A 57206-nucleotide genomic window follows, 5' to 3' on the forward strand; every position below is an offset into this window, starting at 1 on the left:
GGAAATCTTGTGGAGGGATGAAGCAACTGGGGTCGCTGAAGCGTTCAAAACACCATCCTACGGGCGAGGTCGCAGAAACCCCGCCCTCAACAACGTAGGGCGGGGTAGTTCATTAGATGGGAATTGGGATTATGCCTTAAATACCATTGCCGGATCGAGGCGGGTGACTTTTTGAATCGCAAAGATGGCTGAGCCAACACACATGACTATGGTTATCCCAAAAACTGCGATCGCAGAGACGGGTGTGATTAAAATTAGGATGCCCTGGGTAAAATAAGCCCAAGTGGCTACGCCATAGCATAGTGCCACACTGGGAATATAACCGGTAACGGCCATCCAAATTGCCTGTTCAATAATCACACCATAGACTGTCCAATCCGAAGCCCCCATTGCCTTAAGCGTGCCAAATTCTTTGAGATGGTCAGAAACGGAAGAATAAAGAATTTGACCGACAATAATTACGCCAACAATAATACCCACAACGGCACCCAGACCTAAAATAAATCCAACTCCGGTTCGCTGCTGCCAGTAGTCTTGATTTTTTAGGATAAACTCCTTACGAGTGTAGGCGCGGGTGTTCGGTAAAGCTGCTTCTAGTTTTTTCTTGAGTGCCTGTAAATCTTCACCCGGCTTGGCTTTAATCAAGACATAAGTAATCAAATCAGAGGCGACTAATTTATCGGGTACAGGAGGAGGCTGAATCGGTGCCCCATCTTCAGGGGAACGTATAGAGGTGTTGGTACAAACTAATTCCTGTGAACCGGATGGTAATTGACAGGATAAATCAGATTTTTGCCCCGACGTGATATAAACGTTGGCACTCTTTAAAGAGGTGAAGAGAAAAGGATTCGAGACAATTGCGCGGTTGCCTTGGGTTAAGCCAACAACTCGTGTGGGTATGGAGTTGACATTTGCGACTTCACCCACTCCTTTGACTTCCAGAGAGTTGAGGGTTGTCTGATCGATAATTGCGGTGTAAGGCTCTGTCAGGGCACTGACACTTCCTTTTTTCAGGTTCATGGGTGTAAACAATTGCCCATTGGGGTCAAATCCAACGACTTTGACAAGTCCAATTTCGCTCTCGGATCGACGCCACATCGCACCACTAAAAATAAGAGCCTCCGCTAGCTCCACACCAGCCACCTCTCGAGCCTGAAGGACATGGGAAAGGGGCAGTGGCAAGGTTAGTTCAATCTGAACTTGACTCTCTGAGGCCACCCAAATATCAGCGTCAGCATTATGAATTAACTGCCCGGTAGAGCGCGTAAATCCGTTGAAAATACCCGTTTGCAGGGTCACTAGGCTGACGGCAAACATGATTCCGGCTTGAGCCACCAGGAAGCGAGGAATGTCTTCGAGCAGGTTCTTACGGGCAAGAGAAACCATGGGTCTACTTGTACAAAATTTATCTTTTAGCGTAAACCTTGCTAGGTCAAAGCTGTCCAGACGCGGGTGTGAGATTCGAGCCTTAGGGATCGACTCGCGTTAACTGTAATACCACAGTCGCTAGGGTTTTCCCGCCTCGTTCTTATAAAATTGTTTTGATGCCGCGAAACTTTCGGTTTGAAAGTGTAAGACTTGGTAATCAATCCCCTTCACTGGCTGACTCGTGATGAGTGACAACAAAGGTAATAACAAATCAAAGCCCAGTCTGTTCACAGGATTTTCCACTGGAACGGGTTTAAGACTTTGGTTGTTTTTTCTGTTCTGCTTTTTCTTTCTGGGATACCCAGTTCCCTTAAGTATCTTACTCGGCTTTGCTGGAGGCCTCGCTGGAGGGTGGGCGATGGGTTGGTGGAAAAGCTCGGAAGGTCCCAGAGTGGTGGAATCGCAGGAGGAAGAGGATTTAGATCTAGACGAACAGCCCAGAGTCAGTGGGCTACGTTTAGCCAAACAGCGGAGAGATAATCGCTCTAGACGGCGCACCCAAAAGCCCCTGGTAACTTTTGGCGGCTTCTTGAGACGGTGAAATCCTCCCCCACAAGTCTCGCCTGAATCCGCATCTGCCGCCTTTAATGACAAAGGAAAAAATATTACCGGACTCCGTCTTCGTGGTTCTCACCCTTAGACCTAATAAGCATGTTTTTATTCCTCTCCAAGCTGCTGCCGTTGTTCTTGTACCCCTTGGGACTCGCTTGCATACTCATGGTTGTGGCATTGGTAATGTGGTGGCGACGCTCTCGCTGGGTGCCGTTTCCCATTTCTTTGGCTTTGATGGTGTTATTGTTAGCTAGCAATAATTGGGTCGCCAATGGCTTGGTGAAATCCTTAGAGTGGCAGCAGATCCCACCTAAAACATTACCGACGGCTGACGCAATTGTGATTTTAGGCGGTGCAACAAAATCGGCTTTTCCCCCACGACCCGGAGTCGATTTGAGTGAACAAGGCGATCGCGTCCTCTACGGTGCCCAACTCTACCGTGAAGGTAAGGCTCCTGTTGTGATTTCATCCGGGGGTCGTATTGATTGGCGGGGGGGTGGGCCATCTGAGTCGGCAGATATGGCCCAAATCCTAAAAACTGTGGGTGTTCCGTCCTCTGCTATCCTGCAAGACCCCACATCCCTCAATACCCACCAAAATGCTGTCAATGTGAAGAAAATTATGCAGGAGCGAGGTATCCGCCGCATTTTATTGGTCACATCGGCGATGCATATGCCGCGATCGCTCCGGATTTTCCAACGCCAGGGGATTGACGCCATCCCCGCTCCCACCGACTTCTTGGTCAGTCAACAAGAGATTGAGGAGCCGAACAGCAGCCCTCAAGCCATTATGCTGAGCCTGATGCCGGATACAGAGCGCCTCGACAGAACGACTCGTGCGCTTAAGGAATACATCGGAATGGCCGTTTATCGCCTCCGAGGCTGGCTGTGATTGAAAAAGCTGAAAATTAAAAATTAAATACTATGGAAGAAGGTGCTGGAAACCAACGGGAAATTGCCTACCGTTCCACCTACCTTCATTTACTCTTATTCAGGAATGCCAGAAAAATTCCAATTCATTGTCCCAGCGCCTCCGCCACCGGCTGATATCTTTGCCACTTACCAACTCGCTCATGAGTTTCACCGGGAAGCGCTATATCGACAGGAGCATGAACGCTACTGTGAGTGGTATCGCGCCACTGCTGAAAGCCACAAGCAGGAGTTGCAAAAAATGCAAGGAGACATCAACCTGTTTGGTTGGTTTTGTCGCCGCAAGTCTTAATGGTAAAAGTCCTCAAAATATCCCAGCCACAACGCCTCACCGTCCAAGAACGTGGAGAATGGGCGTTAACGCTCCCTACAGCCGAAGTTGCAGCCACAACAGTAGGATTAGACTATTTGTGATTTTTCTTTAGTCTATTACCATTAATTGACTCATTTGTCAAAAAAACTGTAGAAAGAGGAGGCATCTAACCTCCTCAGTGAGGAGGAGACGCTCAGGGAGTTGCTAAATGATTTCTACCTCGTCCTCCCGAAAGTGAGCGCGGAATTTTTTATCGAATTGAACTAACACAGGCAGGTTAGCGCTCACAGGTCTGCCTTGCCACTCAACAACAATTCCGAGTACGTCCCCTTCTAGCCCTTTGAGATCAAAAGGCTCGTTTTTGTGAGAAGGATGGTGGTAAACAATGACAGATTTGTTAATACGGACGCGATCGCCAACTTTCATAGATGAAGCTCGTGTTCTCTCAAATAGCCTGAATTAAGCCGGAACTTGCCCAGACAACCTTTCTATTCTTGCACAGCAGTGTTCCTTCCAAAGGCTCGACTCAACTAATCCTGACAGGGATTGAAGTAAGAAGGTGACGGAGTGACCGGAGTTTGAGCGCCATTCTCCGTTAAACACCATAACCTTCCTAGTGTTCTTCTACCTTTCTCCCTGTTCGGGGGGTTGTGTCGGAACGGAGGAAGATGGAGAAATCTTAATACGATCGGTTTGCAACATGCGTTCGCGCACCTTCTGGAACCCATCGGGATTAATCAGCCACTGAGCCGTCAATAAAGCCGCACCCGCTGAAAATAGTACCAGTAAGACCCCCACCATGCCAAGAATGACTTTAAACCATTCGCCTTTTGAGGTTTGGACAACAGGTTCGCTTTCGTGTGTTATTTCCGGTTCATCCGACTCATAATCCTGACGTAATCCAGAAAAGTCTGTGTCCAGAGTAAAGGTGTAGTCCTTGGTACCGACGGGGAGTTCTCCAAGATTCAGAACCACCGGATATTGGGGAGAAACAGCACAGTAGCTGAGAACAACCGAAATGTTATCTTGACCATTCTTTTGATTGGCGAGGTCAATTAACGACTGCACAGCCGCTTCGAGAGAAAGCTTGCCACTAAAAACATCTCGTGGGTAGTCAACACAAAATTGTTCAAGTAAGTTGTTGTCACTTAAACCATCAGAACATAAAAGTAGTAATCCATCTTCCTCTAAAATGAACCGTTGTACTGTTGGACGTAATAACTCAGCATCCTTAGTTCCCACCGCTTGAGTGAGTGCCCCAGCATCAGGGCGCTGCAACGCCTTGCGGTAGAGACTGCGACCCAACCGGACTTCCCGTGTTGCCACATCATCATCCACTGTTAGCCGTTGGCAGTAGCGAGGAGTCAGCCAGTAGGCACGGCTATCTCCCACACTAGCAATGTAGAGTTCGTGAGCATTGCCCTGACCATCCGCCATCTTCATAATCTGGGGCAGTTGCAGTGCCAGGGTTAGTGTGGTTGCCATGCGACGCCGGGACTCTCGTTCTTGTTCATCATTACGAGAGGCAATCAAGTTATTCGCGACCCGGATAATGGCAGCTAGCTGCTGACTCATCAGTTCCGGGGTCATCAGTTCCGGGTCTTCAGCTAACTCAGACAGGAGTGCCCGTACTTGGAGTTTAATAGACTGCACCGCCAATTGGCTGGCTACTTCCCCGCCCTCATGTCCACCAATGCCATCACAAACGATAGATAGATGAGGAATTAAGGAATCACGGGGTAGGCTGAGGTCTGCCGGTAAGTCGGCCATTGTGGGATAGCAGCTATCTTCGTTGTGCTTTTGCACAGAACCTATATCTGTAGCACCCGCAATTTTAAGGCGCAGAGGTTGTCTAGCGGCTTGTTCTAGCAATAGCTTATTGAGAGTAGTAGCGATCGCTTTTAACGAAGGCTCCTCGCCTTGCAACTGTTGGGCAAGCGCTTGTAAGCGAGACGCCACGGACATCGCGGCCTTAGAACATAACGAGGCCCACAACTCTCCGAGTTGTTGGAGACTGGCTTTCTTGGCGCGCCTGAGCAGGGTGGAACTGACGCCAGAGGATTTTTCGCTTTCTAATCCGTCTGAGGAACTTGTCCCACCCCCTATAGATGATGCCACCAAGGCTTCTCGCTCAGGCTCATCAACAGCAGAGGCTATGCTATCAACATAGAATTCCCGCAGCCGCAGCCGCCACCCCTCAACCCGCAAATTATCGGGAACCAAAAGACTGGAAGCTACACCCATTTCCTGTAATGGCGTCCACAGTTCTAGAATCTGCCAGAGCCAATAAACCTGACGGACGGCTGGCACCTGCGTCCACATCGACTTGATGGAGGGATACAGTTCTCCGCTAGGATTAATCGGGACATTTTCTAGCAACGTAACAACCGAATTGCCCAACTCGCATACGCCATACACCTCAGGAACGTGGAGGCGTTTGGGATACAAGCGCAGGTACGTAAGGATATCGCCACTCAGTTGAGCAGGCATCTCTGGTAGCAGTTCCGGCTGCGTATCTCGCCAAATTTGTGGAGCAACTACCTCATAGCGGTCTTTAACGAATTCTCCAGCAGGAATCTGCATGGCAGTTGAACCAACTGCCCAGAGATAGCGATTCATCAGCGGCTTGGAACTGCTCATAAATTTAATACGGCTTAAAAACAAGCATTAAGTTGATTGGCAAAAGAAGTGTTCAGGGGGAGGCAAGCGTTGGCTAGTCGGTTCAGGATATTCACTTCACTGGGAGCCAGCCGAGACAGCGAGTCCCAACTCCTTATCTTCTCTCGATGCCCTCATCCTGACAACCTCACGCCTCGTTGGGTCAACGAGGAGCTCACTAGGATAAATGGGAGTTAGGTCGGCGAATTGTTTATTTTCCCCGATGTAGCTTAATCGCTGTAAAAAGAATCAATACAAACCTGGTTTTTGTGTCCAGAAACGTTATCGAAACATGGCAAACTTGTCAATGGGCACAGATAGTCATGCCCACAGAAACTGGAATTAATAGATCAACTCTTGGATCTACTGATATAAACGCTTGCGATACCGGATGGTGGATATGCCATTGCTAAGTCCTTCGATGCTCTGGCTACTGGCAGGATCGATTCTTTGTTCAGTAGAGCTGTTTGTGCCAACAGCCTTGGTCGCTTTCCTCATGGGGCTTAGTGCCTTTGTGGTGGCGATGGTGGCATGGATGTTGCCGACGGCGTTCCCGTTGCAAGTGGTAGTGTGGCTCTTGTTTTCGACAGCGCTGGTTTGGCTATCCCGTCGCTTCCTACCGCATCCGAAGGCGTCTAAAACTTTGGATGCAAAGGAAGCGCAAACCATGACAGAAATTTCAGCAGGACAAACCGGGCGAGTACTTTACGAAGGCAATTCCTGGAGGGCACGTTGTGAAGATGAACTAGAAGTGATCGCGCCTAACCAAAAAGTTTACGTCGTCCGCCGGGAAGGCAACACCCTAATTGTTGTGCCACGAAACCTGTTGCATTCCTAAGCTTAGTGATTTGAGCGGCGATTGCCCAAGCCGAAGTTCATACGAACACACTGCAATCAGGCGATCGCTAGCTCTGTCTAAAAAATTACACTCCGCATCCGGAGTTTTAGCATTTAGCTCAAACGTCGATTTCAAAACTCTTATTCAGCGCAAGCTGTGGAATATTACGCAAAACTCATAGGAGGCTTAAGATGGAATTTTTGGGTTGGATGATTGCATTGGTTCTGGGTGCTTCAGGTCTTGCCAGCTCCGTTAAGATTGTCAATCAAGGTAACGAAGCCTTAGTGGAACGATTGGGGAAATATAGCGGCAAGAAATTAGAACCCGGTATTAACTTTCTCGTTCCTGTCCTCGATCGGGTGGTTTTTCAGGAAACGATTCGAGAAAAAGTGTTAGATGTCCCTCCTCAGCAGTGCATTACCCGCGACAACGTTGCCATCACGGCTGATGCGGTAGTCTACTGGCGAATTATGGATATGGCGAAAGCCTACTACAAGGTGGAAAATCTCAAACTAGCAATGCAGAACATGGTGCTAACCCAGATTCGTGCAGAAATGGGTCAGCTAGAACTCGATCAAACCTTTACCGCTAGGTCGGAAATCAATGAAACCCTGCTGCGGGAATTGGATGAAGCAACAGACCCTTGGGGTGTGAAAGTGACGCGAGTTGAACTGCGTGATATTATCCCATCCAAAGCCGTGCAAGATTCGATGGAGTTGCAAATGTCGGCAGAACGGCGCAAGCGGGCGGCGATTTTGACTTCTGAGGGGGAACGGGAATCTGCGGTTAACTCGGCTAGAGGGAAAGCGGAAGCCCTAGAACTCGATGCCCAAGCGCGTCAAAAGGCAGCGATTTTGGAAGCAGAGGGTCAACAAAAGGCGATCGTGCTTAAAGCCCAGGCAGAACGCCAGCAGCAAGTCCTGCGAGCACAAGCGACAGCTGAGGCGCTACAAATTGTTACCAAGGCGATGAAGGGTGACTCTGGTGCTCATGAAGCACTCCAGTTCTTATTGGCTCAGAATTATTTAGAGATGGGGATGAAGATTGGTAGTAGCGACAGCAGCAAGGTGATGTTTATGGACCCTCGCAGTATTCCAGCAACGATTGAGGGCATTCGTTCCATTGTTGGTGATAACGGTAATGGCAATGTTTAGTTCATCGAGTGGGGATTGTTTGCCCCATAGAAAGCTGAGGTGATTGTACATTTGACTCGCATCTCAAACGCGATCACCTCTTCTCATTTCAACTCCTTTAAAAGGAGATCCGCTACATGTAGGGGCAAGGTGCCTTGCCCCTACGAAGATGGAGTATTCAAGCAGAAAATGAGTAAGTTTCGACTTACTTATGAGCTAATTCTTCACTCACTCCAGGTTCATCATCAAACGTAATTAACTTTAAATGATCGCGGTCTTGAATCAAGTATTTTGCCACTAAATATCCAGCAATTGTCCAGGTTTGATAAAGTCTTGCTTCTCTGCCAATAACATTGCCATTCTTCCCATCGTAATATTCAGGCCACTCATCATCTAGTAAGTAATGTTCAGCCAATTGAATAGCACGTTCAGCTATCTCTATTTGCTTCGTTTTTAGAGCCGCGGCCGTCAAAGACCAAAGTAAAACAGGCCAACTTCCACCATTGTGGTACGACCAGGGGACATTTTTGGGGTCGCATCCCGTTATACTCTCCCAATCTCGTTCCTCTAGGGCTGGATAACACAGTTTCATCGGCATATGTCCCATCAGTTTCGACCATTGCAGGTCAATTAAATGCATAATGCTTTGTGACTGGTCAGGTGTAGCTAATCCAGAAATAATACTGAGCAAGTTACCCTGGGAGAAAAATCGAAAATCTATCCAACCAACACCCAGATTTCCAACTAAATAACCTCCTTTTCTGTCCACCCAAGGTAGTACCCATTCAGGAACCGAATTCTCGTAGATATTGAACTTATTTAAAGCCGTTTCCCCAAACTCTTCCGTCTGGTAGCGATAGATTGCCCTCACTCGTTTGGGGTCTAGCCAATACCGTTCTCGAATGTATTTAGTCAGCAAGTGCAAACGGCTATCCACTTCCCGCTTTTCAATATAGCTTTCATTAACGAGCAATTCATAACGAGCACAGCGTAAAGCATGATGAAATAATGATTGAATTTCCAACGGATGCCCATAAACTCCCATCCGACGGTCAATCATAAATGCCGCCTCTGGCACTAACATGGTTGGGGTCATGTCGAATCGCTTACTCAAGCAAATATCCAGAATTAATTGGATGCCCCGTTGGAATTCGATTCGATGAGCAATGCTCTCTTCCGGTCGGTTGGCTATCTGACAAGCTTTTTCATAAGCTCGTAACAGAATAATCCACCACAAACCCGAATCAACCGGTGTTACTCTGCCAATCGCTCGCTGACCAAAATCCGGTTCAATTTCTTGATTTGATGTCACTTCAAAGCTAGCAGGCATCAAACCATCTCCCAGGCGAATGCCATCAATGAGAAGTTCTTTCCCCTCCCAGATTCGCCTCACTTCACCAAATAACCCTTGACCTTTCTTTAACCCAGCTCTGTCAGACTGCAACGCTAAGGTAAATTCAAGAAAGTTGCGGACAATTTCTCGTTCTCCTTGCATGAGAAAGGCAAGCCCTGAAGGAACAAAATCGCGGACAAAGCAATGTCCATAGTTGAGTTGTTCTTCTTCGAGAGCTTCTTCCTTTGCCGCTACCGTCCCGACTGGCTGTCCCTGATAGGTCATAATAGACTGTCTCAGTCTTGCTTGCGCTTCTTCTAATATTTTGCTACTCATCACTCTGCTCTTTTTTAGCTTTTGCTCTCTTCTACTGAACGAATAAGAATGCAACCCCGACAAGAAAAATTAAGCCCAATTGAAACGTTGAGCCTGAATAAGAGGATACTGTTGACTTCTCCTCAGTACTAAAGACACGACCATTATCAGCGGATGTTAAACGACACTCACCTATCGAGGCCGTTGACACTCCTACCTTGCTAGATGTTAGCTAATTTATTGACCCAAATTCGTAGGGTTTGCCATTGTTTTGGATGGTACTTGGTTCCTTGTATCAAGGGTTCAGAGATTTGATAGACTTTCGATTAATAACCCTACGAGTTCCTACATTAGATACACAAATCAGCCAATTTTTTAATCCTGAGCCTATATTTAGTACTTTAGCCTTATCTACAATTTCAACTAGAGCTGATGTGCATAAGATATTCTGCCCTTCCTGACTTGATTTACCTCTGAACAAATAAACTCTAAAATTGTAGCAAAATAGTTGTCAAGAATCAGTAATATTTGTTGAAATATGTACCGATAAATTCCCTCCTTGTTTTGCCACTTGCTCAGCTAAAATGGTAATTATTGAGAACATTAACTACTCAAGTTCTCAAGCGGTTGGTAAAGCCTTCCTTAAGGGTAAGCTTTACTCGAATTCATTCCTCCTCCTAAAAAACAAAATCACCAAATTCCCAGGAATACAGGATTACGAGGATTTTTGTTTTTTGAGCGATAACGGGTTGCTCACTAGCGGTGAACCTCTCTCAAGAGAGGGCTTTCAACGTCAGAGTTCTGTAAAGGGTATTGAAATCGGAGAAGCATCATTGAGCCTTGATGTAATTGTTATTGGTAGTGGGATTGGCGGCTTAACATGTGCCTCTCTATTGGCGCGGTACGGTAAGCGAGTGCTGGTGTGCGAGAGCCATGCGATCGCCGGAGGTGCCGCTCATAGTTTTAAACGGCGGGGGTTTGAGTTTGATTCGGGTCCTTCGTTTTACTGCGGCCTAAGTGACCAACGTCCCAGCCTCAACCCTTTGCGGCAAGTATTGGACGTTCTCGGAGAATCGTTGCAAGTCGTTTCCTACGACCCCTTGGGATATTACCATTTTCCGGAAGAAACGTTTCCAGTTTACAGCAATGGCGATCGCTATCGAGAGGCTGTTGCTCAGATTACACCGCAGGGGGCTAGGGAACTTGAACGATTTGAAAAACGTTTGTTGCCCCTCTATGACTGCTTACGGGATATCCCAACCCTTGCCCTGAGAGCCGATTGGCAGCTCCTTCCTGTCTTGTTGGGACGCTATTTGCCCTCGCTGTTCAAAATGCTACCCAAACTCGGTATCATCCAGGGTTCCGTCGGGTATGTTATGGACAAAGAGGTTTGTGACCCTTGGGTGCGGCGGTTGATTGATTTAGAGTGCTTTCTCCTATCGGGACTGAAGGCACACGGCACGATCGCGCCGGAAGTAGCATTTATGTTAGGCGAACGCACCCGCGCAGGCGTAGAGTATCCCGTTGGGGGCAGTGGGGCAATTGTAGAAGCTTTGGTACGCGGCTTAACACGCTGGGGTGGCGAGTTGCGACTGAATGCTCACGTCGAGCAAATTCTGGTAGAAGCAGGTAAAGTCGTTGGGGTACGGTTACGCCAAGGGGAAATCCTCAAAGCCCCTGTGGTCATCTCCAATGCCACGATTTGGGATACTTTTGTAGGGGTAAACGGTCGTTTGCCCCTACTGCGAAAAGAAGACTTACCCCAGTCTTACCGCCAATCCGCTTTAGAGACACCTGCGGTTAATAGTTTCATGCACTTACACCTAGGTATCCGGGCAGAGGGATTAGAGGGGCTGACAGGGCATCATGTCGTTGTTCACGATCGCGATAAGGATATTACAGAACCGGGAAATACTTGTATGATTTCCATTCCCTCGGTGTGGGATGCCAATCTCGCCCCAGAGGGTCATCATACCGTTCATGCCTATACCTTGGAACCCTACGAAGGATGGCAACGGGATGAGGGGTATGAGGAAAAGAAGAAAGCGCGATCGCAACCCTTATTCCGTGCCTTAGAACGCATCATTCCCGATATCCGACAACGCGTCGTCTTAGAACTGATCGGCACACCCTTAACTCACTCCCACTACCTGCGCCGCTATCAAGGAACCTATGGCCCTGCGATCGCGGCAGGAAAAGGTATGTTTCCCAGTTGCCAAACCCCTATTGCTGGTTTATACCGTGTCGGTGACAGCACCATGCCAGGGATTGGAGTTCCTGCGGTTGCCGCCTCTGGTATCCTCTGCGCTAATACTCTGGTAACGCCTCAACAGACTTCAGAATTATTGGTAGAAGCAGGTGGGCGTAAATAAACCTCGCACCCAGAGTTGAGCGATCGCACTTCTTCCCCTATTCCTACTCCTCATCATCGCTAGACTCACGCAGATAAAGCCTAATAAACTCCTCAGAGGCATCTGGATCGATTTTCCTTAAAGCGGCAACGATATCCGCAATGGTGTCGCCCGTTGGGTCTATCTGTTCGTGATACCAGCGACCAACGTTTGAGCGTCTAGTTTCCATTACTACTGCCAACCTATTTTGCGTAATTCCATAGGTTTCTAAAACCTGCTTAAGGGCTTTGCCTACTTTTCCCATGCCCCTCTTCGTGAAGCGTGTCCCAAGGACATCGTGTCAGAGGCTGATGACTCCGTAAATGTCTCGTCTATGGAGACATGATGTAGAATTTAGATGTCTCCATATATGAGACATCGTTTTTAAGTAAAAATCATTACCAATGAAAAAATCCAAAGCGACGGAAGCACTCCGAGTCGCCACAGACATTGCTGCCATAAAAGCAGCACTTCACAAACGCGGCTATCGACTTCGTAAACAACCCAAACAGCCAGTCTGGAAAGTCATCATCAGCCCCGAAATCTTCTACACGCTGACTTATCAACCCGCCCCGATTAGCGCCTGGGTACTTCACCCGCAAGACAACGACACCCGACGCCACACACTTGAAACCATCATTCAAAACACCCTAAAAAAGCAACCCGCAAATCCGATTAGGAGGGCGTCATGACCTACTTACAACGGCTCAATCCCTGGTGCATCATCCGTCCCTTCCCCAATATGCGTACCCTCATCGTCGGACGCTTTCGCCGCCGAGTTGACGCGGAGGGGCATCTGCGAATCCTCAAGCAAATGATACCCAGCGTCCCCTATGAAATTGTTTTTGACGTAATGCCAGATGAGGTAGAAACCTGCGTGCCGAAGTCACCGGAGTGACATCCTCCTATATGCTCCGGCTCAATCCCCCCGGAAACGGCAGGGCTGATTCTTCTTCTCCAAACAGCGAGGGACTTAAGTCCCTCGCTCATAGCCCAAGTCGTCTGAAGACGACTCAAAGAGGGATTGATAGTCCTCTTTAGAGGACTTTCGCTATGAGACAGGGGTTTTAACCCCTGGCGGACTGCGCCACTCCCCTCGCTAACCGGAGCTTTAGTGAGGGGAGGGGTTCTTCCAAGATTCAGCACAGACTGCACCGACTCCACAACAACCATGAATGTCCTGCGCCATCGCATCAACCCCGAAACCTTTGTCATCACCCGCAAACAACTTGCCAAATATCTCAAAATTGACCCAAGCCGAGTTTGGCGCTGGGAAAAATGGAAGCATGTGCTGTGGGTACATATTCAAGGCATGGGCGGCTACTTTATCAGCTACCGCCAACTAGAACAATGGGTAGCTGCTTGCTGCACCTTAATTCGCGCCTGCCGAGACTCGAAAGCACTGAAGCTAGTTTGGTCAGCCATTGAGCGAGAAGCAGAGCGATATACAGAAGAAGCCTTCAGCCGTCTTTCGGAGATTCACGCACAACGACTTGCGTATTTGCAATGTCACGAACCAAGATAACCAAGAAATCGCTCACAATACCATTTCACTGGATAACGGAGAGGGTGGGATTCGAACCCACGGACTCTTTCGAGTCACTCGATTTCAAGTCGAGCGCATTCGACCACTCTGCCACCTCTCCGGGCTAATCTATAATATCAATCCTTGGCACTTATGGCGAACTAACTATAAACCGGTTGCACTTCCACGGATTCAGGACGCCGATAGAACACCTGTTCAGAAACCACTGAATAGTCTTGACCTACCCAAACCAGGGAGATCTGGGAAACCCCATCCCCCTCCAGGGAAACCAGGGAAAAATTACGAAGTCTGTTCGTTTCCGTTTGGATAATCCGGGGCACACTTGCCGAATTCAAGTAGACAGTTCCCTCTGGCCTCGCAATAATTGCCCTCCGTCGTTGCTCTTTAGTATGGCGCAGGGAGTGGTGCATGTGACCAAAGGTAACAAAAGCCACGTTTTTACCCAGCGTCTGAGTTTGCGCGATCGCTTCGGCAAAATCTGGGTCACCATGATCGCCACCCAGAGGTTGCCAGTCTCTACCGCAGGGGTCTTCTGCCTTGTCGCCTAACCCGGTGGGTCCATTGTGGCCTATAAAAATAATCGTTTCATAAGCCGCACTCTGCACCGCTTCGACGATGCGCTCAACTGACTCTGCAAAACTGGTGATGCCGTACCGTTCCTGATAGAACTCGTTATTTTTCCAAACTTCTCCACCCCAACTAAACGGACGACTCCCCACAACAGAAAGCTGAAACTGGGGAAAGTCCAAGTACCCATAACCAACATGAGCCTCTCCCAGCAAATCTAATTGCTGCTGCACCCAATCTTCCTTTTTTCGATCATAAGGGCACCGCTTTCGCCCCCAGTCCGAAGCCGTATACCAGGCATCATGATTGCCCATAATTGCTGCTTTATCGAGGTCGAGAGCAGCAATCATTCGCACGATTTCGACCGATTCATTGCCGAAATCTCCCACAAATAGAACGAGGTCAACGCCTAACTGCTTAAGAGCGATCGCATCTTCGTTTTCCCATTGATCGTGGATGTCCCCGACAACAGCAATTTTGACGGGATTATTGTGATAACTGGTCATATCCCTTTCTCTGCCTACCTTTTTCCAGGATAGGCAACTCAGACTCGTTTTGATTAAACGAAGTATGAAGGATGAAGCCTGATTTCTTGCTAGAAAAGGATTTCTCGATTTTTTATCCTTGCGGTGTCCTACCCCTACGTCAAAATGTCACGCCTCAACTAGGTTAGCGACCCCAGCCATTTTTGGTAAAAACTACTATAATTGCCCCAAGTAGCAATTTTTTAACCAAGGCAACTCCGAACTGTGTTTACCACTGCACTTGCCCAACGAGACTCTGCCCAGACTGGTGCCTTACCTCACGACCTATTTGAAGCCATTGGTGCTCTCAAAAAAGAACTCAATGCCGTCCTGCTGGCTCACTACTACCAAGACCCCGACCTTCAAGATATCGCAGACTACATTGGCGATTCCCTCGAACTTTCGCGCAAAGCCGCTAGTACCGATGCCGATGTGATTGTCTTTGTCGGTGTCCATTTCATGGCAGAAACCGCCAAAATCCTCAATCCTGACAAACTGGTGTTGTTGCCCGATTTAGACGCGGGTTGCTCACTCGCCGATAGTTGTCCACCCGATGCTTTCGCCAAATTTAAGGCCGCTCACCCCAATCATCTGGTCATTTCCTACATCAACTGCTCCGCCGAAATCAAGGCGATGAGCGACATCATCTGTACCAGTTCCAACGCGGTCAAGATTGTTAACCAAATTCCCAAAGACCAACCGATTATTTTTGCTCCGGATCGCAATCTCGGACGCTATGTAGCGGAACAAACGGGACGAGACCTTGTGCTGTGGCAGGGAAGTTGTATTGTCCATGAAACCTTCTCAGAACGGAAGATTGTTCAGCTTAAAATTGAACATCCAGAAGCGGAGGTGATTGCTCACCCGGAATGTGAACCCACGGTACTGCGTCACGCCAGTTATATTGGCTCGACTACTGCATTGCTGAAGTATTCTCAAGCAAGTTCCACTCAAACTTTTATTGTGGCGACGGAACCGGGGATTATTCACCAAATGCAAAAGCAAGCACCTGGTAAACGCTTCATCCCAGCACCACCAATCAACAATTGTGCCTGTAATGAGTGTCCGTTCATGCGGCTTAATACCTTAGAAAAGCTGTATCTTGCCATGAAGAATCGTCAACCAGAAATCACGCTACCTGAACACATACAAGTAGCGGCTCTACGACCGATTCAGCGTATGTTGGAAATGAGTGTGTAGAGAGGCGATCGCGTTTCCCTATTTCAACAACAAAAAGAACAAACAGGGCGGGCACCCGGAGCTCATACGAGGAGGCACCGCCCCTATAAATCGGGTTGGAGGTGATATTTTTCTAAATGCAATGGTTTAGATTCCTAGTGCAGCATGGCGGAAATAACTATCCAGTTGGAAAAGCTTAAAAAGCTTACTGTATAAACTTTCTTTCCTTCTGCCTCCTGCCTCCTGCCTTCTGCCTTCTTGTACTAGCCTATTGCCATGATGGTTCCATTTCGTGAATTGAGCAAAAAGTAATGATGAATACAGAAATTTCTAAGGGGATTGCCTCCGAAATCCAGATATTTCAAGATATTGAGCGAAAAGAAAGCTTTTTATTTGTTTTAGGTGCTTTAGCGGCTAAAGTTATCAGTTTGAAGAAAGCAGCGGAAGTCATGGAAGTAGAACCGGAAGTATTTATGAAATTACTAGAGCTAATAGGGTTTGAATTCTCTTACTTATCACAAGAAGATGTTTGGGTTGAAAGAAACTGGTAATTCTTGTGAAAATAGTTTTTAATTCGTCACCTTTAATTTTTCTGGCTCGATTGCATCTATTAAAAGTATTTGTTTGTGCCTCGGATGAGTTTTATATACCAGAATTTGTAATTGAGGAAATTAAGGTTAAACATGACGAAGCTAGCGAATATATCCAACGTTTAATTCATGACAATCAGATAAAAGTCAGAGCCACTAATCTCATTTCTTTGGCTAGTAGTCTGAATGTGCGTCTTGGCAAAGGAGAGTCAGAAGCCATCGCTCTATGCACAGAGTTACAAGCTAATTACGTTGTCCTAGATGATTTTGCTGCTAGAAGAGAAGCAATACGATTAGGGTTGAATGTCAGAGGTACTCTAGCCATTATCAGGAACCTGAACTCAGAAGGTAAAATTGCCATAGACAACCTGGATGAGCTTTATCAACGACTGATGGCGATTAATTTCAGAGTAAAACGAGCGCTATTTGATGCCATCTTTGAAGACTGAACAGTTGCTAGTTGACCAAAGAACGTGACGTTTTTTAGGTTTCTACATCTCATAGTAATATGTTTTATATCGATTGACTTTTGACTTGTTGTGATTCCATTAACTACAGAATGCCTGATTATTTTCACCCGCTACCCAGAACCCGGAAACACGAAAACACGACTCATCCCAGTGCTGGGTGCGGAAGGTGCTGCAACACTTCAGCGTCAGATGACAGAACACAAGCTAGCTGAAGTTAATCAACTCCTAACGTTTTATCCGCTATCGGTGGAAGTCCATTTTGCGGGTGGCAATGAACAGTTGATGCAAGAGTGGTTGGGGTCTAGCCTAGTCTACCGACGCCAAAGTGAGGGCGATATTGGCGATCGCATGGCATCAGCGTTTCAGCTGTCTTTTGCGGCTGGAATGACGGCTGGGGTTCTGATCGGTAGTGATTGCCCTGACTTGAATGCTCCCCTTATGGCAGAAGCGTTTCAGTTATTGCGTCAGCATGATTTGGTACTTGGGCCTGCACTGGATGGGGGCTATTATCTGATTGGGCTGCGTCGGTTGATTCCAGAACTTTTTACAGGCATTCCTTGGAGTACGGCTGAGGTTTTGCAACAAACAATAACTATCGCCAAGAGGCTTGGGTTAGCTGTGGCTAAGTTGCCTCTACTCAGTGATGTCGATCGCCCAGAAGATTTATCGGTTTGGAAGCCAGCCAATCTTTAGGTGGTTTTCTGATTGAGGTCTATTGAACTTGCATAATTGAGAGGCTCAAATCCCTGACTACCGGATGTTGAGCCAGAAAACTCAATCAGAGCACAGCAAGAATTGTGAGTTTTTAGTGACCCGTTGTCAACCAGAAATGACGGGTTCAGGAGACTTCGCCGTGCAAAGCCTGTGTTCTTGCTCTTTTAATGACCCAATGCTGCATGAAAGCCGCCAAAATTTCCATTATCATTCCCGTTCTCAATGAAGCTACGACAATTGAGGCAACACTCACTAGGCTTCAGGATGTCTCGGATATCGAAGTTATCGTAGTCGATGGGGGAAGTCGAGATGAAACGGTGGAATTAGCCCATCGCTGCTTTAGCAGATTCGCGCCCTCGTCAGAACTGAAAGTTATTTCTGCGGCAGCCGGTCGTGCTTGCCAAATGAATGCAGGCGCAGCAATGGCGACAAGTGATATTTTGCTATTTCTTCATGCTGACACGCATTTGCCCTCTGAGTTTGACACCTTAGTCCGCCAATCCCTAGAAAACCCCAGCACCATTGCCGGGGCATTTGAATTGAGAATTGATTCCGACTTGCGAGGGCTACGGTTGATTGAGAGGATAGTGAATATGCGATCGCGCATTTTTTCCATGCCCTATGGTGATCAGGCTATCTTTCTCAAAGCCACCACTTTTGATGAACTCGGTGGTTTTCCAGAGTTGCCAATTATGGAAGACTTTGAATTAATGCGGCGATTGAAATACCAAGGAAAAATCACCATTGTTCCAAGATCTGTGCTTACCTCAGGACGCCGTTGGCAAAAGTTAGGGGTACTAAAAACCACGCTGATGAACCAACTAATTATCGTGGCCTATTATCTAGGGATTCCCCCAAGCACCCTAGTTCGCTGGTATCGTCAGGGTGGTTTTAAAAATAGAGGGTAAGCTTCGATCTTAATGTCGCTACCGCTACGCTAACGTACTCATTGCGTAAGTCCTAAAAAACCATTTTTTTATTAGAAGAGGGCTAATTTGGTTTAACATTATCTTCTGCGGCTAGACCATAACTCTTTGCAGACTCGAAAGAGACATCTGGAAGATTACGAAGCATCTCATCCCATGTACTTTGAGCTTGTAAAGCCTCTACCACGACTTGAAGTGGCTTTGAGAGGATGGCTGGGAAATCCGCCTCTTCGGAAACCTGAATCTTGAAAGCTAGCCTTTCTTGCGGTGGTGTGAACTGAGCATCAACACCCTCTCGATTACCTCTTGCATCAACACGATACCAACCAACTTTAGGTAAATAGACTGCGTTGAAGCCATGCAAACAGTAGGGCGCACCCTGATCGTTCATACTCAATCGTACATAGCAAAACCCGGCTGGAATACCATTTGCCCGTAGCAAGGCAGCTAGCAAATGACTTTTTGCGTAGCAGTAACCTGTTTTGTACTGGAGTACATCTGAGGCTCGACACGTAATAGGGTTCATCTGATAGTCATAGCTGTGATGAATTTCATCCCGAACCCATTCAAAACAGGCTTTTGCTATCGCTTCAGATGTTTGATGTTCTGAGGCAATTGTCTGGGAAAGTGCCAAAATTGCTGGATGGTTCCAGTCAATAATTTCACTGCTTTGTAGGTACTCTTCCATGTCGATTGCTAGACAAATTCCTTCTAATTCGCTAATGATTGAAATCCCCCGTTTTTCAGGCGAGGGATTAGCTTAATCGTCCTTTTTTACAATCACGATTCCCAAGTTCCCAGCCACCCAGTAAAGTTCTGCCTCTGGGCATCGGAAGGCTTCTCCACGGGCATAATTTGGTAACGACTGGGTAGTGGTGCAGCTAAGGTAACGGATAATGTGCGGAGTTCTTCCTGGTGGAAAACGCTCAACTGGATGGTGTCACCAACCTTGTAATCTTTGAGACGATCGCTCAATTGTTCAGCCGTTACCCGCCAACCATTAAGGGCTAGCAATTCGTCTCCCGCATCGACTCCTGCCGCAGCGGCTGGAGATGCGGCTTCGACAAACTGGATAAGGGTTTTACCATTGTCTGCATTCACGTTTACGCCTAGGTGAGGTACACTTTCCCCTGATTCCACACTCAATAAGCGCAAACCGAAAGGTTCGAGGTACTCATCAAAGGGTAATTCATCGGTGCCATCGATGTAGCAATTAAAGAAATCGCTCAAATCTGTCTGTGCCACCGACTCGAACACATCCCGTAGTTGTTGGGGAGTAAAGCCAATTTCATTGATGCCGAAACGCTGCCACATTTGGCGCATCACATCATCGAGCGATCGCTGATTTCCATGTCGCGCACGAATGAGCAAATCCAACAAAAATGAAACCATTTCCCCTTTCAAGTAGTAGGAAATTTGGGAATTATTGCTGTTGGCATCGCGTCGATAAAGTTTAATCCAAGCATCAAAACTCGACTCACTCAGCGGCTGTACTTTACGACCGGGTATCATTTGAAACTGAGTAATTTCCTTACTCAAGTTTTCTAAAAAACTCTTAGCTTCATAAATCTTTGCTCTGAAGGGAATCACCAAATCGTAGTAACTCGTCGTTCCTTCAGAAAACCACAAAGAAGGAGTGTAATTTTCCTGTTCGTAGTTAAATTTTTCTAGCGCTTTTGGTCGAATTCGCTTAACATTCCAGAGGTGAAAGAATTCGTGGGCGACTAATTGCATGAAGCGGTTGTATTTCTCCTTCGCCCGAAATCCGAAGCGGGAGTAATTCAACGAACAGGAATCCTTATGTTCCAAACCGCCGAAGCCGCCAGAGGAGAGATGCAATAGAAACAGATAGCGGTCATAGGGTAAGCCCCCAAATAACTCGGCTTCCACCTCAATAATCTGCTTCGTGTTCTCTATAATTCTCTCTGGGTCAGCGTTTCCCTGTCCCCAGATGGCGAGTTGATGGGATTTACCCAATACTTGAAAGTTATAAAGTTGCTGAGAACCAATTTCAAACGGGCTATCGACCAGGGTATCGAAATCTGCCGCCTCGAAGGTGTTGGCTTCTCCAGGAAGCGATTGCAAGGGGGTCGTAACCTGCCAATCGGGTTTGGCTGGTATAATATTCACCCGAATTGGTTGATGTTCCCATCCGGGGATAAAAAAGAACAGCGCCGCCCCATTAAAATAGCCATGAGTGGCATCTAAATGATTCGTTCGCACTGAGAGTTCATTGGCAAACACACGGTAACGAACAGTAATTTCTGAGGTATCTGCCGTCTCAATTTGCCAGTGATTTTTGCTGATTTTTCGTGACAGCAAACGCTGCCGTTGGTCACCCGTGTCAGCAGAAAAGTCTTGGAGATGTTTCGCATACTCCCGCACTAGATAAGAACCTGGAGTCCAAACAGGCAATTTTAAATCCAGCACAGGTTCCTGCCAGCCTGTCACGAAAAGCGTCACCTCAAATAGGTGCGATTCTGGCTGAGGCATCGCCACCTGGTAGCGGATTGACGGTGCGGTGCTGAGTAAACTGCTGGGGCGAACGGTTGTTGCTTCTGTCATTTCGGCAAATTATGGGGCAAATAAGCAAATGGCGATTAGCTTTTAGCGTAGCAGTGGTCAGGGATCGATTGCCTGGGGAGGGTGGATACTCCCCCACCCTGCCGATTCTGTTCTCACGAGGGATTGAGGGATGCGAATAAGTAGATGCACCTAATTGAAATTACAGGTAAGACGTAGGGGGTGCTCAGCCTGTGCGTAACGCAGCGAATGGTCAGGTTTTAGGCCGTTAAGCTGGCGAAAAGAGCATTTTACAGACCATTGGGAAGTCTTGAGTGACGGCTTTTTGCAGAACCGGATGTTCCAAGATTTAGCCACACTATTTTCTCGCCCATTGCCCCGTCTACACACGTCCTGCCAAATGAGCTAGTTGCTTAATATTGAGCAGGCACAGTGTCTGATTTTCCGGGTCAATGTTAATCCAGCCCTTACTATCGAGCTTGTCCATAATTTTGGCGGTATCGTCGGCGCTGATGTCTGAAATATCTGCCAAGTCTTTATAGGAGAAGTTAAAGATTTCTGTGCCCTTTTCTGTGGGTTCACCGTAGTTTTCTGCCAAGCTAACCAGCGTACTGACTAACTTGACGGCGGGTGGCTGATGGCGTCGTTGCAGGCGGATGTTGGTTTGGCGTAACCGCCGCACCATCAGTTGCAACATCCGGTGGTGTAATTGAGGGTCTTTGAACAGGGTTTGAATGAAGCGTTGGGCAGAGACGCTGAGTAATTTTACGTCAGAAAGAGCGAGAACATCGGTTGAGCGGGGAGATTCATCGAGAATGGCCATTTCCCCAAAAAAATCACCCTGACCCAAAATTGCTAGAGTCACAACGTTTTCTCCATAAAGGCGTCGTACTTTGACCCAGCCGGAGACAACAAAGTAAACTGCGTTGCCCCAGGCATCTTCCATGAGAACCGCTCTCCCTGCCGGATACTCGTGTTCTACTACAACCGACAGGAGCCATTCTAATGTCTCTGGGTTAGCCGTATTAAACAGTGGGAAAAGCTCATTAAAAGCTTTAGTCTGCATGAAAGGTTTTTAAAGATAGAGTCTGAGGATGCAAGAGCCGTGACAGTCAAAAACTAGTGTAATGCTATAGAAGATTCCCAGCCTCAGTACCAACTGAGTTTTGAATCAACTACGGCTGGTCGCTATACTGGGAAACATTAAAGTCGGCGACTCTCTCACGAGAGCCGCTGCTCTCCAAAACCGTGCTTGAGACTTTCGCCTCACACGGCTCCTCAATGATTTGGTGTATTGTCAAACACACCTCATTACCCAATTCCCGTTGACCATTTCTAGTTTTCTGGGGGGCTTAGGCTCGGCACTGTTACAGCCGGATTTGTTGCCAAAACTACCATCTCTGGTGGTTTTTATGTCGTGGCAATGTCTGTGAAGGAGCTGCCAATTGTCGTATTTATCCTTTCCACCTTGCGATTTTGGGATTTTATGGTCAATCTCCATCACATCTTCCTCACGGAAGTGTAAATTGCACCTGGTGCATATCCCTTTTTGTTTCTTCAAGAGCATTGCTACTCTCGTTGGCATCTCAGGGTTTTCACCTTTTCTTTTGCTCCAATAAACTAGGTTTCCGTCGTATGGAGACGCTTCGCCTTTAACTTTTACATGACGAACTATAGGAGTTTTGGCATGGTCAAGTAACCGGAGGGGGTTATTTCCCTCCCTAGTCGCGAAGACCCAGTTATCGCCGCCTATGGTTATCCAATAGCGCTTAACCACATCCCCCATATTCTTTTTGGGGTGGCGGCGTTTTGCCCAAGCGCGAAGCTTTTGGTACATGAGATTATCTAATTCTGCGTAAGTTACCTTGCTTACTACAGTTGAGAAGTAATTAGACCAACCCCTAATGATTGGATTGAGATGTTTAATAAGCGCCGATTGGGGCGCTGCCTTATGGCGGCTAATTACGTCCGCAATTTTGTCGTAATGTACCTTTACTTTCTCTTTACTTGGGGTGATGATGGTTTTAATGCCAAGTAATTCTCCGTGTGTATTTTTACCCGTGTGGTACTTACCTACAGAGAATTGGCGTATGTTGAAGCCGAGGAAGTTAAATCCCGGCTTCTCATTTTCCACCGGATTAAGGGTGTGAGCCAATCGGGTCTTACTGGGCTTTAGTTCCAAACCCATGTCTTTTAACCAGTCAGAGATAATCACCTGACATCCTTGGACTACGGTTATGTCTTCGTGGAGAATAACGAAGTCGTCGGCGTATCGGATAAGGCTTACGCTGAGTTTTCTATTAATTAGGCTTATACCCAACTTTAATGACCCAACGTATTCTTTTATCCGTTCTTCCATCCCGTGGAGGGCAATATTGGCAAGTAGTGGCGATATGACGCCACCTTGCGGTGTACCCTCGGATGTGGGAAACAGCTCTTTGCCATCCATTACTCCCGCTTTTAACCAAGACCTGACTTGCCGTCTTAGGGTGGGGAATGTATTTAATTTTGCGAGCAGTTTCTCCTGGTCGATGCGGTCAAAACATTTTGCAATGTCGGCGTCAAGCACGTATTTCGATTTGACGTTGATTGCCTTGAAAATTGATCCAATCGCATCGTGACATGACCTACCTGGTCTGAACCCATAGCTATTAGGTTCAAATCGCGCTTCCCATTCTGGCTCTAGAGCCAGTTTGACTAGCGCTTGCAAGGCGCGGTCTTTCATTGTAGGTATTCCCAAGGGTCGTTTCTCTTCCGTTCCGGGTTTTGGAATCCATACTCTCCGGGTTGGACTTGCCTTGGTTCCCAGGTGTAATTTATTTACAAGTTCAAGACGTTGCTTTGGGGTCAGGCTTTTTTGCCCATCCACTCCTGCCGTCTTTTTACCTTGGTTGTCCTGGGTCACTCTACGAACCGACAATGCTCTTGCTGACCAAGATTTCATCAGCATCTTTTGGAGTTTGCGAAGTGCTTTGATATCACCACGATTAGAGGCTTGATAGATTCGCTTTTGGAGCTTAAACACCCGCTTTTCCAGCTTTCGCCAGTCTATCGAGCGCCATTCCACCATCAGTTGTTTAGACCGTGTTTTAGACATATTTACTCTTAATTGGACTCTATCTTCCAAATCACCGTGGGAACGTCAGCATATCCAGGGCATTACCCCTGGCATTCGCTTCTTTCCCAATCTCTCCTACCCGCTGTATACGGTTAGCACCTGCTCTCGGTATTCGACCTCCGAGAGAACAAACGGGAGGTTACTTCGTTCCAAATGACCATTCTGTGTACCTTTAGAGTGACACTATTCGCCGGGTTTATGGGAAGTGCTTGTTGGTCGAGTAGGTAATCGCCAACTCCCTATCCTTAACCTTTTGGTTCCAGCCTATCAGCCTTATTTGGCTGGTTTGGAATAGCGACGATTCAATCGTGTCTTCAAGCCGAGGCTTTTACTCATGGGTACTTTGCTCGATGGGTACCGGATTAGGCTTCCAGTATTGCCACCTTTTCACCCCGCTTCAGGCGTTGATGGCTAGTCGCAAACCTGGGGGTGATGCTTTCACTCCTGCACCTGGAGGAAGGGTCTTGCACCCTCATGGTCATTCAGTTATCGTGGTTCTGATGGCTTGCGCCTCATTTACCAAGTTCGTCATCCCTAAGTATTGCTACCTATTTCGACGAAACGAATCGCACCCCTACGCTTCCATTACACCACACTACAACAGCAGTACCCAACTTCCCTTAGTTGGATAGAGGCGAATGCCTCTTCGCTCAACCAGGTTTGACGACTATCGATGTTTCTCCTGCGATTGGCGAGAGCGTTGCGAGTAAAGCGTACTCCGTTGGAGTAGCCGAAGCGTCGCGCAGCTCGCACTTTGGGGAACGGAGGCGCGTTTGCGTAGCTAATGCGCTACGCCCATGCTACGCAAACGCCTTAGCGAATCGCATCCACTAACATAGAAAAGCGATGTTCCCCTAGTGTACCCAGGCAGAAATAACCCACCAGTTGGCAACGGGGGAACTCTCGAAGCTCTTGGAGCAAGCTTTTAATTTAATCCTATTGAAGTGGTGGAAAACTTTTTCTGCGTTGCACTAGTCAGACATCATAAATCAGTTGGGTGGACTACTACGCTGCTTTCGCTAGCTAGATGGGCATGACACAGAAGTAGCGATACAATTTAAAAATCTACAAAAATTACTCAAGAGTTTTACGATTGTGCAGTCATCGGTCTTTTAAAAATGCTGAAAAATTTATTTTTTAGGCGAAATAGAAAAATCAAAAAAATTCTTAATACTAAGATTATTTCAATAAATGAAATTGAAGAAAGATATGCTAATTTGTGCCTTAAAAACTATGGTCTTCCTCTAAAAGTTAAGGATCGAGATAAAGTTCAAGTTATTTTTCCTAGATTAACTCCAAAGGGGGATGTAGAGTACATTTTTTCTTGGCATAACCTAGACGATGTGGAGATTCCTGAGGTTGAAATAGATCAAAACGATATAAAACTGAGAGCAGCAAAAGAGTTAGCCCCTCTCATCAAGGAACACTTACAAATCGATCAAGAGATTTTAAGTCTTGAAGAGCAATATCAAAAAGTTAATAATTTAGCAGATTTAGTTTCAACTTCTGAACTGTACTCTAGTCAACTGGATATATATGAAAGGGCTATTCTAGAGATAGAAAATTTATTAAGAAAAGCAGAGCAATTGCAAAAAATATACATTCATCTCATTAGAGAAGGTTTAATTGGAATTCAAGTTGCTGGATACAACCCTGACAATATTCGAGACAATAGGTTAGCTTTTGATTCGCAATATAAAAGAATTAAGGAAGAGTACCAATACATGAGAGATGCAGCAACAGCTTATCAAGAGCTGATGCGTCAGCAGGGTGAATAAATTACCAGATTGAGTCAAGATTTAGGACAAATCCAGGCAGAATTTTTTCTCCTGAAAGGGTAGCAGGAGATTCAAGCACTTCAACCTCTTGATTAGGTCTATAAATTTCTACTTTCCGAGTTTCTAAGCCAATTAACCAACCCAATCTAGCACCGTTATCTCGGTACTCTCGCATTTTATTTTGTAGCCGTTTTAAACAATCAGCAGCAGAGCGCAATTCTGCTACAAAATCAGGACATACTGGCGCAAATCTTTCTTTTTGCTCCTGAGTAAGAGCATCCCATCTGTCGCGCTTCAACCAAGACGCATCAGGCGAACGAACCGCACCATTTGGTAGAGTGAAACCCGTAGAAGAATCGAAACCAATTCCCAGCCTATCATCACGATTCCACATCCCAAGTTGAGCCGTTAAACTGGCATTGCTGATGCTAGTTGTACCGCCAACAAGAGGCATTAGCACTAATGTGCCATCAGCATTACGCTCAAATCTAATAAGTTCGTTCTGCTGACATAGCTGGAAGAATTGCTCATCAGTTAGGTTAATAACCGAGTTAAAGTTGACAGTTAAAGCAGACATCAAGTGATTCCTCTACCTACTGGCTTCGTAACTGTTGCCGCACCCATTCCCTAAATTCCCGCAGCCTAGCATTCTCACCTTTTTGAGGGTCTAGTTGTATAAATTGTGTAACTTCTTTTACTGGAAACGACCCAAACGCTAGACTAGTTTCAGATTCCACATAACCTGTATCCGTCAGAATATTGACTGTAAGTTTGCCCTTATGCCAACGCCAAACCTCTGGCACCTTTAGTTCAGCGTAGACTGCCATCTTATCGATTGATGAGTGAGTTGCATCGATCTCAATTGCTAAGTCGGGTGGTGGGTCAACTGTAAGGTCGATTTTTAACTTGCTGCGAACTAAGGCTTCGTTTTGAATATAAAAACATTCATCGGCTTCTTTGCCAGCCGTTTTGGGTTTTGAGCGCCAAGTAGTTGATTTCAACCCCCGAATCTCCAGTCCCAGTTCTTCAGATAGCGCTGCTACTAACCGACCAAGTGTCCAGCCATATGTTTCATGTTCTGGTAGGGGTGTCATCAGTTCTAGAGTTCCCTTATAGTAAGTCATGCGAAGACCTGGATGCTCTGCAAAGACATCTAGAAGTTTCTCATACATTTCCCAACTGATGTCATTCAAGACTAGATGGGAACCTATCGTTGGTGATGTTGCTGGGGTTAGGGTTTGAGCCATGATTCAATTTAAGTCTGTATCTGCCTACAACTTTAAGCTAATTGATTGGGCTTGTGGTTTAAGTTCTGGATATGGTGCGTTAGCGTAGCGGCGCTTCAGTGTTTCACATCTTGGGGAAAATAGACGCGATAGCACTTTGGGCAAGATACACGCGATCGCTTTCCTGTAAGTGTGCTGCTCCCCGTATATATTGAACTTAGGGCATTGATGCTAAAGAATATGTCAATCAGGAACGAGATTCATGGAATGGATAGCCCAGCTACAGGGGGCTGACACGGGCTTTGTTGTGCCATAGTTGAACCGCTTAGATACAATGCATAATAAATTTAGGTTTAATTATCAGTTATACTCGTGAGATGGAAACTATTCGTCAAGTAGTTCAAGTAGGCAAAAGTCGCCAAATTCAACTTACTCTACCTGAGAGTGTGGAACCGGGTTTAGTAGAAGTTGTGATTGTTGTGCAACCTCTCTCAAATCAGACAAAATCAATCGATGATCGCGCTCAAGAAAATCAAATTGTAGAGCTATTTGGTTTTTTGCCACGACGGGTAGATCCACTACAATTCCAGCAAGAACTGAGAAAGGAGTGGGATAGATATTGATTATCTACTAGATACAAATATCTTGATTTACTATTTCAATGGAGAGTTGGCTGTCCGAGCGATCGTTGATGAAATCCGCTCTGGCGATGCCTTAGGATTATACTGTCCTATTACTTGGGTGGAGTTGCTATGCTACCCTGGTTTGAGTGAGATTGAAGCCAATCAAATACGACAATTATTGAGAGAGCTTACCTATGTACCCCTTACAGAAGCAGTTTTAGATCGTGCTGCTCAAATTCGTCGTGATTATCGGTCGATGTTAGCGGACGCTTTAATTGCTGCTTGTGCTTTGATTGAGGGATGTACTCTGGTGACTCGTAATATTGATGATTTTAGACGTATTGATGGGTTGATTCTGTTGAACCCTTTTGATTAGGATGAGCGATCGTACTTTGGTAAAAATAGACGCGTGAAGCGAAGCTATCGCGTTAGCGAATCACATCCACGATACTCCAAACGCGATCGCACCTTGGGAAAGATAGACGAGATCGCATCCACCAACACAGAAGCACGATCGCACTTTGGCAAAGATAGACGCGATCGCATCCACCGACACATAAAGGCGATCGCACTTTGGGCAAGATAGACACGATCGCATCCACCGACACATAAAGGCGATCGCACTTTGGCAAAGATAGACGCGATCGCATCCACGATACAGAAACGTGATCACACTTTCCTCTTAATCAATTAGGCGAACATTAAGCGACCTTTCGGTTCAGGAATCGGACGCCCTAACTCCTTGGCAGTCTCAATCCACTCTTGCATAATGATTTCTACATTTTGCACAGCTTCTTGATAAGTTTCCCCATCAGCAGCACAACCCGGTAACTCTGGTACCTCAGCAATAAATGCTTGGTCTTCTTCGCTCCAGTATAGGATGACCTCATAACGCATCATCATCTTGGGCATCATCTTGGCTTACCAATTTGTACTTCAAAATCACTGCTCGGACTTGCTTAACCTGATAGGCTTTACCTTTGGCATTTTTGGGTTGCAGATTCAGGATTTCTTCGACACCTTCTTTGCTAAAAATGTGATGACTACCGTTAATCCGCTCGTCAAAGCCAAGTTGGCGTAGGCGTTGACACATTGGAGCAAAGGGGATGTTGGCATCTGAAGTCCCACTTAGGATTTTGGCTAAAAGTTTGTCTAGTTGACTCATTAAGGTTTTTCATAGTAATTAATAGATAAATATATAAGTACATTGTATCCAAATATTGTGTAGTTATACCAGAGAGTTTTTGATTTTTTGTGTAGGGATCACCCGACTTTCGAGTGTGCCAATCACTACACTTCATACCACACAGATTAAAAAGCCGTCGCTCATCCGTTACTTCAATGATCGGGTTGAGGTAAATGGTTAGGGCATTCATCGGTGATCGCATTCTTATAACTTTTGCAGGGAAGCAAAGTGCTAGTACTCCCCTGCAAAGGCAGCTAAAGTTGTGAAGGTTGCAATCCAAGTAGCTAGGCTGAAGCCCCTACAGGTTCGGATGCTACCTCTACTACAGGCTTGGGCAACGCCTTTAGCTCAACATCCGGGTCATTAATGTCGATACCATTTGCAAGGTTGTATTCCCGATGAACTGCCTCGATTTCTTCTGCTGTCATCTTGTCAGCAGCAATGAGATAGGCGATCAGTTTTCCTCCCAAATTCTGTGCCTGTTGCGCCCTAGCCATCGTTCCGCTAGGAGTTACAAGTACGTTTGTCCAAATGTCTGAAGACATCCCCCAGTCAATTTTGTTAGCTCGTTGCACGGCTTCACAAAGGCTGAGACGATTGTCCCGTGTTGCAGCAATCAGACCTTTGAACAAAGCAATTTGTGGAGCTGACTTGAAAAGTAGTGAGTACGGCTGGTCTTCCTTACGCATCTGTGGAATTTGGCTACTGTCCTGTAGTGCCTCTTGGTAAGGCTGTAGCCCCTCTAAAATAGTATTCCAGAACTGTTCAGCCCATTCATAGTATTGCTCAAGCTCCTCTTCTGACGGGCGAGAAGTTGGATCAATTGGCACACCCTTAGCTGGGAGAATAAGCTTTACAGTCTCGTAGACAACGCTGATAGTCGTCAGCTTTATGCTTCGTGCCGCCAGAGTATTACTCTTCCACTCAACAATCACATCACTGCTACCCTTTGCCTTTACACCCAGTGGCGCTCCATCGCTCAGAAGCTTCCGTGCAATAATGGCACTACGGTCATCCTCACTAGTGATAATGTTGTCACCTCGACTAGTTGGTTTAGCATAGCGATTAACCTTATTGAAGATGCGCCTGGTTTTCTCGTTGCTTTCATGATTAATGAAAATGACGCAGACATCATCCCTTGGTACTTCCTCGCGACACTCTCCATTGACCTCACCGTTGTAGACCATTTCGAGGGCTAGAAGTCGGTGCTGACCATCCAGCATGATCAGAGAGCCACCGTCAATTGTAATGACACCAATATCATCTGCTACTGATTGGTAGGCTCGTGGAGCCTTGTTAGATACCCAATCTTTGATGCTGTCAAAGTAAATTTCTCCCTTGTAAACCAAGACTATTACCGCGCCGAAGAAGCGATCCTTCGCTTCAGCAATATAGGGAGCAATCTGTTCCCTAATTCGTGTCATGTCTGGTTCGCGTTGCAGCCGATCCTCAATGGTCATGGTTGTCCACTCATCAAGTTCCTTTGCTGGACGTACCCCTTGTACCAGATCACGAACCTTCATGGTTGCTTGGTAAAAGTCAGTGTTACCCATCTGTCCCTTTATACAGGGAATGACTAAAGCCATTGATTTTCTCTAAAGAAGATTGAGTTTGAGCAAAAATAACCTATTTGTTTTCGCAAACAACAAGATTAATTACTGTCTCATCTCCTAATGTTTGCACAAACAATAACAAATAGTCAACAAACATAACTGATGTTTTTGCAAACAACAGCCAATCAAGCCCCTATAAACGCGGAAGGCACGGTCATGCCGTGCCTCTCACCCTATTTATGAAGTATCAACCTACTCAATTCCTTCAATCCGATCCTCAACCTCCTGATACAACTCGCGCAACATCTGCAAATTACTCTCACTCGTCTCCCAATAACCCCGACCATTCACTTCCAGCAACGTCGATACAACCTTGCGGAAGGAATGAGGATTTAGATTCATCAACCGCTTCCGCATTTCTTCATCCTGGATAAACGTGGTATTCGTATCCTCGTAAATCCAGTTATCGACAGCACCAGCCGTTGCAGACCAACCCATCGTATTCACCAACCGCTTCGAGAGTTCCCGCACTCCCTCATACCCGTGACTCAGCATTCCCTCGTACCACTTGGGATTGAGTAGCTTCGTCCGCGCATCCAAACGCACGGTTTCCGAAAGGGTGCGGATTTGGGCATTTGCTGTTGTGGTATCGGCAATGTACGAGGCTGGCGTCTTGCCATCTCCTCGCAGACTGGCGACAACTTTGGTGGGGTCAGAATCGAAATAGTGGCTGACATCTGTCAGACTAATCTCGGCAGAATCGAGATTTTGGAACGTAGCATCAGCGGTTTTCAAGGCTGTCTCAAAAATCTGCCGATTCTGTTCCATCGTGCCTGGGTTGTCGGAGGTGAAGGCAAACGACTTCCGTGCCAGGTACATATCCTGTAACTCAGATTCGCTTTCCCAAGTGCTGTTTTCTACTGCCAGGTTGATATTAGAAGAGTAGGAACCCGAAGCATTGGAGAAGACGCGAGTTGCCGCTTGCCGCAGATTAATCCCCATTTCCTCTGCCTGTTGCATCGCGTGTTTGCGGACAAAGTTCATCTCCAAGGGTTCGTCCGCCTCTGCTGCCATTTTCACCGCTTGGTCGAGGAGGTTCATTTGGTTGATGAACAAGTCGCGGAAGACGCCGGAACAGTTGATCACAACATCAATCCGAGGACGCCCCAACTCTTCTAAGGAAAGCAATTCTAACTTGTTCACGCGACCTAAGGCATCGGGTACAGGTTTAACCCCCACCATCCACATAATTTGTGCCAACGATTCCCCATAGGTCTTGATGTTATCTGTACCCCAGAGGACACAAGCAATGGTTTCAGGCCACTTCCCGCCATTTTCATAGCGTTGACGTTCCAGCAGGCGGTCTACCACAATTTTGGCTGATTTAACCGCCGCCGTTGTGGGGATGGATTGGGGGTCGAGGGCGTGGATGTTCTTTCCTGTAGGCAATACATCAGGGTTGCGGATGGGGTCGCCACCGGGTCCTGGGAGGACGTACTCGCCTTCCAGGGCTTTCAGCATTGCCCCTAGTTCGTTATCCGCCACGATTTGCTGGAGGCAGAATTCCAAGTACTCAAACAACGGTTTCAGCGCTTGTTCGTCAACCTTGGTGTAACCTAATTGATGCATCGCTTCAATCCAAGGCTCTTTTTTGCCCATGTTGAAGAAATTGAGCTTGGAGACTTTGGATACCCGACCATCTGCATCGGCTTGCGCTTTCACCAAGGCGGAGACGGCTTCACGAGTTGTCAAGGTAATCTCTTGCAACAATTGGACATCACTTAAGACGCCTCTGTCGTTATTGGTGTAAATTTCATCAATATCGCGCCCGATACTATTGGCGATAATCCGAGGTAAACTCAGGATTTCCTCTTCAGGACGGTCAAGTCCAGCAATATTGACTAAAGTTGCGATCGCTTCTTCCGCTGTTGGTGGTTTGCCAATCACATGCAACCCACAGGGCAGCAAGCGCGATTCAATCTCCATCAGCTTTTTGTACACCAAGCCTACCACCGTATCCCGTTCCTCTGCGGTCAGCCCACTGGCGTCTTCAACTAAGTCGATATCCTTATCCAGATTCACCAAGCGGCACTTATCCATGATGGTGTTCACAATCGGGATACCCCGCCCCGTATCTTTCAGGGTTTGGTAAGACGCAATTAATTCACTCAGTTCCTTCAACCCCTTGTACAACCCCGCATTCTCAGCCGGGGGTGTGAGGTAGGAAATCGTTGCAGCATAACTGCGGCGCTTGGCAATCGTCGCCTCACTGGGATTATTCGCGGCGTAGTAGTAGAGATTGGGGGTGGAACCAATCAAGTTATCCGGGTAACACGTTCCCGACATCCCCATTTGCTTACCGGGCATGAATTCCAGAGAACCATGAGTTCCGAAGTGCAGTACTGCGTCAGCTTTCCAGATTTTTTCTAAATAGGTATAGTAAGCGGCAAAACCATGATGGGGGCTGGCAGAACGAGAGAACAACAACCGCATCGGGTCGCCTTCGTAACCAAAGGTGGGTTGAACCCCGATGAAAACATTACCAAATTGCTTGCCGTAAACTAAGAGATTTTGTCCATCACTATTTAAATTTCCCGGAGGTGGCCCCCAGTTTTCTTCCAACCGTGTTGAATAAGGGGTAAGTTCTTCATACTCCGGCACTGACATCTTGTAGGCAATATTCAGTTCGGGAGTGGCATATTGCGCTTGGGCGTCGTGAATCACCTGTTGCATCAACGCCTCGGATGATTCTGGCAAACCTTGGACATCGTAGCCGTTGTTGTTCAGGGCTTCCATCAGTTTATAGATGGAACCAAACACATCCAAATAAGCGGCTGTTCCCACATTCCCTTTATCTGGCGGGAAGCTGAAAACAGTGATAGCAACTTTCTTATCGAGTTTGGGTTTGCGGCGCAGGTTAGCCCATTTTAAAGCACGCTGGGCGATCGCTTCGATGCGGTCTTGGAGTGCGATCGCTTTTCCGGTTGTCCCATCTCTACCGGATAAAATAATAGGCTCGATCGCTCCATCCAATTCAGGAATGGCAATCTGCAACGCCACTTGAATCGGGTGCAAGCCTAAATCGCTATCTTCCCACTCTTCTGTGGTTTGGAATACTAAGGGCAGTGCCACCATGTAGGGGCGATTCAACCGTTTTAATGATTCAATCGCTTTAGGATGGTCTTGCCGTGCGGGGCCACCCACCAAAGCGAAACCTGTGAGCGATACAACGCCGTCCACCAAGGCTGTCGGTGTTTTAGCGGTGGATTCGTAGAAGAAAGCATCGACCGGTTTGGAGAAATCTAGACCCCCGGCAAATACAGGAATCACACGAGCACCCATAGCTTCAAATTCCTGTACGATTGCTACATAGTGAGCATCATCCCCTGTAACCAAGTGGGTACGTTGCAACACTAAGCCAATGGAGGGGGCTAGGGGGTCTTTTAAGTCGGCAGAGATGTCCTTGCGGCTACTGTACCAGTTCAGATACTCCTTGACATCCTCAAACATGGTCGGAGCCAAGGGATGCCAAATGCCCATATCGGGGTAAACCACTGGCTCATTGAAGCTCAGTTGACGCCCTTTCAAGACATACTTATCAGCGAGCATCAGCAGGAAGTTCTCCAAGTTATCGGAGGAACCACCCAGCCAATATTGGAAGCTAAGCATGAAGTTCCGGGCATCCTGCGCCTTATCCATCGGTAGGTACTTCAGGACTTTGGGCAGGGTTTGCAACAGCTTCAGCATCCCGTCTTGGAAGGAGGAACCGGATTTCTCCTTGCGCTTTCGCATGAATTGGGCGATCGCACTCTTGGATTGACCCAGTTGCGCCATCGAGAAGCTACCCAATTTATTAAGGCGCATCACCTGAGGCATGGAGGGGAAGACGATAGCCGCGTCAAGGTGATCGCGGTGCGGTTCTACTGCCGCCACCACCTTATCCGCTAAGTCTTCAATAAAGATGAGTGAAGCAATAAAGATATTGGCTTGGGCAATATCCCGCTTAAAGTCCTCATAGTTTCCGCTGTCGCGGAGTTCCTCGATTAAATAGCCACTAATTTCAACCGCTAAGTTGGGATTGTTTTGATTGATTGATTGAACAGCGGCTGATAATGCACTCTGATACTGTGGCTCTAGCACGACATAGACCACCTTAAGCAAATGACGCCCATTCAGGGCACCGGGGGTAATGTGTCGAATGGTGGACTTGACGTGTGTGAACATGCTACTTTCGCTCCTTATGATGCGCGTTCTCTTCTCATCGGATGAGTGCTGAGGAGTGAGCGATCAGTTGAGTAAGGACTCACTCTTCATTGCTCAGTTTTTGTATAGGCAACATTAGTGTTTGTATCAAAAAATGCTTACCTGATGGCGGTTTGAGCCTTCATCTGACACAATTCGATAGGAATTTTGAGATATTTGTTTACAAATCTTGACAATATATGAAGTGGTTACTTAAACTATTTGTTTGCAAAAATTAATATGAAATATTTTGACAAAATCAGTTAAATATGTATTAATATTAGGCTCATTGACCATAATGTGTTAAGTTACGTTAAGAGGCGCTACAAATAGAGGCTTTGGGTCAGTTCTAGTTCTGATCTCCTTGGGCTGTTAGCTCTAACCGCCATGCTTCATTAGCCAGACCCGTTGATAAAACTGCTCGTCTGTCAGACCTACAGCAGGGGGTACTTTCAGCGTTAGAGTTTCCATCGGTAATGCGATAGCGCAAGCGCTGCTGCAAGCAGATCGCTAACAGAGTTCATTTTCTTATGGACGATTCGAGTTAGGCGATCGCTACGCTTGATTCATCTATTCAATCGTAGGGTAAGAGCGATCCGGGTTTGTATGTTAAGGGCTACAAGTATGCACAAGGTTTATGGAATCAAGTCGAGGCTCACTGAAGGATTAAGCATAGATTTGGACTTGAGGTGAAATTAACTTATGAAAACTATCCTAATTTCAGGGCTGACACTAGCGTTAGCGACCGTATGCAGTTCTCCCCCACCCTCTGCTGTTCAATCTTCAACCCGTCAAGCTACTCTATCCCCAATCAATACAGTCAACAGCAATCAGAAAACCTTAGTATCACAGGGTGCTACTCAGCAAGTATCTCAGCCTCCAATCTTCAGGAATTATTCAGCAACAGAAAAATTTTCCGGTACACCTGCACCCGTAAATTTAACCAGCCATCCTCAAGCCAGAAGATTCCGAACTGTATTGCAACAGGGAGCAAAAAAAGGACCTAATTTTGCGGGTAAATATACAGTTGTGACATGGGGATGCGGCACAAGTTGTCAATCAGTTGGCATTATTAATGCTAAAACAGGCTCGGTTTATATGTTAAAGAGTCCGGCGGAAGCAGGGGTTAAGTTTCAGCTTAATAGTCGGCTACTTATTGTTAATCCGCCAGAAAATTTCTCCGCAAATGAACCTGACCGGATGAAAACTCGCTACTACCTCTGGGATGGTAGACAACTCAAGCAAGTTTCTGCGTCAACTTCTGAAACTCCAGCTAAGAGGGAAAACCCCGCCGTTGCCACCGTCAAAGGTATGGTTAATGGGGACTTAATGTGTTACGTCAGTCTAGTCGATGAAAACAACATCAAGCATGAAGTTGGTGCTACTTTTGAGATTTGTGAAAACCCAAATAGATTCTTAAATCAGAAAGTACGCCTCTCTTATAAAAGAGTTTCCGTTAATGATTGCGAAAGTGCTGAACCTTGTGGCAAAAATCGAATAGAGTCCCTCATTATCAACATGGAATTACAGAAAAACCACAGAAAATAGAGTTTGCGACCTAACCCTCCAGAAAATAGGATGACTCAAAAGTTGAAAAAAATGGAATCGGTGCTAATTGTAGACGAAGCATTCCTTACTCACACCTGAGCTAGCCTCTATCTAATCTCAAAAGCTTGCGTAACAACGATTCTTTCTTGACAACATAAACATCTAGTGCTTTATTATTCACCGTTTCAATGCTTAATGTTGATTCAGAAAAACAGAGGAGCGGTGTGACACTGCGTAACCGCTTCATAGTCTGAACTGCCAAGGCTTGCGCCATCATTTGCTGAAGGAAATCTTGCTCAAAGTGAGAAACTCCTTTCCAATCCCGGCGCTTCAATATACCCTCATCAAAAAACACCTCACCTCGATAAGACTGAAAACTAACAATAAAGTGATTATTATTAGGAGATTGCAAAAAAACATCCACTTCCCCTAGGTTAGGAATCGGTAAATTGTAAGTCATCTTCCATCCGTGCTGCTGCAAATCGCTTAACAGGATGTCGATCGCATCTTCGCTTTGATTGTTCGGCGCGACTGCATGTGGCGTTTGTTGCATTCTAACGTTCCGACGTGCCGAACTAGGCAGTTTGGACGCTCTACGATTTTGAACAACTGAACTGGGGGAGGGAGTCGTTGTCGTAGTCTTAATCTCTGGAGTGTATGACAACAAGAGTTTAAATCCCTGGATTACAAACGGCACGGAACAGACTCCAGCTGCAACCATAACCAAGATGGCCTGTTCATAGAACAGAGGTGCAATCCAAAAACCGATCAACAGGGTAAAACCCGCTTGAGCAAATTGTATTAAAGCGTCATAACGCCGCTCTTGGGCGGCTGTTTGATTGGAGTTGTCAGTTGGGGATGGGGCAAAAAAAGCGAACACTCTCTCCTTAATTTTTTTGAACATATGCCTCTCGTTCAACCTCTGTTCGGTGCCGTCTTGTAAGAGTATCTTCTTTAGTATGGCAAGGCTAATCAAACAAGCCCAACAAAAAGCCGCCCTGGCAATCTCCAAAGCGGACGTGTTTTATCTATGGATAATAAGTTAGGGGAACAGAGGCAATCTTCTCATCATTCTCCGCCTACACGTACACTAGCCGCTCTAGCACCACAGCGCCTGCCATTAGCCATTGTGTCATCTGGAGTACTACAGTTAGCAGCCCCGTCATAGTTTGAGGCACCAAATCTTGTGTTACCAAAGATTTTTTCGTTAGCGTTAAGTCTAGCTGCTCCTATAGATGTACTAGCGGATTCTTCAGATGAATTATTTGAACGTGAATTGGACTGGGTGACACCGACAAATACATTCGTTCCACTAGTGTCACCTTCGTTGCTATAAAAACTAGAGCGATTAGACGCGCTAGAAGAACGAATAGGTTGACCCATAGAAGTACAAAGCCCTGTTAAATCTAGCATCGAGCCACTCGGCTGTTCCATGTAGCAGACAGGATTAGAATCTTTTGTAGCCGCTGAATAGATAGATTCTAAGGGAACCGCACCAGCGATTGTTGGCACAGAAAAAATAGCCGCAGTGGACAAAATAGCTGATAGACTCAAGAAGCGATTCACGGTGGTAGTGTCCTTGTCAACGAAAACTCTGAGCGTGTATTTCTTTGCTCTGTTTTCAGTTTCCTTGAGCCATATTTGCTTAAACGTATACGTAATGTATAAGTTGGTGTATGAGTTGAGCCGTACATTAAAAAAAAGTGGTTAACGACACCTAATTCCTAACGATGCAAGCGGCAGACATTTTAATTCTCTCAAATGGCCCCGGTGAGGTGACAACCTGGGTGCGTCCTGTGGTCAAAGCCTTACGCCAACAGCTAGGAGATGACCGCTTGTTAGTCCGCATCTCCGTGGTTCTGTCCCCTTGTGCCAATGGGACGGGGAAAGAATCGGCGATCGCACAATCTTATCCTGAAGTAGACCGAGTTCAGAGTGCCGAGCATTTCTTTCCTTTTTTGCTGTCGGGAAAAACAGCCCAAAACTGGGACTGGCGCGACAAAGGTGTGGTTGTCTTCTTAGGCGGCGACCAGATTTTCCCTGTGCTGATTGGCAAGCGATTGGGGTACCGTACCGTTATCTATGCCGAATGGGAGGCGCGGTGGCATCGTTGGATCGATCGCTTCGGCGTCATGAAACCAGAAATTATTGCCACAGTCCCCAAACACTACAACGACAAATTTACAGTCGTTGGGGATTTGATGGCAGATGTAGGATTACAGATTAGTAGGTTGCAGGTTGAAACTTCAGACTTGCCTTCTAACCTTCAACCTTCCACTGAACTCATCGGATTGCTACCTGGGTCAAAACCCGCCAAACTTATGCAGGGCGTACCTTTGAGCTTAGCGATCGCCCAATTTATCCACGCACAACGACCTCAAACTCGCTTTGTCATTCCTGTTGCTCCAACGTTGGATTTTTCAACCCTTGCTCGTTTTGCCAACCCGCAACAAAATCCCCTGATTCAACAGTTGGGATGGGGCGAGGCTAAACTGATTTTTCCAAATCCTGATACTCAGGATAAAGCATGGCTCGAAACACCCAGTGGTTTGTGTATCGAACTTTGGCGAAAGTTTCCCGCTTATGATTTATTGTCTCAGTGTCACCTGTGTCTGACGACGGTGGGAGCAAATACGGCAGAGTTAGGTTCTTTAGCCGTGCCCATGATTGTCTTGCTCCCCACCCAACAACTCGATGCCATGCGTGCTTGGGATGGGTTGCTGGGAATTTTAGCTCGCTTGCCTGGAATTGGGTCTGGTTTAATCAGGATAATTAATGTAATTATGATTCAACAAATTTTGCGCCAGAAGCGGTTATTTTCATGGCCTAATATTTGGGCTAAAGCAGAGATTGTGCCGGAATTATTTGGAGCAGTTCAGCCGATTGAGGTTGCACAATTTGTAATTGATTATTTAGAGCATCCAGAAAAGTTAGAGGAGATGCGATCGCGCCTTCGTACTGTTCGGGGGCAACCAGGGGCAGCAGAGAAACTCGCTCAACTGGTTCGGGAAGAACTTGATCAGGATTGAAGGTTGAAGGTTTTCTATCTAACTTTCAACTTGTCAACTTTTAACCTCTCCCTAGACTAACCCCTAATTCGACTGCCCATCCCGACGCCCTAATTCATAAACACCACAACCGATACAAGCCAGAATCCCCATACTAATCGCCCAACTGCGACCGAGACTGAGTTCAACACCCCAATTACACAAACCTCCCGCCATTAAAAACGGTACGATACTGAAAATTGAGGCATACAAAGCATTTTGAGCTTCTCTACCCTGACGAATGTTTTCAATTTCCTTAGTTGAGGCGTAAAGGGAGGCTTGAGCAACGGTGAACCAGCGATTGAGTTGCTCGATCAACCATTGGCTGAAGGATGAGAAGCTTAAATACAGTGCTAGTGCCCACAAGGAGGAACCCGCAATTAACGTAGCATCCAGGGTGAACTTAAAGGGAAAAATATTAGTCAGCATGGGTAGAACGAGGGTGGAGATCAGGAAATTTACAACGATTCAGGTATCTTAACAAAAGTACAGATTTGAAGAAATACCAAAAAGGTGTGAATTTTGGGTTATAGGGATTTTTTGGAACCCTCCGCTGCTTTGAGCGTCTTCCCTGAAGAAGCGTCTTCCTCACAACTCCTCAACCTCACAATTCGGAGCAAAAGGATGACAAGGCAGATTCTTAGAGATTAAGATCCTGCGAAGAATTAATTCGTGACGGTAAAAGCCTATCCACTGAACTTTCACAACTCCCAAAAACAGTAGAGGCAGTTTCAAGTATTGCATCGGGTGTCAGCTACTCTAGGAAATCTGCCACGAACTCAAAATGTGAAGAATAGTTACTACATTCTTGCGTGCGAGTTACCCCACTGATTAATTCATCAAGCAGTAGAGAAGTAAACAAATGCAGCAAGTATCTAAGCCTTACCAGAGACCAAACAGCAAGAGAGCAAATCGACGCTTGCTACTTTTGGCTGTGCTGAGTCTCATCAGTGTGATTACACTAGGAGGGCTGTACAAAGATCAGGTGAGAGCCTCAGAAGCGCGTGCAATCCAGGTAGCGAGTATCAATTCCTGGCAAGGGGGTTCTTTTCCTGTCGAAAACTTTCAAGCTTACACCTCTGGTTTTGGCTACCGACGCTCTGCCACAGGAGGCGCAGGATGGGAATTGCATCGAGGCTTAGATATCGCCGCTCCGGAAGGAAGCTATATCCGCAGTTGGTGGACGGGTCAGGTTATTGAACTTTCCGATCATACGGCCTGCGGCACCTCAATTAAAATTCAATCCGGAGAGTGGACGCATGTCTACTGTCATATGAAAGGACATGTTGAAACTGCCGAGGGTCGTCGTTATTTGATTGATCATAGCGGTGGTCTTCAAATCTGGGAAGGTCAACGGGTGCCATCGGGAGCCAGAATAGGTCGAGTGGGAATGACCGGTCGTACAACTGGCCCTCATCTACATTGGGGGATGAAATATGCTAACCAATATGTTGATCCAGCCTTAGTTCTTCGGGCTATGTACAACCAACAATCTAACAGTGGTGCGGTGGCAAAGTACAAAAATCAACGGGATTAATTTCACTGTTCGATTTGGGAAATATTGTCTCTGAATTGAGTGCTATCCAGGCAGAACGCTGAATTGTGTAAAGATTGTCAGAGAAACATTTATTTTCTCTAACAAACTGAACTGAACCACAACGGTTCAAAGCCTCTAGAAATTTAACGGTAATTTCAATGAAATACGGAATAGATATCGGTCATAACTGTCCTCCCGACACTGGAGCCAACGGCATTCGGCAGGAAGATAAGCTAACAATGGAGGTCGGGACACGCGTTATCTCCAAGTTAAAATTGCTCGGTCATCAAGTGATTGACTGTAAACCAAGTCGTGCTAGTAGTGTCGGCCATTCTCTTCAGCAGCGATGCAATATCGCGAACTCCAATCGAGTGGATATTTTTGTTTCGATTCACTTTAACTCATTTAATGGGCAAGTGAATGGAACAGAAATTTTTACAGCCAGTGATACGGGCAGACGGATTGCTCAGTCTGTTTTAGAGAATATCGTAAAGCTGGGCTACTTCAATCGAGGGGTTAAAAATGGGTTGCATTTGTATGCTATCAGCAATACAAATATGCCAGCTATTCTGGTTGAATGCTGTTTTTGCGATTCTCAAACCGATATGAAGCGGTACAATCCTGATGCTCTATCCGATGCCATTGTTAAAGGATTAACCGGACAAACTGCGCCGAATCCAGATGAGGCTGAAAAGAAAACAATTCTAGACCTACAGAAAGCCTTAAATCGATTAAAAATTAGAGATGATAACGGTAAATCGTTGGTAGAAGATGGCTCTTTGGATAATGAAACTAAAGCTGCTATCCGAAACTTTCAACGAATGGTCGGTATTACTGAAAATGGAATTGCTGGGCCGACTACATGGCAAGCGATCGATCAGATATTAGCGAAGCCTGTACTCAGAGAAAATCACGCCGCAGGCACCACGGTTAAATACCTTCAACATCGACTCAAAGTTGAGGTAGATGGGGTCTATGGCGTCGTGACAGCCACGGCTATTGAGGTGTTTCAGAAACAGCAAGGCTTAACGGCGGATGGTATTGTGGGGCCACAAACCTGGGATAAATTGTTTGGTTAAGACAATAGCGATGGAAAAGAAAAAGGGAAAGATATTGCCTTTATCTTTCCCTTTTCCATCATCCAGAAACTACCAGCTTTTCTCCGTCCAATTGCTTGTGTTCATTCATAATTTCAAGCAACTGGTCGCCGTCAATTGTTTCTTTTTCAATTAACAGCTCAACTAAGTAGTCAATAACTACGCGATTTTCGCGGATGATTTGGCGAGCTTGCTCGTGGCACTTTTTGACAATTTGCTCGACTTGTGAATCAATCTTGGCGGAAATCTTCTCAGAGTATTCTGAGCGCGTGGACATCCAGCCACCGAGAAAGACTTCGTTCCCTTGTTCTTCCAAGGACAGAGGGCCTAAATCGCTCATGCCAAAGCGGGTCACCATCTGCCGTGCCAAGGAGGTCACCGTTTGCAAATCACCACCTGCCCCGGTTGTCACTTCGGCGTCACCAAAGATTTCTTCTTCTGCTGCTCTGCCACCTAAAGCGGCTGTGATCCGATCGCAGATCTGAGAGCGAGACAATAAACCTTGTTCTTCACTGGGAGTAAACCAAGTGAGTCCACGAGCTTGTCCACGAGGAATCAGGGTAACCTTCTGTACGGGGTCATGGTTGGGCAAGAGGGCACCGATCACCGCATGTCCAACTTCGTGGTAGGCAATCAAGCGTTTACTCTTGCTATCCACCAGTGGGGTGCCTTCCATCCCTGCTACAACCCGGTCAATGGCGTCATTAATCTCTAGCATCGTCACCGCCTCTTTACGGCGTCGGGCGGTGAGAATCGCGGCTTCGTTGAGCAAATTAGCTAAGTCAGCGCCTGTAAAGCCAGGGGTACGACGTGCGATCGCTTCTAGGGAAACGTCAGGGTCGATCTTTTTGTTGCGGGCGTGGACTTCCAAGATACCCAGCCGTCCTTTGAGGTCGGGGGCATCCACAATCACTTGCCGATCAAAGCGTCCGGGGCGCAACAAGGCGGCATCGAGGACATCCGGTCTGTTGGTGGCGGCGATGATGATAATCCCTGTATTTCCCTCAAAGCCGTCCATTTCCGTGAGCAACTGGTTGAGGGTTTGCTCTCTCTCGTCGTTACCACCCCCAATCCCCGCACCCCGCTGTCTACCGACTGCATCAATTTCATCAATAAAGATGAGGCAGGGGGCGTTTTCTTTGGCTTTTTTGAACAAGTCGCGGACGCGAGAAGCCCCCACACCCACAAACATCTCGACAAATTCACTCCCCGAAATGCTAAAGAAAGGAACTCCCGCTTCTCCGGCTATCGCTTTTGCCAAGAGGGTTTTTCCTGTACCTGGAGGTCCCACCAGCAGCACTCCCTTGGGAATTTTTGCCCCAATCGCCGTGAACCGTTCGGGTTGTTTGAGGAAGGTAACGACCTCTTGCAGTTCTTCTTTGGCCTCTTCAATACCGGCGACATCATTGAACATCACGCCGGTTTTCGCTTCCATCTGGAACCTCGCCCTCGATTTCCCGAAGTTCAAGGCTTGCCCCGAACTGCTATTCGAGCGACGCAGGATCATCATTAACCCTGCCAGTAACAATAAGAGTAAAAACAAGTTAGCGACAAGCCCTAGAGCTGCTGAGTTATCGGTCGTGGCTTCAACATCCAGCTCAACTTTTTTTTCACGGAGTTTCTCAATCAGTTCTGGATTTTGATCGAGTAGATCCACTTCTAAGGGGGGGTCGGTCTTTTTTTGCCCTAGCAGCCTGACTTTTGCCGTCCTCGTCCCTGGGTCAAGTTGGACTCGCGTGACTTCGTCTTGGTCAATTTTCTCCAACAATTCCCCATATTTGAGCGATTTTTGTTCTGTTTGCTGTGCTTGGACTGGGGTGCCTAACACAACCCCTTGAATCAGGAGTACACTAGCCGCAAGACGCCAGAAGTTGACGGTCGCGGCCTTTTGCTTGTGGTTGGTCGAAACACACTCGCGTGTCCCCTGTTCCTTTGCCAAACTTCTTGCTGGTTTATGTCCCATCCATGCCCTCATCCAGGAACTGTCTTTCATCACAATTTCCTTGTGCGTCTTGCCTTAACTCAACTCCTGTGTAAACCGGCGTTACCTTTCAGTTGAAGTCTCTTTCCAATTTCTAGTTTAACTTTCTCAATTCTCGCCGTATCTGCCTTGGGTTGACTGATCTTCACGGTTGTACAGGGTCTGTGCGGGTTAGTATAAGCTCTGTTTGACGAGGTTGAGCTAAATTCATTATATTAAACGTAGTCGAAATGACTTCATTTTAAATTCTGAACCTTTGAGGTGTATCCCCTACTCCCGAAATTTATATTTATCTCTATAGTGAGAGGAATTTAGCAGACTTAGTGACTAGATTAAGCCGATTATTTTAGATGTTTGAGTAAAGAGTGTTATTAACATGGTGAAAATTGTTGGAATTGGCGGTAGTTTGCGATCTGACTCTACAAGTTATCTTGCGCTAGCTCTAGCAATCCAGCGCGTGCAAGCGTTAGGAGCCTCTACCGAAATACTTGACCTACGCCAGATGCAACTCCCCTTTTGTACGGGTGGCAATGATTATCCAGGCTATCCAGATGTGATTCGATTACGTGAAACGGTTCAGGAAGCGGATGCTTTGATTCTGGCTTCTCCAGAATATCACGGTAGCGTCAGTGGGGTTTTGAAAAATGCCCTGGATTTGATGAGTTTTGATCAGATGTCGGGCAAAGTCACGGGTTTGATTAGTGTATTGGGCGGTCAGCATAACAGTAATGCCCTGAATGACCTACGGGTGATCATGCGTTGGGTACATGCCTGGGTAATTCCAGAGCAAATTGCAATTGGTCAATCCTGGAAGGCGTTTGGTGAAGATGGCAAAATTTTGGACGAAAAACTCTCGCAGCGCTTCGATCAGTTTGCTCAAAGTTTAGTTGAAAATACCCGCAAACTTGGAGGGATTCCCTAACTTCAAGCTGCCAAAGAGCAATCGTCAAGAGTTCAGGATTTTAGGGGCTAGGGAAATACCTTGCCCCTATTCAATGTCAAATTTCTATGACAATTAAACTCGGTCTCTATGGGTATCTTAGAGAAGTATTCATGGTCGGCGAGATCGCTTAAGTATTAATGAAATTTTCTAATTCTTTGATGATTGCATCTATCTTAAGAAATGGTTTCTCCCAAACACCGATTTCTAACCGCCCGTTTAGACCAGGCTGGCATAAATAACTATCCAGTTGAAAAAGGTTAAACAGCTTACTGTACAAACTTTCTTGCCTTCTGCCTTCTGCCTTCTGCCTTCTGCCTTCTGCCTTCTTGCATTAGGTAGATAGATTGGAATTGGATACCAAATTTCTGAGCAATTTTTGCCAAATTATAATCCTATCACATTTTTAATTAATAATCATTGCTTGACCTTGACAGTGTTACTGAACTATGCTTTTTGAGACCAGTCGTAACACTACTCATGAATACCATGTTGAATATTGGCGACTACGCACTTCACAAAACAACAGGCAAAATCGGGCAGGTTGTTGCCTATGGGCATGAAATGATTGACAACGCTTATTTAGCAACACTCAAAGTCGAGGTGGTTGATGACGCACAAATAAACAAGAAAACGTTTGTAGAAGATGTGACAAGTAACTGGATGCCAGTCCAGTCAGTAGAAATCTCTGAACACGAGATTTCGCCCAACGTTCGTGACGAATCGAGCAATGTACTGACAAGGGTTTAAGCGACCTTTAAGGCTGATTGAAGGAATGAACTCCTGTCCTAAAAACTGAGTTATTGGTCAAAAAGGACGGGTATATCGCGGAGGTTCACGGTTGTTTTACGGATCTAATCACTTCAAGTGAGTCCCTACTTGGATGATATCGTTCCAGAGAGTTGGGGAATTTTTAGATTTTGTCCGTAGCATCTAGATGGGGAAGTAAATCTGTAGGGACTCACTCCAATAACAGGCTTGGCTTTTGCACCAAAATACAATTCATACCTCTGTCATTACCTGCCCAATGCGTTTGAGAATCTGCAAAATATTGTAGAGTTGGTTGTGACGTTGGTAGAGAGAGAACTCATCAGAGAGGTCATATTGTGGCTCTCTAGATTGAACCAACTTAATAAAGATAAAATGACTGCCATTGGTGACTAATCCAAAAATGGGTCGCTCTGGGTTAGGGTTAGCCATCATGTAGGCTAAAGCTTGCGGTAACGCCACATCTGTAGAGAAGGTTGTACGCTTCGATTCAATGACGAGAACCCAGAACTGTTCCTGTATAACTAGGGCATCAATACGTCCCCGCAAGATTTCATCCCGATCTTCAATGGCTATCTCAACACTTGTTTCTGTGCGAAACCGGAAGGGAGGGTCATAGAATCCAGCTAAATCAAGAAGTTTAGCCAGCACTACCATTTTGACAGCGCCTTCTGCTAAGGGGCCATCTGCTCTCTGATAAAAGTATTGTTGTTTAATCCCGTCGAGAGCTTGCTTTTCTGAGTCACTGGGTTCGCTTAGACCATTGAACCATTCAGTGAAGAATTGGTCATTGTCGCTACGCCTGAGATTGAACCTGGCTTGTAGCTGGTTAAGAGTGGTGATGTTCTTCTCAATCGCAATAGTCTGAGCCATAAAAGCGTCTGTTGGAGGTTGCTGGTAATACTACTATGCGATCGCTTTTACTGGATGTCGTCTCTCATCTGTTGCACTCTGGCGAGCGCTTCCCGCACTGTCTCAGTATCGGGGGATTGGAGACGCTGCAATATCTCCAGAGATTGCAGCAAATAATCCAGTGCTTTGTCAAAGTCTCCTTTCTCGTCTGCCAACAACTGCCCTAGATTTGCCAACGCCGCTGCTTTGCCCCGAACATCACCGATGCTTTCTGCTGTTTCGAGAACCTGTTGATATAGGTCAAGGGCTTGCTCGACTTTTCCCTGATTAGCGTAGATGACTCCGCCAACTCCCCATACAACACCGCAGCAGCAGCAGTCGCATCCGTATCTAATACCGTCTGCCCCCAACCCAAAACCGCCTTAGCCCCCAACTTCAGCAACCCCTCTGCCAGCGAAGGCACTGCCCCCAACTGCCCCCCTTGCCCTGTGCGACAACCAGACAGGAAAATCAGTTGCGGTAAGCGGGATTTCAACGACTTGGCGATATCCACCGCACTAGCAAGGTAACATTCCCCCGTTTCCGTTTCCGTATAGAACCGAGGTTCCCCGTTTTCGGTAATCGTGGCATGTCCCGTCAAATGCAATACATCAAAAAATCCCTTGTCGTAATCGTCAATTAAATAACCCAACTCCGTCAAACTGCCGCTTTCTTCCACCACCAGCGCCAACGGTTGCCGCGCTGTCGCCTCCAGTATCCGCCCTTCCTCTGCCTCAAATTCCAGTACAGGTTCCACTCCCAAAGGAGAGGTTGCCATAAATAAGATATTCAGCGCCCGATTGGCGGGTTCTCCCTCAAGGTATAATTTCTTCGTATTGGATGATACCCATCGCACCGGAACCACCGCAGGCACTCGGGCCACGAGAAAGTTATTGCCATCGTGCAGCACTTCCCAAGGCAGATGGGCAAGACTTTCCCCTGCTGCGATCGCTAAAATCAAGCTTTCCCCCGGATGCTGCTGCATTGTCCGAGAGAGAAGGCGATCGCTTCCATCTAACCAGTTGTACAGCTTTTGCCCAGTTATGGTATAATCAACAGCCAAGCGAACGTAGTAGTCTTGTTCTGCTAACTGAATCAGGTCTGCGATGTCTGAAAGAGGGAGCGATCGCGACTGATAATCATTTGGATTATCAAAAAAGAAACGTAGCTGTGCGTAATTATCCGCGACGGGCTTGAGGTCGAGGTGGAGCGTCTTCACGTTTACCGCTTCACTGGTCGTCTAGAATTTGCTTGATTTGCTCCAGTGTGGTATTCTCCAGCAGCAATCGCCTACCGTTGCGCCCCTGAATCAGTACCTTCTCAATCTTTTTCCCAGACTTGCCTTGTTTATATTCCTTGTACCACTTGCGAATTTGCTCAGCGATCGCAACTGTGCCCCCAACTATGGCGACAATAGTACCAATTGTGATTAGAGTGCCCTCTTTATCCGCTTCACCCTCAGTGTCCCAACTTCCTGATAACCCAGAAATTGAGAAGAGTTCTTCTGTTGGTGTGATCGCGTCTTGTCCTTGTATCTCGATTTGAATATCTGCCATTCTTTGTAAATTCACCAATACAGCAAAATTGTAGCTGCTCAGATGAGTGAAGCCTGGGCTGCGATAGCTATATCATCTGTAAGGCTTAAAGCCAAGCGGAGTTGCTTGGATATATAGCTGTCGCCATAAAGGTTAGGACAAAGGCAAATACTGAAACCAAGACCCGTCAATCTTTTCCCTTCTGCCTTCTGCCTTCTGCCTTCTGCCCTCTGCTATACCTCCATAACTGTCAAAATTAAACAAAAACGTTGAACCTCCTTCTAGCCAGGTAACTGAAACTACTGGCTGTAAGATTCAACGCCTTTCAAATTATTGAAAATTAGCCTTAATCAGCTATGTTCTTAATGATCATGGGAATGAGCCGAATGGGTATGCCCCTCATGATGGTGATGGTGATCATGATCATGATGATGGTGGTGAGATGCCTGCACCGCCGCCAACTGGGGATTAACCGCTAGTGCGGTTTCTGATAACAGCGCCTCAATCTGAGGATTTGCCCATTGGGCCACCATCCTTAAGAAGTCAGGATGATCGTTAACGCAGGGCATCTCAACGTAAGTAACGTGAGGACTTGTGCGTTTTAGATTATGGACAATGTGATGCACATCCAATATCGTTTCATGATTTTCTGTGGCAAAGCCAATCGGCATCATCACAAGGGCGGTAGCACCCAAACCAATCAGGTTCTTAGCGGCTAACTCAACATTCGGCTGAGTCCATTCAATTAAGGGCGTTTGATGGTTGAGCCAACCCACTGAGATTAAAGGATACTTGTAAAGTAGCTTTTCTCGGACTCGCTCATAAAGTGCCTCACTTTCCAAGATGCCAGAGGTAAAGCCTTTAGCCTTATGAGGACAACCGTGATTCATCAACACAATACCTGTTTGGGAAGGCAAGTGCGCTACGGCTAAATCTTTAGCGATTTTTTCCTCAACCAGTCGGGCGAGTAAGTCAATGTAGTCTGGTTCGTTGTAGAAAGAAGGGATGTAACGCTGTCCTTTAACCCAGTGTTCACCGCCATCCGTCAGCTTAGTCAGAGCTTGGTTAACTTGTTCAACAGCAATACCGCTAGTGAAGATAGAATCGACCACTAACAGAGGATAGATTAGCAGCTTATCAAAGCCTTGGGCTTTGATATCCGCGAGGACTTGCTCAGCGAGGAAGGGGGCGCAGAAGTTATAGATTTTGAAGACTTGGACTCGTTCGCCCCATTTTTCCTGCAAGTGCTTCTCAATCCCTGCGCGTTGCTGTTCAAAGATTTTATTATGGGGAGAGATAAAATTATCGTGGGTGTGTCCCCACTCGTGCAAGTCGAACATTGCCAGAAGTTTTGCCAGTGGAGGGTAAACCCAAGTGGGGACGGGGGCAAATTTGGCAGTGAGTAAGTTTAAAGCTTGTTCATTGTAGTTGGCGAAATCTTCGTAGCTTTCGACTTCGCCATAGCCCATGAGTAAGACAGCAACTCGATCATTACCGCCCGTGCGAGGGGATGTTATTTGTTGAGGTTTTTCAGGAGTGGCAACCACGTCACGTACCTACCAATAGATTCGAGTTCAATTAGCTAGGGTGCATCCGTATTGTTGTCAGAGGCACCCCGTCTATCCCTTAGGTTAGCATCCCCTCTGGGGGGATGGGTAAGGATTTTTATCTAAAGAAATTCTGAAGAAGTCTAAGTGTAAAGAATGAAGGATCAAGGAGAAACTCGGTAAGCTGTTGTTTAACTTGCAACGGAATCACTATGCAGATTTCTTGTGGGATGGGCATATTGCCCGTCTCGACTAGGCCAATTAGACGTTGAACAGCTTACCTACCACGTCTTCAAATCTAGGAGGGGAGGGTTACAATGCGATCGCATCCTTGTTCTTTAGCCTGCCTCAAGGCTGCATTCACCGCCTGGAGTAAAGTCTTAGCCGTTAAGCCATGCTCAGAGAGACTCACTACCCCACCCGAAATTGTCAGGGTACCAAGGGGTTGACCTTGATATTCAAAATTTAATCGCTTGATGTTCTGCCGCAATTGTTCAGCTTGTTGTTGAGTCGTTTCTAAAGACGCTTCCGGCAGCAGGAGAAGGAACTCTTCACCCCGGTAACGGCAAGCTAAGTCACTCTCGCGAATTTGGCTGGGCAAAAATAGACCCATTTCTCGCAACAGTAAATCACCGGCGGCATGACCCAATCGGTTGTTGAAGTCCTCGAAGCAATCAATATGGAGCAGGATAAGACCTAAAGAAAGTCTCTGACGAACAGACCGTTGGATTTCTCGTTCCAAGGATTCTTCTAGGTAACGTCGATTGTAGAGCTTGGTGAGTGGGTCACGCAGTCTGAGGTGATTGAGGGTATCCCGAAGTTTCAGGTTAGCTAGCGCCAAACTGATGTGTTTTGCCACCGTCTCGGCTAACGGTTTAATTTCGGTGATACGTCCCCGATAAAGTGAACCAATATATAAAACTCCCAAGGTTTCCCCATGCGCCATCATGGGTATGCACAAGGTTTCAACAGCCAAAGAGTCGGGTCGAACATGTTGACAAAGTAAACCGTGATGGGTGTCTTCTACCAAATGGGCTTGTCCTCGCTGTAGGGAGAGGCATTCATCCGGGGTGAAGATGGGATCGCTCGTCAAGGGTAAAGCACCCCAATTTGCGATCGCTTCCACCAGGTTTTGTGAGGAACTGATGACATAAATTGCGCCAACCTCCTGGGGGAAGAGTTGTTGCATTAATGGTTTGAGTGCTGTGTCTGCTTCGTCAACTGAAAAACAAGCTTGGAGCAAGTCAATTAGTTGATCGAGTAAATCAATCTCTAAATTAGTTTGCATTGAACGCGCATAGGAATGGTGTGAGCAGCGAGAGTTAGTAGATGCGCCCTTACACCAATGCTTCAATTTTGGCATTGCTATCTTGGCAAGCCAAATGTCATGCTCAACCCGTACTCAGGTCGCCTAATGGTTTACTACAGATTTTTTTCCTTCTCCGTCAAAAATTGAACTCAGCTTCTGAGGAAATTACACATTCTCAAATCGTGACCAAAACTAATGGGATACAAGCTGCGTAACTATTGCTCCCCTGTCCTTCTAGGACGGCTTTTATTTCCGAGATGGCTTGATAAAACGTACCATCGATAGTTCAAGAATGCTATCTTAGAACTAAGAAGGTGATATAAGTGTTTACGCTAACTTACGAGTTCAAACTTAAACCCACTCAAGCACAGATAGCCATTTTTGAAGATTGGCTAGAGCAGTGCCGACGTGTTTACAACTATGCGCTTGCCGAGCGCAAAGATTGGTTTAAGTCTCGTAGTTGTCAGATAAACGCTTGCTCCCTCCAGTCTGAATACATCATCCCAGCTGACAGCAAAAGACCAACCTACGCCAGTCAGTGTAAAGGGTTAACCGAAGCTAGGCGTCGAATTCCTGCATTAAACGCCGTTCAAGTTCACGTTTTACAGCAAACCTTAAAGCGCCTTGAACAGGCATTTGTCAGTATGTGGGAGCTCTCGACTGGTTTCCCCCGCTTCAAGAAAGTAGGGGCAATGCGCTCATTTGTGTTTCCACAGATGGGAGTTAACCCTATTCAAAATGGCGCGGTTAAGCTACCAAAGATTGGTTGGGTTAAGTTTCGCCAGTCGCGTTCCATCCCCAATGGAGCCACGTTGAAGCAGTTACGCATCGTCGCCAAAGCTAGTGGCTGGTATGCCATGCTGGCGTTGCAATGGGATGCACAAATCCCAGATGTCATGCCGCATGGTGAGGCGATTGGAATTGATGTGGGGATTAGTCACTTTGCTGCGGTTTCTAACGGCAAATTGTTTCCGAATCCACGACCTTTCAAGAAGCTCGAAGGCAAGCTTAAATTGCTGCAACAAAGAGTATCAAGGAAGGTCAGAGGTTCAAATAACCGGAAGAAAGCGCAAGTGAAGGTTAGTAAATTACACGAACGAATTGCGAACACGAGGAAGAATTACTACTGGCTATTGGCGCATAATCTCTGCGATTGGGCAGGGATGATATTTGTAGAAGATTTGAACCTCAAAGGTCTGGCGCGTGGCTTCTTAGGGAAGCACTGTCTAGATGCTGGTTGGGGTCAGTTCTTCCAAGTATTAGAGCAGTGTTGCCGTAAGCGTGGAGTGTTTTTCCTGAAGGTAGGCAGCAAGAAAACCAGTCAGATATGCCCTAATTGCTTGGTTGAAACGGGTAAAAAAGAGCTGTCTGAGCGGGTTCATTCCTGCGAACATTGCGGCTATACAACAGACAGGGATGTTGCAGCCGCTCAAGTAGTTCTCGTCAGGGGACTTGCAGCCGTGGGACACACGGTCAAGATGCTTTCTGAGGGTAAAGCGGTTGCGCTCCCCGTGATGAAAGAATCTCCGTCCTTATAGGGCGGAGAGTGTCAATCCGTAAAGCGCGAGAACCCACGACCATCCACACGAATCACGACCCAAGCACCAGGCAAGAGGCGTAGGGAGTGGAAGTACTCCAAGGAACGCATTTTTTGTTCAAAGCGATCGCTATCCATCCGTTTCAGTCCAGGCAAAAATCTCAAAAGCCGAGTTCTCCGCCATCTTTACATAAAGCAGTTGATGGAAGCCTTCTGCATAAGAAGGGCGGACTAACTTATGATTTGTGGCGTAAATTCCTACGTCTGGCACTCTCGCCTTACCCGTGCGTTTCTGGTTGCGTCTAAGACAATCACTGACTTTGGATTGAAAGTAATATCCCAAAAGCTGAGCACCGTATAGCTTGCCTAGTTCAATGAGTGAGGCTCGTTCCTCAACCGTTGGGTTTGTATTGTCAACTACGACGGAACGACCTGCTTGTAGTGCCGCTTCAACGAGCTGTGCCTGCCTTCTGGCACGATTTTTATTGTTCCGCATCAGGTCTTTACTGACGAGTTCGTGGGTTGCCGCCCAATACTGGCGGAAGAAGGTACTCTTCCCCGAAGCTTGCAGACCGATCAAAATGATTAACTCCATGACAAGTGAGAACCATCTGTGCAGTGGCGAGGCAATTTGTCTTTTATCGACCTAAATCGATAAAGGTTAACCGACTTGAGGATAGGTTGACACTCCCCGCATTTCCCTACGCTAGGCTAACGCCTCGCTTCGCTAAGATACGGGGATTCTTGGTTCATCAACTCGCCGTTAGACAGCAGGATTGCTCCAACCGCTCTTATTGGGCAAGTCTCCCCAAGCGTAAGTTCCCAGCAGAGCTTTAGTGAGTATGCCCCACGGTACACTTCACCTGGGGTCTTCTCGGCGAGTAAGATAAAACTTATTATTTGCCGTCACCTTTTTTTCTCTTGCTGTATAACATGACGAGTTCAAGATCATTATCAGTGGTACCAGTCTATCTAAGGAGGTTCATCCGCTCTGGCGTTGACGGGCAAACCAATCCGGTCAGAATCTTTTAAAGAAGCCCTGTTACGATTACAAATAATGGAGTGAAGTTCGCGATGAGCGCTCAATACAGCGGTCGTAGATGGCAAGAGCCAGCTATTTGCCGGATTTTAGACGCCAATTTAGACCGAGCGAGAGAAGGCTTGCGAATTATTGAAGAGTGGTGCCGTTTTGGTCTCAATAGCGGCTCACTGGCAAACGAATGCAAGCAAATGCGCCAGGAATTAGCTAGCTGGCATACTCAAGAAATTCGGGCATCACGGGATACTCCACAAGACCCTGGCACTGATTTGACTCATCCGAAGGAAGAACAGCGCTCCAGCATTGAGCAGCTTTTGCAGGCCAATCTTTGCCGGGTGGAAGAAGCGCTGCGGGTGTTGGAAGAATACGGCAAGCTTTATCACCCAGAGATGGGTGCAGTCTTTAAGCAGATGCGCTACCGAGTTTATACATTGGAGAGCAATTTGCTGGCCTATCGGCGTCATCAACTCTTGGAGCGATCGCATCTTTACCTGGTGACATCCACTTCAGAACAGCTATTTACCACGGTAGAAGCAGCGCTGCAAGGCGGACTCACCCTAGTACAGTACCGAGAAAAAACCGCAGACGATACGGTGAGACTCTCCTATGCTCAGAAACTATGCCAGATGTGCCATCACTACGGGGCGTTGTTTATCATGAACGACCGGGTCGATTTAGCCTTGGCGGTGGATGCGGATGGTGTGCATTTAGGGCAACAGGATATTCCGATCGCACTGGCGCGACAGCTACTGGGTTCCCAGCGCCTAATTGGTCGCTCTACCACAAATCCGGAGGAAATGCGACGTGCGATCGATGAAGGTGCAGACTATATCGGTGTGGGGCCGATTTATGAGACGCCCACCAAAGAAGGTAAAGCCGCGGCGGGTTTGGAATATGTGCAATATGCCGCTAAGCAGGCCACCATACCCTGGTTTGCGATCGGAGGCATCGATCCGAGTAATATTAACGAGGTTCTAGGGGCTGGTGCTGGGCGAGTGGCAATTGTACGTGCCATCATGCAAGCTGAGCAACCCACCCTAATTACGCAATACTTCCTGTCTCAACTCACGCGACAGCAAACTCTCCGTAGCCTCGAAGCCCGTGTCACTCAATCTCATGTCTAACACAAGCGATCGCATTACTCTTCAAGTGAATGGTGAAACCCGTACCTGCCCTCTGCAAACTCAGCTTCCGCAACTTCTAGAACACTTAGGCTTAAATCCCCGCCTAGTCGCTGTGGAGTATAACGGCGAAATTCTCCATCGACAATATTGGTCTCAAACTCAAATCCAAGAAGGCGACAAGCTGGAAATTGTCACGATTGTTGGCGGTGGGTAAAGGTAAAAGTCTAAGTGAAAGTACGGGTATCTTCATCGGGAATCCCTCCAATGAGCTGATTCAGCTAGAGGGACGGTAGCGGTAAATTAGAGAAGGAGCTAGCAGAACCCCTTGCGGATTTCCCTTTTCTGGGCTCTCCACCTTAAGACTTATTGGTCAAAAGATGTTTTGAGCTACTAGAGCCGCTAAAGTTTCACTTAGCTTGGAGAGTAATGGTTTTCCTATGCGTAACAAACTTTTTTCAACGATTAAACCTTTTTTGAAATCCCTTTTTCTATTCGGGCTGATATGTTCCCTGGTTCTAGGTAACGCCGATAATGCCCTAGCCGCCAGAAGTGGCGGTCGGATTGGTGGTGGTTCTTTCAGTGCCCCCAGTCGTAGCTACTCACCTCCGAGTGGTGGTTACCGCTCACCGGGTGGCGGCTATGGTGGATATGGTTATGGATATCCAGGCGGCGGCGGCTTTGGAGGGTCGTTCTTTCTGATGCCCTTCTTATTTGGCGGCGGCTTTAGCAGTATATTCGGTATTCTGATTTTCTTTGCGATCGCTAATTTCTTGGTGCAGACCTTCCGCCGCATGGGTGAGGGTGGCGATAACGATGTTCCAGGCTACAGCAACCCCAAGATTTCGGTAGCTCGTGTACAAGTGGGTCTGTTAGAGGGGGCGCGTGGTCTCCAAAAAGAACTAGACGAGTTAGCGCTTAGTGCAGATACAGGTTCTGCTGAGGGTAGAGCGCAAGTTCTGCAAGAGTCAACTTTAGCTTTACTACGCCACCCTGAATACTGGGTCTATGGTGCGGCTCAATCTCAACAAACTGCACTCGAAGCGGCAGAAGCGAAATTTAATCAATTGGCACTGGCGGAGCGCAGCAAGTTTACCGCAGAAACCCTCTCGAACGTCAACAATCAGCTTAGAGAAGGTTCTTCCCAGACCTCCTTACCTGCTGATGGTGGACAAATCGTTGCCACAGAGGCACCGGGTGAATACATTGTCGTTACGCTTGTGGTAGGGACTCAAGGCAAGCTGGAACTCCCACAAATCAATAGCTCAGATGACCTGCGTCAAGCTCTGCGTCAAATGGGGAGTATTTCGAGTGAGCGCTTACTGGCGGTAGAAATTCTCTGGACACCTCAAGCCGAAGGCGATACTCTCACCTCAGATGACTTGATGGCTGAATATCCAGACCTGAAGCTCGTTTAAATTTTGACAAGATCTCAAAAATTATAGGGGTAGGTCTTGTACCTACCCTTTTTTCTTTGCTCACTTTTGTTACAAAAATATATAAAATCTGACGGAAGCTTAATATTTTTTTTATCTTTTAGTCAGACAATCAGGTGATAAGCCATTTCCTCCTGGAGAACTCCTTAGAACCATGAGGTTTCTGCGACATGATTCAAATCATAGAAATTTTTTCCCAATGGTTGTATACCTTAACTTAGCAGCCATTCTTGTCCTCAGCACCCAGTGATTAAAGGACTTCTCCAAAAAATTATTCATGCGCCATCCTAGGGGGCACGGCATTGTCGTGCCCCTTGCAACTATTATCCTGACTTAGCCTCTCGATACTTAAAGCCTTCAGCCGTATCCAGCTAACGCCATAACAACAGTGAAGTCCTGGCGCAGAAGTTCTTTTGGATAGATGTGATTACGGCTGACTCAATCTGAAAAATGGAAGACTCAATCACTCAATCTCATCAATCAGAAGCCGCTCTTTCTAAAAGCGAAGTGCGATGGCGAAGAATCTCTGCTCGTGTGCCGGGGGTCATTTACCAATTTTTGAGATATCCAGATGGCACTCTGGCTTTTCCCTTTATCAGTCCGAGTTGTCGCAAAATTTTTGAAGTGGAGGCGATTGAGATTGAAGCCGATGCCAGTGTTCTCATGTCGATGATTCATCCACAGGATGAAGCAGACTTCAACCGATCAGTTACCGATTCTATTGAAACCTTACAGCCTTGGTCTTGGGAAGGTCGGTTCATCTTACCATCGGGGCGGATTAAATGGATTCAAGCGGCTTCTGCACCGGAACGACAGGCGGATGGAGAGATTCTTTGGGATGGATTGCTCATCGACATCACGGCACGTAAACAAGCAGAAGATGAGCTGTGGCAAGCGAGGGAAGAACTTGAAAATAGAGTTGAGCAGAGGACAGGTGAGTTAAAACAGGTCAATGAACAGCTAAGATTCACACAGTTTTCCACGGATTATGCTCCTGAGGCAATTTTGTGGATGGATGCTGAGGCTCAGTTCTTTTACGTCAACGAAGCCGCTTGCCAAATGCTGGGCTATTCTCGTGAGGAACTCCTCTCGATGAGTGTCTATGATATCGATCCCAACCTTCCTGCTCAATCTTGGCCAGAATACGGGAAAAAAATAAAATCTCTAGGTTTTGTGACTTTAGAGTCCAGCAACCGTGCTAAGGATGGTCGAATTTTTC

At 46.7% G+C, this 57206-nt stretch carries 58 protein-coding genes and 1 tRNA gene (1 of these 59 running past the window's edge); 29 read left to right on the forward strand and 30 right to left on the reverse strand.

Translation table 11 applies throughout. The features are described 5' to 3' along the window. Positions 1 to 129 precede the first annotated feature (129 nt). Entirely contained in the window at positions 130 to 1386 is a 1257-nt protein-coding gene (locus tag NDI48_14040) for an ABC transporter permease (GenBank protein MEP0832292.1), read from the reverse strand. A gap of 226 nt (positions 1387 to 1612) precedes the next feature. Here NDI48_14040 and NDI48_14045 point away from each other — a divergent pair, with 226 nt between their 5' ends. The 3 genes from NDI48_14045 (at position 1613) to NDI48_14055 (ending at position 3201) form a co-directional block, all read left to right on the forward strand. Further along, entirely contained in the window at positions 1613 to 1969 is a 357-nt protein-coding gene (locus NDI48_14045) for a hypothetical protein (GenBank protein MEP0832293.1), read from the forward strand. Positions 1970 to 2079: 110 nt separating this feature from the next. Then, positions 2080 to 2871 (forward strand): YdcF family protein, encoded by a 792-nt coding sequence (locus NDI48_14050; GenBank protein ID MEP0832294.1) that lies wholly within the window; start codon positions 2080 to 2082, stop codon positions 2869 to 2871. A 105-nt stretch (positions 2872 to 2976) separates the two neighbouring features. Then, positions 2977 to 3201 carry a hypothetical protein gene (locus NDI48_14055; protein MEP0832295.1) on the forward strand — a complete coding sequence of 75 codons (225 nt, stop codon included), beginning with the start codon at positions 2977 to 2979 and terminating at the stop codon, positions 3199 to 3201. 225 nt (positions 3202 to 3426) lie between these two features. On the opposite strand, the gene NDI48_14060 is transcribed toward NDI48_14055, so the two are convergent. Next, entirely contained in the window at positions 3427 to 3648 is a 222-nt protein-coding gene (locus NDI48_14060) for a ferredoxin-thioredoxin reductase variable chain (GenBank protein ID MEP0832296.1), read from the reverse strand. A gap of 198 nt (positions 3649 to 3846) precedes the next feature. Beyond that, complete coding sequence (locus NDI48_14065) at positions 3847 to 5862, reverse strand: protein phosphatase 2C domain-containing protein (protein MEP0832297.1); 2016 nt, start codon at positions 5860 to 5862, stop codon at positions 3847 to 3849. Between the two features lie 418 nt (positions 5863 to 6280). On the opposite strand from NDI48_14065, the gene NDI48_14070 reads away from it, so the two are divergent. Together NDI48_14070 and NDI48_14075 are read left to right on the forward strand one after the other, a co-directional pair. Next, complete coding sequence (locus NDI48_14070; GenBank protein MEP0832298.1) at positions 6281 to 6718, forward strand: NfeD family protein; 438 nt, start codon at positions 6281 to 6283, stop codon at positions 6716 to 6718. Positions 6719 to 6909: 191 nt separating this feature from the next. Beyond that, a complete protein-coding gene (locus NDI48_14075; GenBank protein MEP0832299.1) occupies positions 6910 to 7872 on the forward strand; it encodes an SPFH/Band 7/PHB domain protein in 963 nt (320 codons plus the stop codon). A 184-nt stretch (positions 7873 to 8056) separates the two neighbouring features. Here NDI48_14075 and NDI48_14080 read toward each other — a convergent pair whose 3' ends face one another. Beyond that, positions 8057 to 9520: a glycoside hydrolase 100 family protein gene (locus tag NDI48_14080; GenBank protein MEP0832300.1), complete on the reverse strand. Its 1464-nt coding sequence runs from the start codon at positions 9518 to 9520 to the stop codon at positions 8057 to 8059. A 791-nt stretch (positions 9521 to 10311) separates the two neighbouring features. Here NDI48_14080 and NDI48_14085 point away from each other — a divergent pair. Continuing rightward, entirely contained in the window at positions 10312 to 11871 is a 1560-nt protein-coding gene (locus tag NDI48_14085; GenBank protein MEP0832301.1) for an NAD(P)/FAD-dependent oxidoreductase, read from the forward strand. 43 nt (positions 11872 to 11914) lie between these two features. Here NDI48_14085 and NDI48_14090 read toward each other — a convergent pair whose 3' ends face one another. Then, positions 11915 to 12154, reverse strand: a complete 240-nt coding sequence (locus NDI48_14090) for a helix-turn-helix domain-containing protein (GenBank protein ID MEP0832302.1) — start codon at positions 12152 to 12154, stop codon at positions 11915 to 11917. Positions 12155 to 12293: 139 nt separating this feature from the next. Between NDI48_14090 and NDI48_14095 the strand changes: the two genes are divergently transcribed. From NDI48_14095 to NDI48_14105, 3 genes are all read left to right on the forward strand, one after another. After that, on the forward strand, positions 12294 to 12581 hold the full coding sequence (locus NDI48_14095) for a hypothetical protein (protein ID MEP0832303.1): 288 nt from the start codon (positions 12294 to 12296) through the stop codon (positions 12579 to 12581). Continuing rightward, positions 12578 to 12787, forward strand: coding sequence for a hypothetical protein (locus tag NDI48_14100; protein MEP0832304.1), 210 nt, complete (start codon positions 12578 to 12580; stop codon positions 12785 to 12787). Before NDI48_14095 ends, NDI48_14100 begins: the two co-directional genes overlap by 4 nt. A 273-nt stretch (positions 12788 to 13060) precedes the next feature. Beyond that, positions 13061 to 13414, forward strand: coding sequence for a hypothetical protein (locus NDI48_14105; protein MEP0832305.1), 354 nt, complete (start codon positions 13061 to 13063; stop codon positions 13412 to 13414). 36 nt (positions 13415 to 13450) lie between these two features. On the opposite strand, the gene NDI48_14110 is transcribed toward NDI48_14105, so the two are convergent. Together NDI48_14110 and NDI48_14115 are read right to left on the reverse strand one after the other, a co-directional pair. Beyond that, a tRNA-Ser gene (locus NDI48_14110) sits at positions 13451 to 13535 on the reverse strand. Between the two features lie 40 nt (positions 13536 to 13575). Then, positions 13576 to 14508, reverse strand: a complete 933-nt coding sequence (locus NDI48_14115; protein MEP0832306.1) for a TIGR04168 family protein — start codon at positions 14506 to 14508, stop codon at positions 13576 to 13578. 243 nt (positions 14509 to 14751) lie between these two features. Between NDI48_14115 and nadA the strand changes: the two genes are divergently transcribed. The 5 genes from nadA to NDI48_14140 all read left to right on the forward strand — a co-directional run bounded on the left by nadA (position 14752) and on the right by NDI48_14140 (position 18387). Then, positions 14752 to 15726, forward strand: a complete 975-nt coding sequence (gene nadA / locus NDI48_14120) for a quinolinate synthase NadA (protein MEP0832307.1) — start codon at positions 14752 to 14754, stop codon at positions 15724 to 15726. Positions 15727 to 16016: 290 nt separating this feature from the next. Further along, positions 16017 to 16256 carry a hypothetical protein gene (locus tag NDI48_14125; GenBank protein ID MEP0832308.1) on the forward strand — a complete coding sequence of 80 codons (240 nt, stop codon included), beginning with the start codon at positions 16017 to 16019 and terminating at the stop codon, positions 16254 to 16256. A 5-nt stretch (positions 16257 to 16261) separates the two neighbouring features. Then, a complete protein-coding gene (locus NDI48_14130) occupies positions 16262 to 16744 on the forward strand; it encodes a DUF3368 domain-containing protein (protein ID MEP0832309.1) in 483 nt (160 codons plus the stop codon). A 90-nt stretch (positions 16745 to 16834) separates the two neighbouring features. Continuing rightward, complete coding sequence (locus NDI48_14135; protein ID MEP0832310.1) at positions 16835 to 17458, forward strand: TIGR04282 family arsenosugar biosynthesis glycosyltransferase; 624 nt, start codon at positions 16835 to 16837, stop codon at positions 17456 to 17458. A gap of 203 nt (positions 17459 to 17661) precedes the next feature. Next, complete coding sequence (locus tag NDI48_14140) at positions 17662 to 18387, forward strand: TIGR04283 family arsenosugar biosynthesis glycosyltransferase (GenBank protein ID MEP0832311.1); 726 nt, start codon at positions 17662 to 17664, stop codon at positions 18385 to 18387. Between the two features lie 82 nt (positions 18388 to 18469). On the opposite strand, the gene NDI48_14145 is transcribed toward NDI48_14140, so the two are convergent. From NDI48_14145 to ltrA, 4 genes are all read right to left on the reverse strand, one after another. Then, entirely contained in the window at positions 18470 to 19093 is a 624-nt protein-coding gene (locus NDI48_14145; GenBank protein ID MEP0832312.1) for a transglutaminase family protein, read from the reverse strand. Positions 19094 to 19185: 92 nt separating this feature from the next. After that, positions 19186 to 20970: a M61 family metallopeptidase gene (locus NDI48_14150; GenBank protein MEP0832313.1), complete on the reverse strand. Its 1785-nt coding sequence runs from the start codon at positions 20968 to 20970 to the stop codon at positions 19186 to 19188. 340 nt (positions 20971 to 21310) lie between these two features. Further along, on the reverse strand, positions 21311 to 21994 hold the full coding sequence (locus NDI48_14155; protein MEP0832314.1) for a Crp/Fnr family transcriptional regulator: 684 nt from the start codon (positions 21992 to 21994) through the stop codon (positions 21311 to 21313). A 231-nt stretch (positions 21995 to 22225) separates the two neighbouring features. Then, positions 22226 to 24025, reverse strand: a complete 1800-nt coding sequence (gene ltrA / locus NDI48_14160; GenBank protein ID MEP0832315.1) for a group II intron reverse transcriptase/maturase — start codon at positions 24023 to 24025, stop codon at positions 22226 to 22228. Positions 24026 to 24396: 371 nt separating this feature from the next. Here ltrA and NDI48_14165 point away from each other — a divergent pair, with 371 nt between their 5' ends. Together NDI48_14165 and NDI48_14170 are read left to right on the forward strand one after the other, a co-directional pair. Beyond that, positions 24397 to 24678, forward strand: coding sequence for a hypothetical protein (locus NDI48_14165; GenBank protein ID MEP0832316.1), 282 nt, complete (start codon positions 24397 to 24399; stop codon positions 24676 to 24678). 486 nt (positions 24679 to 25164) lie between these two features. Continuing rightward, the gene (locus NDI48_14170; protein ID MEP0832317.1) at positions 25165 to 25824 is read left to right on the forward strand and encodes a hypothetical protein; all 660 of its coding nucleotides are present in this window, start codon (positions 25165 to 25167) and stop codon (positions 25822 to 25824) included. A gap of 1 nt (position 25825) precedes the next feature. Here NDI48_14170 and NDI48_14175 read toward each other — a convergent pair whose 3' ends face one another. Further along, complete coding sequence (locus NDI48_14175; protein ID MEP0832318.1) at positions 25826 to 26401, reverse strand: Uma2 family endonuclease; 576 nt, start codon at positions 26399 to 26401, stop codon at positions 25826 to 25828. Between the two features lie 16 nt (positions 26402 to 26417). Further along, positions 26418 to 27071 (reverse strand): Uma2 family endonuclease, encoded by a 654-nt coding sequence (locus NDI48_14180; GenBank protein ID MEP0832319.1) that lies wholly within the window; start codon positions 27069 to 27071, stop codon positions 26418 to 26420. Between the two features lie 356 nt (positions 27072 to 27427). On the opposite strand from NDI48_14180, the gene NDI48_14185 reads away from it, so the two are divergent. Together NDI48_14185 and NDI48_14190 are read left to right on the forward strand one after the other, a co-directional pair. Next, positions 27428 to 27673, forward strand: coding sequence for a hypothetical protein (locus NDI48_14185; GenBank protein ID MEP0832320.1), 246 nt, complete (start codon positions 27428 to 27430; stop codon positions 27671 to 27673). Positions 27674 to 27695: 22 nt separating this feature from the next. Beyond that, complete coding sequence (locus NDI48_14190) at positions 27696 to 28049, forward strand: type II toxin-antitoxin system VapC family toxin (GenBank protein ID MEP0832321.1); 354 nt, start codon at positions 27696 to 27698, stop codon at positions 28047 to 28049. Positions 28050 to 28109: 60 nt separating this feature from the next. Here the strand turns inward: NDI48_14190 and NDI48_14195 are convergent, their stop codons facing one another. The 5 genes from NDI48_14195 to NDI48_14215 all read right to left on the reverse strand — a co-directional run bounded on the left by NDI48_14195 (position 28110) and on the right by NDI48_14215 (position 34636). Then, on the reverse strand, positions 28110 to 28346 hold the full coding sequence (locus NDI48_14195; protein MEP0832322.1) for a hypothetical protein: 237 nt from the start codon (positions 28344 to 28346) through the stop codon (positions 28110 to 28112). Positions 28347 to 28363: 17 nt separating this feature from the next. Then, positions 28364 to 28588 carry a type II toxin-antitoxin system HicB family antitoxin gene (locus NDI48_14200; protein MEP0832323.1) on the reverse strand — a complete coding sequence of 75 codons (225 nt, stop codon included), beginning with the start codon at positions 28586 to 28588 and terminating at the stop codon, positions 28364 to 28366. After that, complete coding sequence (locus NDI48_14205; protein ID MEP0832324.1) at positions 28560 to 28838, reverse strand: type II toxin-antitoxin system HicA family toxin; 279 nt, start codon at positions 28836 to 28838, stop codon at positions 28560 to 28562. Before NDI48_14205 ends, NDI48_14200 begins: the two co-directional genes overlap by 29 nt. 305 nt (positions 28839 to 29143) lie before the next feature. Beyond that, positions 29144 to 30445, reverse strand: coding sequence for a DGQHR domain-containing protein (locus tag NDI48_14210; GenBank protein MEP0832325.1), 1302 nt, complete (start codon positions 30443 to 30445; stop codon positions 29144 to 29146). Between the two features lie 219 nt (positions 30446 to 30664). Then, entirely contained in the window at positions 30665 to 34636 is a 3972-nt protein-coding gene (locus NDI48_14215) for a magnesium chelatase subunit H (GenBank protein ID MEP0832326.1), read from the reverse strand. 720 nt (positions 34637 to 35356) lie between these two features. Between NDI48_14215 and NDI48_14220 the strand changes: the two genes are divergently transcribed. After that, on the forward strand, positions 35357 to 36202 hold the full coding sequence (locus tag NDI48_14220) for a hypothetical protein (GenBank protein ID MEP0832327.1): 846 nt from the start codon (positions 35357 to 35359) through the stop codon (positions 36200 to 36202). Between the two features lie 100 nt (positions 36203 to 36302). Here the strand turns inward: NDI48_14220 and NDI48_14225 are convergent, their stop codons facing one another. Continuing rightward, positions 36303 to 37106 (reverse strand): NERD domain-containing protein, encoded by an 804-nt coding sequence (locus tag NDI48_14225; protein ID MEP0832328.1) that lies wholly within the window; start codon positions 37104 to 37106, stop codon positions 36303 to 36305. Positions 37107 to 37270: 164 nt separating this feature from the next. Next, positions 37271 to 37768, reverse strand: coding sequence for a hypothetical protein (locus NDI48_14230; GenBank protein ID MEP0832329.1), 498 nt, complete (start codon positions 37766 to 37768; stop codon positions 37271 to 37273). Between the two features lie 164 nt (positions 37769 to 37932). On the opposite strand from NDI48_14230, the gene NDI48_14235 reads away from it, so the two are divergent. Further along, complete coding sequence (locus tag NDI48_14235; GenBank protein ID MEP0832330.1) at positions 37933 to 39231, forward strand: lipid-A-disaccharide synthase; 1299 nt, start codon at positions 37933 to 37935, stop codon at positions 39229 to 39231. A gap of 63 nt (positions 39232 to 39294) precedes the next feature. On the opposite strand, the gene NDI48_14240 is transcribed toward NDI48_14235, so the two are convergent. Then, positions 39295 to 39678 (reverse strand): hypothetical protein, encoded by a 384-nt coding sequence (locus tag NDI48_14240; GenBank protein ID MEP0832331.1) that lies wholly within the window; start codon positions 39676 to 39678, stop codon positions 39295 to 39297. Between the two features lie 433 nt (positions 39679 to 40111). Here NDI48_14240 and NDI48_14245 point away from each other — a divergent pair, with 433 nt between their 5' ends. Together NDI48_14245 and NDI48_14250 are read left to right on the forward strand one after the other, a co-directional pair. Beyond that, positions 40112 to 40786, forward strand: a complete 675-nt coding sequence (locus NDI48_14245; GenBank protein ID MEP0832332.1) for a M23 family metallopeptidase — start codon at positions 40112 to 40114, stop codon at positions 40784 to 40786. A 158-nt stretch (positions 40787 to 40944) separates the two neighbouring features. Continuing rightward, positions 40945 to 41865: an N-acetylmuramoyl-L-alanine amidase gene (locus tag NDI48_14250; GenBank protein MEP0832333.1), complete on the forward strand. Its 921-nt coding sequence runs from the start codon at positions 40945 to 40947 to the stop codon at positions 41863 to 41865. A gap of 58 nt (positions 41866 to 41923) precedes the next feature. Here the strand turns inward: NDI48_14250 and ftsH are convergent, their stop codons facing one another. Beyond that, the gene (gene ftsH / locus NDI48_14255; protein ID MEP0832334.1) at positions 41924 to 43876 is read right to left on the reverse strand and encodes an ATP-dependent zinc metalloprotease FtsH; all 1953 of its coding nucleotides are present in this window, start codon (positions 43874 to 43876) and stop codon (positions 41924 to 41926) included. Between the two features lie 364 nt (positions 43877 to 44240). Between ftsH and NDI48_14260 the strand changes: the two genes are divergently transcribed. Together NDI48_14260 and NDI48_14265 are read left to right on the forward strand one after the other, a co-directional pair. Further along, positions 44241 to 44786 (forward strand): NAD(P)H-dependent oxidoreductase, encoded by a 546-nt coding sequence (locus tag NDI48_14260; GenBank protein ID MEP0832335.1) that lies wholly within the window; start codon positions 44241 to 44243, stop codon positions 44784 to 44786. A gap of 498 nt (positions 44787 to 45284) precedes the next feature. After that, complete coding sequence (locus NDI48_14265) at positions 45285 to 45554, forward strand: hypothetical protein (protein ID MEP0832336.1); 270 nt, start codon at positions 45285 to 45287, stop codon at positions 45552 to 45554. 252 nt (positions 45555 to 45806) lie between these two features. Here the strand turns inward: NDI48_14265 and NDI48_14270 are convergent, their stop codons facing one another. From NDI48_14270 to NDI48_14295, 6 genes are all read right to left on the reverse strand, one after another. Further along, a complete protein-coding gene (locus NDI48_14270) occupies positions 45807 to 46445 on the reverse strand; it encodes a type I restriction endonuclease subunit R (protein MEP0832337.1) in 639 nt (212 codons plus the stop codon). A gap of 47 nt (positions 46446 to 46492) precedes the next feature. Then, positions 46493 to 46762 carry a tetratricopeptide repeat protein gene (locus NDI48_14275; GenBank protein ID MEP0832338.1) on the reverse strand — a complete coding sequence of 90 codons (270 nt, stop codon included), beginning with the start codon at positions 46760 to 46762 and terminating at the stop codon, positions 46493 to 46495. Beyond that, positions 46648 to 47682 (reverse strand): CHAT domain-containing protein, encoded by a 1035-nt coding sequence (locus NDI48_14280; GenBank protein ID MEP0832339.1) that lies wholly within the window; start codon positions 47680 to 47682, stop codon positions 46648 to 46650. The genes NDI48_14275 and NDI48_14280 overlap by 115 nt, the downstream gene beginning before the upstream one ends. Positions 47683 to 47692: 10 nt before the next feature. After that, positions 47693 to 48019, reverse strand: a complete 327-nt coding sequence (locus tag NDI48_14285) for a hypothetical protein (protein MEP0832340.1) — start codon at positions 48017 to 48019, stop codon at positions 47693 to 47695. A 341-nt stretch (positions 48020 to 48360) separates the two neighbouring features. Further along, positions 48361 to 49545 carry a ferrochelatase gene (locus NDI48_14290; protein ID MEP0832341.1) on the reverse strand — a complete coding sequence of 395 codons (1185 nt, stop codon included), beginning with the start codon at positions 49543 to 49545 and terminating at the stop codon, positions 48361 to 48363. Between the two features lie 298 nt (positions 49546 to 49843). Beyond that, positions 49844 to 50833, reverse strand: a complete 990-nt coding sequence (locus NDI48_14295; protein ID MEP0832342.1) for a sensor domain-containing diguanylate cyclase — start codon at positions 50831 to 50833, stop codon at positions 49844 to 49846. 344 nt (positions 50834 to 51177) lie between these two features. Between NDI48_14295 and NDI48_14300 the strand changes: the two genes are divergently transcribed. Beyond that, positions 51178 to 52392: a transposase gene (locus NDI48_14300; protein MEP0832343.1), complete on the forward strand. Its 1215-nt coding sequence runs from the start codon at positions 51178 to 51180 to the stop codon at positions 52390 to 52392. Between the two features lie 11 nt (positions 52393 to 52403). Here the strand turns inward: NDI48_14300 and NDI48_14305 are convergent, their stop codons facing one another. Both NDI48_14305 and NDI48_14310 read right to left on the reverse strand, forming a co-directional pair. After that, positions 52404 to 52529, reverse strand: a complete 126-nt coding sequence (locus NDI48_14305; protein MEP0832344.1) for a tRNA(His) guanylyltransferase Thg1 family protein — start codon at positions 52527 to 52529, stop codon at positions 52404 to 52406. Beyond that, positions 52522 to 52986, reverse strand: coding sequence for an ATP-binding protein (locus NDI48_14310; protein ID MEP0832345.1), 465 nt, complete (start codon positions 52984 to 52986; stop codon positions 52522 to 52524). Before NDI48_14310 ends, NDI48_14305 begins: the two co-directional genes overlap by 8 nt. A gap of 479 nt (positions 52987 to 53465) precedes the next feature. Here NDI48_14310 and NDI48_14315 point away from each other — a divergent pair, with 479 nt between their 5' ends. From NDI48_14315 to NDI48_14330, 4 genes are all read left to right on the forward strand, one after another. Further along, complete coding sequence (locus NDI48_14315) at positions 53466 to 54554, forward strand: thiamine phosphate synthase (GenBank protein ID MEP0832346.1); 1089 nt, start codon at positions 53466 to 53468, stop codon at positions 54552 to 54554. Next, a complete protein-coding gene (thiS, locus tag NDI48_14320) occupies positions 54547 to 54768 on the forward strand; it encodes a sulfur carrier protein ThiS (GenBank protein MEP0832347.1) in 222 nt (73 codons plus the stop codon). The genes NDI48_14315 and thiS overlap by 8 nt, the downstream gene beginning before the upstream one ends. Before the next feature lie 223 nt (positions 54769 to 54991). Next, positions 54992 to 55969, forward strand: a complete 978-nt coding sequence (locus NDI48_14325) for a DUF1517 domain-containing protein (protein MEP0832348.1) — start codon at positions 54992 to 54994, stop codon at positions 55967 to 55969. A gap of 468 nt (positions 55970 to 56437) precedes the next feature. After that, positions 56438 to 57206: the 5' end (the start) of a PAS domain S-box protein gene (locus NDI48_14330; GenBank protein MEP0832349.1), read on the forward strand. The gene runs 1778 nt beyond the window's last position; only the first 769 of its 2547 coding nucleotides appear in the window; it begins with the start codon at positions 56438 to 56440; its stop codon lies beyond the right edge, outside the window.

It is taken from the genome of Microcoleus sp. AS-A8 (assembly GCA_039962225.1).
GTDB lineage: Bacteria > Cyanobacteriota > Cyanobacteriia > Cyanobacteriales > Coleofasciculaceae > Allocoleopsis.

What these genes read in the sequence shown, in the direction of transcription:
- NDI48_14040 (MEP0832292.1), bottom strand. Translation starts at nt 1,386, where the DNA reads ATGGTTTCTCTTGCCCGTAAGAACCTGCTCGAAGACATTCCTCGCTTC.
- NDI48_14045 (MEP0832293.1), top strand. Translation starts at nt 1,613, where the DNA reads ATGAGTGACAACAAAGGTAATAACAAATCAAAGCCCAGTCTGTTCACA.
- NDI48_14050 (MEP0832294.1), top strand. Translation starts at nt 2,080, where the DNA reads ATGTTTTTATTCCTCTCCAAGCTGCTGCCGTTGTTCTTGTACCCCTTG.
- NDI48_14055 (MEP0832295.1), top strand. Translation starts at nt 2,977, where the DNA reads ATGCCAGAAAAATTCCAATTCATTGTCCCAGCGCCTCCGCCACCGGCT.
- NDI48_14060 (MEP0832296.1), bottom strand. Translation starts at nt 3,648, where the DNA reads ATGAAAGTTGGCGATCGCGTCCGTATTAACAAATCTGTCATTGTTTAC.
- NDI48_14065 (MEP0832297.1), bottom strand. Translation starts at nt 5,862, where the DNA reads ATGAGCAGTTCCAAGCCGCTGATGAATCGCTATCTCTGGGCAGTTGGT.
- NDI48_14070 (MEP0832298.1), top strand. Translation starts at nt 6,281, where the DNA reads ATGCCATTGCTAAGTCCTTCGATGCTCTGGCTACTGGCAGGATCGATT.
- NDI48_14075 (MEP0832299.1), top strand. Translation starts at nt 6,910, where the DNA reads ATGGAATTTTTGGGTTGGATGATTGCATTGGTTCTGGGTGCTTCAGGT.
- NDI48_14080 (MEP0832300.1), bottom strand. Translation starts at nt 9,520, where the DNA reads ATGAGTAGCAAAATATTAGAAGAAGCGCAAGCAAGACTGAGACAGTCT.
- NDI48_14090 (MEP0832302.1), bottom strand. Translation starts at nt 12,154, where the DNA reads ATGGGAAAAGTAGGCAAAGCCCTTAAGCAGGTTTTAGAAACCTATGGA.
- NDI48_14095 (MEP0832303.1), top strand. Translation starts at nt 12,294, where the DNA reads ATGAAAAAATCCAAAGCGACGGAAGCACTCCGAGTCGCCACAGACATT.
- NDI48_14100 (MEP0832304.1), top strand. Translation starts at nt 12,578, where the DNA reads ATGACCTACTTACAACGGCTCAATCCCTGGTGCATCATCCGTCCCTTC.
- NDI48_14105 (MEP0832305.1), top strand. Translation starts at nt 13,061, where the DNA reads ATGAATGTCCTGCGCCATCGCATCAACCCCGAAACCTTTGTCATCACC.
- NDI48_14115 (MEP0832306.1), bottom strand. Translation starts at nt 14,508, where the DNA reads ATGACCAGTTATCACAATAATCCCGTCAAAATTGCTGTTGTCGGGGAC.
- NDI48_14125 (MEP0832308.1), top strand. Translation starts at nt 16,017, where the DNA reads ATGATGAATACAGAAATTTCTAAGGGGATTGCCTCCGAAATCCAGATA.
- NDI48_14140 (MEP0832311.1), top strand. Translation starts at nt 17,662, where the DNA reads ATGAAAGCCGCCAAAATTTCCATTATCATTCCCGTTCTCAATGAAGCT.
- NDI48_14145 (MEP0832312.1), bottom strand. Translation starts at nt 19,093, where the DNA reads ATGGAAGAGTACCTACAAAGCAGTGAAATTATTGACTGGAACCATCCA.
- NDI48_14150 (MEP0832313.1), bottom strand. Translation starts at nt 20,970, where the DNA reads ATGACAGAAGCAACAACCGTTCGCCCCAGCAGTTTACTCAGCACCGCA.
- NDI48_14155 (MEP0832314.1), bottom strand. Translation starts at nt 21,994, where the DNA reads ATGCAGACTAAAGCTTTTAATGAGCTTTTCCCACTGTTTAATACGGCT.
- ltrA (MEP0832315.1), bottom strand. Translation starts at nt 24,025, where the DNA reads ATGTCTAAAACACGGTCTAAACAACTGATGGTGGAATGGCGCTCGATA.
- NDI48_14165 (MEP0832316.1), top strand. Translation starts at nt 24,397, where the DNA reads ATGGGTACCGGATTAGGCTTCCAGTATTGCCACCTTTTCACCCCGCTT.
- NDI48_14170 (MEP0832317.1), top strand. Translation starts at nt 25,165, where the DNA reads ATGCTGAAAAATTTATTTTTTAGGCGAAATAGAAAAATCAAAAAAATT.
- NDI48_14175 (MEP0832318.1), bottom strand. Translation starts at nt 26,401, where the DNA reads ATGTCTGCTTTAACTGTCAACTTTAACTCGGTTATTAACCTAACTGAT.
- NDI48_14180 (MEP0832319.1), bottom strand. Translation starts at nt 27,071, where the DNA reads ATGGCTCAAACCCTAACCCCAGCAACATCACCAACGATAGGTTCCCAT.
- NDI48_14185 (MEP0832320.1), top strand. Translation starts at nt 27,428, where the DNA reads ATGGAAACTATTCGTCAAGTAGTTCAAGTAGGCAAAAGTCGCCAAATT.
- NDI48_14200 (MEP0832323.1), bottom strand. Translation starts at nt 28,588, where the DNA reads ATGATGCCCAAGATGATGATGCGTTATGAGGTCATCCTATACTGGAGC.
- NDI48_14205 (MEP0832324.1), bottom strand. Translation starts at nt 28,838, where the DNA reads ATGAGTCAACTAGACAAACTTTTAGCCAAAATCCTAAGTGGGACTTCA.
- NDI48_14210 (MEP0832325.1), bottom strand. Translation starts at nt 30,445, where the DNA reads ATGGCTTTAGTCATTCCCTGTATAAAGGGACAGATGGGTAACACTGAC.
- NDI48_14215 (MEP0832326.1), bottom strand. Translation starts at nt 34,636, where the DNA reads ATGTTCACACACGTCAAGTCCACCATTCGACACATTACCCCCGGTGCC.
- NDI48_14220 (MEP0832327.1), top strand. Translation starts at nt 35,357, where the DNA reads ATGAAAACTATCCTAATTTCAGGGCTGACACTAGCGTTAGCGACCGTA.
- NDI48_14225 (MEP0832328.1), bottom strand. Translation starts at nt 37,106, where the DNA reads ATGTTCAAAAAAATTAAGGAGAGAGTGTTCGCTTTTTTTGCCCCATCC.
- NDI48_14235 (MEP0832330.1), top strand. Translation starts at nt 37,933, where the DNA reads ATGCAAGCGGCAGACATTTTAATTCTCTCAAATGGCCCCGGTGAGGTG.
- NDI48_14240 (MEP0832331.1), bottom strand. Translation starts at nt 39,678, where the DNA reads ATGCTGACTAATATTTTTCCCTTTAAGTTCACCCTGGATGCTACGTTA.
- NDI48_14245 (MEP0832332.1), top strand. Translation starts at nt 40,112, where the DNA reads ATGCAGCAAGTATCTAAGCCTTACCAGAGACCAAACAGCAAGAGAGCA.
- NDI48_14250 (MEP0832333.1), top strand. Translation starts at nt 40,945, where the DNA reads ATGAAATACGGAATAGATATCGGTCATAACTGTCCTCCCGACACTGGA.
- ftsH (MEP0832334.1), bottom strand. Translation starts at nt 43,876, where the DNA reads ATGAAAGACAGTTCCTGGATGAGGGCATGGATGGGACATAAACCAGCA.
- NDI48_14260 (MEP0832335.1), top strand. Translation starts at nt 44,241, where the DNA reads ATGGTGAAAATTGTTGGAATTGGCGGTAGTTTGCGATCTGACTCTACA.
- NDI48_14265 (MEP0832336.1), top strand. Translation starts at nt 45,285, where the DNA reads ATGAATACCATGTTGAATATTGGCGACTACGCACTTCACAAAACAACA.
- NDI48_14270 (MEP0832337.1), bottom strand. Translation starts at nt 46,445, where the DNA reads ATGGCTCAGACTATTGCGATTGAGAAGAACATCACCACTCTTAACCAG.
- NDI48_14285 (MEP0832340.1), bottom strand. Translation starts at nt 48,019, where the DNA reads ATGGCAGATATTCAAATCGAGATACAAGGACAAGACGCGATCACACCA.
- NDI48_14295 (MEP0832342.1), bottom strand. Translation starts at nt 50,833, where the DNA reads ATGCAAACTAATTTAGAGATTGATTTACTCGATCAACTAATTGACTTG.
- NDI48_14305 (MEP0832344.1), bottom strand. Translation starts at nt 52,529, where the DNA reads ATGGATAGCGATCGCTTTGAACAAAAAATGCGTTCCTTGGAGTACTTC.
- NDI48_14310 (MEP0832345.1), bottom strand. Translation starts at nt 52,986, where the DNA reads ATGGAGTTAATCATTTTGATCGGTCTGCAAGCTTCGGGGAAGAGTACC.
- NDI48_14315 (MEP0832346.1), top strand. Translation starts at nt 53,466, where the DNA reads ATGAGCGCTCAATACAGCGGTCGTAGATGGCAAGAGCCAGCTATTTGC.
- thiS (MEP0832347.1), top strand. Translation starts at nt 54,547, where the DNA reads ATGTCTAACACAAGCGATCGCATTACTCTTCAAGTGAATGGTGAAACC.
- NDI48_14325 (MEP0832348.1), top strand. Translation starts at nt 54,992, where the DNA reads ATGCGTAACAAACTTTTTTCAACGATTAAACCTTTTTTGAAATCCCTT.